Annotated in this window: 48 protein-coding genes and 1 tRNA gene (1 of these 49 running past the window's edge); 19 read left to right on the top strand and 30 right to left on the bottom strand. The window is 58.8% G+C overall.

What is annotated here, in order from left to right; translation table 11 throughout:
• Positions 1-232 precede the first annotated feature (232 nt).
• The 10 genes from KGB18_RS27570 to KGB18_RS27615 form a co-directional block, all read right to left on the bottom strand.
• Positions 233-2,065 (bottom strand): S9 family peptidase, encoded by a 1,833-nt coding sequence (locus KGB18_RS27570; RefSeq protein WP_123719586.1) that lies wholly within the window; start codon positions 2,063-2,065, stop codon positions 233-235.
• Positions 2,031-3,206, bottom strand: coding sequence for a pyrroloquinoline quinone biosynthesis protein PqqE (gene pqqE, locus KGB18_RS27575; RefSeq protein WP_223570817.1), 1,176 nt, complete (start codon positions 3,204-3,206; stop codon positions 2,031-2,033). The genes KGB18_RS27570 and pqqE overlap by 35 nt, the downstream gene beginning before the upstream one ends.
• Positions 3,178-3,453 (bottom strand): pyrroloquinoline quinone biosynthesis peptide chaperone PqqD, encoded by a 276-nt coding sequence (pqqD, locus tag KGB18_RS27580; protein WP_052967135.1) that lies wholly within the window; start codon positions 3,451-3,453, stop codon positions 3,178-3,180. The genes pqqE and pqqD overlap by 29 nt, the downstream gene beginning before the upstream one ends.
• Positions 3,450-4,202, bottom strand: a complete 753-nt coding sequence (pqqC, locus tag KGB18_RS27585; RefSeq protein ID WP_063342344.1) for a pyrroloquinoline-quinone synthase PqqC — start codon at positions 4,200-4,202, stop codon at positions 3,450-3,452. Before pqqC ends, pqqD begins: the two co-directional genes overlap by 4 nt.
• 127 nt (positions 4,203-4,329) lie before the next feature.
• A complete protein-coding gene (pqqB, locus tag KGB18_RS27590) occupies positions 4,330-5,241 on the bottom strand; it encodes a pyrroloquinoline quinone biosynthesis protein PqqB (protein WP_123719585.1) in 912 nt (303 codons plus the stop codon).
• An 84-nt stretch (positions 5,242-5,325) separates the two neighbouring features.
• The gene (gene pqqA, locus KGB18_RS27595) at positions 5,326-5,400 is read right to left on the bottom strand and encodes a pyrroloquinoline quinone precursor peptide PqqA (protein WP_009045898.1); all 75 of its coding nucleotides are present in this window, start codon (positions 5,398-5,400) and stop codon (positions 5,326-5,328) included.
• A gap of 156 nt (positions 5,401-5,556) precedes the next feature.
• Positions 5,557-7,995, bottom strand: coding sequence for a pyrroloquinoline quinone biosynthesis protein PqqF (gene pqqF / locus KGB18_RS27600; RefSeq protein ID WP_223570818.1), 2,439 nt, complete (start codon positions 7,993-7,995; stop codon positions 5,557-5,559).
• A gap of 38 nt (positions 7,996-8,033) precedes the next feature.
• Complete coding sequence (locus KGB18_RS27605; protein ID WP_223570819.1) at positions 8,034-8,828, bottom strand: carbon-nitrogen hydrolase family protein; 795 nt, start codon at positions 8,826-8,828, stop codon at positions 8,034-8,036.
• A 12-nt stretch (positions 8,829-8,840) separates the two neighbouring features.
• Positions 8,841-10,523, bottom strand: coding sequence for a flavin monoamine oxidase family protein (locus KGB18_RS27610; protein ID WP_095052657.1), 1,683 nt, complete (start codon positions 10,521-10,523; stop codon positions 8,841-8,843).
• 221 nt (positions 10,524-10,744) lie between these two features.
• Positions 10,745-11,206 (bottom strand): Lrp/AsnC family transcriptional regulator, encoded by a 462-nt coding sequence (locus tag KGB18_RS27615; protein WP_007980298.1) that lies wholly within the window; start codon positions 11,204-11,206, stop codon positions 10,745-10,747.
• A 256-nt stretch (positions 11,207-11,462) separates the two neighbouring features.
• On the opposite strand from KGB18_RS27615, the gene KGB18_RS27620 reads away from it, so the two are divergent.
• Positions 11,463-12,110: a peptidase M41 gene (locus KGB18_RS27620; protein WP_123719734.1), complete on the top strand. Its 648-nt coding sequence runs from the start codon at positions 11,463-11,465 to the stop codon at positions 12,108-12,110.
• 19 nt (positions 12,111-12,129) lie between these two features.
• On the opposite strand, the gene KGB18_RS27625 is transcribed toward KGB18_RS27620, so the two are convergent.
• Positions 12,130-12,921 (bottom strand): helix-turn-helix domain-containing protein, encoded by a 792-nt coding sequence (locus KGB18_RS27625; protein ID WP_123719581.1) that lies wholly within the window; start codon positions 12,919-12,921, stop codon positions 12,130-12,132.
• A 139-nt stretch (positions 12,922-13,060) separates the two neighbouring features.
• On the opposite strand from KGB18_RS27625, the gene KGB18_RS27630 reads away from it, so the two are divergent.
• Positions 13,061-14,164, top strand: coding sequence for a polyamine ABC transporter substrate-binding protein (locus tag KGB18_RS27630; protein ID WP_223570820.1), 1,104 nt, complete (start codon positions 13,061-13,063; stop codon positions 14,162-14,164).
• 340 nt (positions 14,165-14,504) lie between these two features.
• The gene (locus tag KGB18_RS27635) at positions 14,505-14,750 is read left to right on the top strand and encodes a hypothetical protein (RefSeq protein ID WP_123719579.1); all 246 of its coding nucleotides are present in this window, start codon (positions 14,505-14,507) and stop codon (positions 14,748-14,750) included.
• A 123-nt stretch (positions 14,751-14,873) separates the two neighbouring features.
• Here KGB18_RS27635 and KGB18_RS27640 read toward each other — a convergent pair.
• From KGB18_RS27640 to rpsU, 5 genes are all read right to left on the bottom strand, one after another.
• A tRNA-Ile gene (locus KGB18_RS27640) sits at positions 14,874-14,950 on the bottom strand.
• Between the two features lie 15 nt (positions 14,951-14,965).
• Positions 14,966-18,712, bottom strand: a complete 3,747-nt coding sequence (locus KGB18_RS27645; protein ID WP_123719578.1) for a bifunctional diguanylate cyclase/phosphodiesterase — start codon at positions 18,710-18,712, stop codon at positions 14,966-14,968.
• A 122-nt stretch (positions 18,713-18,834) separates the two neighbouring features.
• On the bottom strand, positions 18,835-20,682 hold the full coding sequence (gene rpoD / locus KGB18_RS27650) for an RNA polymerase sigma factor RpoD (RefSeq protein ID WP_123719577.1): 1,848 nt from the start codon (positions 20,680-20,682) through the stop codon (positions 18,835-18,837).
• Positions 20,683-20,749: 67 nt separating this feature from the next.
• Positions 20,750-22,723 (bottom strand): DNA primase, encoded by a 1,974-nt coding sequence (dnaG, locus tag KGB18_RS27655; protein WP_123719576.1) that lies wholly within the window; start codon positions 22,721-22,723, stop codon positions 20,750-20,752.
• A 481-nt stretch (positions 22,724-23,204) separates the two neighbouring features.
• On the bottom strand, positions 23,205-23,420 hold the full coding sequence (gene rpsU / locus KGB18_RS27660) for a 30S ribosomal protein S21 (RefSeq protein WP_002551877.1): 216 nt from the start codon (positions 23,418-23,420) through the stop codon (positions 23,205-23,207).
• Positions 23,421-23,619: 199 nt separating this feature from the next.
• On the opposite strand from rpsU, the gene tsaD reads away from it, so the two are divergent.
• Positions 23,620-24,645 (top strand): tRNA (adenosine(37)-N6)-threonylcarbamoyltransferase complex transferase subunit TsaD, encoded by a 1,026-nt coding sequence (gene tsaD, locus KGB18_RS27665; RefSeq protein WP_052967150.1) that lies wholly within the window; start codon positions 23,620-23,622, stop codon positions 24,643-24,645.
• A gap of 23 nt (positions 24,646-24,668) precedes the next feature.
• Here tsaD and plsY read toward each other — a convergent pair whose 3' ends face one another.
• Positions 24,669-25,238, bottom strand: a complete 570-nt coding sequence (gene plsY / locus KGB18_RS27670; protein ID WP_007904248.1) for a glycerol-3-phosphate 1-O-acyltransferase PlsY — start codon at positions 25,236-25,238, stop codon at positions 24,669-24,671.
• A gap of 74 nt (positions 25,239-25,312) precedes the next feature.
• Between plsY and folB the strand changes: the two genes are divergently transcribed.
• Positions 25,313-25,666, top strand: a complete 354-nt coding sequence (gene folB / locus KGB18_RS27675; RefSeq protein ID WP_052967152.1) for a dihydroneopterin aldolase — start codon at positions 25,313-25,315, stop codon at positions 25,664-25,666.
• Positions 25,657-26,175 carry a 2-amino-4-hydroxy-6-hydroxymethyldihydropteridine diphosphokinase gene (folK, locus tag KGB18_RS27680; RefSeq protein WP_063342356.1) on the top strand — a complete coding sequence of 173 codons (519 nt, stop codon included), beginning with the start codon at positions 25,657-25,659 and terminating at the stop codon, positions 26,173-26,175. Before folB ends, folK begins: the two co-directional genes overlap by 10 nt.
• Positions 26,176-26,280: 105 nt before the next feature.
• On the opposite strand, the gene KGB18_RS27685 is transcribed toward folK, so the two are convergent.
• From KGB18_RS27685 to KGB18_RS27735, 11 genes are all read right to left on the bottom strand, one after another.
• Complete coding sequence (locus tag KGB18_RS27685; RefSeq protein ID WP_123719575.1) at positions 26,281-27,510, bottom strand: multifunctional CCA addition/repair protein; 1,230 nt, start codon at positions 27,508-27,510, stop codon at positions 26,281-26,283.
• 64 nt (positions 27,511-27,574) lie between these two features.
• Complete coding sequence (locus KGB18_RS27690; RefSeq protein ID WP_123719574.1) at positions 27,575-29,137, bottom strand: SpoVR family protein; 1,563 nt, start codon at positions 29,135-29,137, stop codon at positions 27,575-27,577.
• On the bottom strand, positions 29,134-30,405 hold the full coding sequence (locus KGB18_RS27695) for a YeaH/YhbH family protein (protein WP_123355699.1): 1,272 nt from the start codon (positions 30,403-30,405) through the stop codon (positions 29,134-29,136). Before KGB18_RS27695 ends, KGB18_RS27690 begins: the two co-directional genes overlap by 4 nt.
• Before the next feature lie 202 nt (positions 30,406-30,607).
• Positions 30,608-32,530, bottom strand: a complete 1,923-nt coding sequence (locus tag KGB18_RS27700) for a PrkA family serine protein kinase (RefSeq protein WP_007904259.1) — start codon at positions 32,528-32,530, stop codon at positions 30,608-30,610.
• A gap of 297 nt (positions 32,531-32,827) precedes the next feature.
• Positions 32,828-33,157: a thiosulfate sulfurtransferase GlpE gene (gene glpE, locus KGB18_RS27705; RefSeq protein WP_030130002.1), complete on the bottom strand. Its 330-nt coding sequence runs from the start codon at positions 33,155-33,157 to the stop codon at positions 32,828-32,830.
• Positions 33,158-33,190: 33 nt separating this feature from the next.
• On the bottom strand, positions 33,191-34,072 hold the full coding sequence (locus KGB18_RS27710; protein ID WP_223570821.1) for a symmetrical bis(5'-nucleosyl)-tetraphosphatase: 882 nt from the start codon (positions 34,070-34,072) through the stop codon (positions 33,191-33,193).
• Entirely contained in the window at positions 34,072-34,452 is a 381-nt protein-coding gene (apaG, locus tag KGB18_RS27715; RefSeq protein ID WP_008067418.1) for a Co2+/Mg2+ efflux protein ApaG, read from the bottom strand. The genes KGB18_RS27710 and apaG overlap by 1 nt, the downstream gene beginning before the upstream one ends.
• A 115-nt stretch (positions 34,453-34,567) precedes the next feature.
• The gene (gene rsmA, locus KGB18_RS27720; RefSeq protein WP_052967160.1) at positions 34,568-35,386 is read right to left on the bottom strand and encodes a 16S rRNA (adenine(1518)-N(6)/adenine(1519)-N(6))-dimethyltransferase RsmA; all 819 of its coding nucleotides are present in this window, start codon (positions 35,384-35,386) and stop codon (positions 34,568-34,570) included.
• Entirely contained in the window at positions 35,383-36,372 is a 990-nt protein-coding gene (pdxA, locus tag KGB18_RS27725) for a 4-hydroxythreonine-4-phosphate dehydrogenase PdxA (protein ID WP_123719572.1), read from the bottom strand. Before pdxA ends, rsmA begins: the two co-directional genes overlap by 4 nt.
• The gene (gene surA / locus KGB18_RS27730) at positions 36,369-37,685 is read right to left on the bottom strand and encodes a peptidylprolyl isomerase SurA (protein ID WP_038981255.1); all 1,317 of its coding nucleotides are present in this window, start codon (positions 37,683-37,685) and stop codon (positions 36,369-36,371) included. Before surA ends, pdxA begins: the two co-directional genes overlap by 4 nt.
• Positions 37,666-40,470, bottom strand: a complete 2,805-nt coding sequence (locus KGB18_RS27735) for an LPS-assembly protein LptD (RefSeq protein WP_123719571.1) — start codon at positions 40,468-40,470, stop codon at positions 37,666-37,668. The genes surA and KGB18_RS27735 overlap by 20 nt, the downstream gene beginning before the upstream one ends.
• Positions 40,471-40,600: 130 nt before the next feature.
• On the opposite strand from KGB18_RS27735, the gene KGB18_RS27740 reads away from it, so the two are divergent.
• Genes KGB18_RS27740 through KGB18_RS27750 form a run of 3 tightly spaced genes read left to right on the top strand, consistent with a single transcriptional unit; the run spans position 40,601 to position 43,057 of the window.
• Positions 40,601-41,620, top strand: a complete 1,020-nt coding sequence (locus KGB18_RS27740; protein ID WP_123719570.1) for an aminoglycoside phosphotransferase family protein — start codon at positions 40,601-40,603, stop codon at positions 41,618-41,620.
• The gene (murU, locus tag KGB18_RS27745) at positions 41,617-42,288 is read left to right on the top strand and encodes an N-acetylmuramate alpha-1-phosphate uridylyltransferase MurU (protein WP_223570822.1); all 672 of its coding nucleotides are present in this window, start codon (positions 41,617-41,619) and stop codon (positions 42,286-42,288) included. Before KGB18_RS27740 ends, murU begins: the two co-directional genes overlap by 4 nt.
• A gap of 1 nt (position 42,289) precedes the next feature.
• On the top strand, positions 42,290-43,057 hold the full coding sequence (locus KGB18_RS27750; RefSeq protein WP_123719568.1) for a TerB family tellurite resistance protein: 768 nt from the start codon (positions 42,290-42,292) through the stop codon (positions 43,055-43,057).
• A 140-nt stretch (positions 43,058-43,197) separates the two neighbouring features.
• On the opposite strand, the gene KGB18_RS27755 is transcribed toward KGB18_RS27750, so the two are convergent.
• Complete coding sequence (locus tag KGB18_RS27755) at positions 43,198-44,190, bottom strand: alpha/beta hydrolase family protein (RefSeq protein ID WP_123719567.1); 993 nt, start codon at positions 44,188-44,190, stop codon at positions 43,198-43,200.
• A gap of 73 nt (positions 44,191-44,263) precedes the next feature.
• Here KGB18_RS27755 and KGB18_RS27760 point away from each other — a divergent pair, with 73 nt between their 5' ends.
• The 10 genes from KGB18_RS27760 to trpE all read left to right on the top strand — a co-directional run bounded on the left by KGB18_RS27760 (position 44,264) and on the right by trpE (position 56,774).
• Positions 44,264-46,657, top strand: coding sequence for a PAS domain S-box protein (locus tag KGB18_RS27760; RefSeq protein ID WP_123719566.1), 2,394 nt, complete (start codon positions 44,264-44,266; stop codon positions 46,655-46,657).
• A 105-nt stretch (positions 46,658-46,762) separates the two neighbouring features.
• Complete coding sequence (locus KGB18_RS27765; RefSeq protein ID WP_003210977.1) at positions 46,763-47,392, top strand: response regulator transcription factor; 630 nt, start codon at positions 46,763-46,765, stop codon at positions 47,390-47,392.
• Between the two features lie 366 nt (positions 47,393-47,758).
• A complete protein-coding gene (locus tag KGB18_RS27770; RefSeq protein ID WP_030130015.1) occupies positions 47,759-48,883 on the top strand; it encodes an ABC transporter ATP-binding protein in 1,125 nt (374 codons plus the stop codon).
• A gap of 49 nt (positions 48,884-48,932) precedes the next feature.
• The gene (locus KGB18_RS27775; protein WP_123719565.1) at positions 48,933-49,994 is read left to right on the top strand and encodes an ABC transporter substrate-binding protein; all 1,062 of its coding nucleotides are present in this window, start codon (positions 48,933-48,935) and stop codon (positions 49,992-49,994) included.
• 198 nt (positions 49,995-50,192) lie between these two features.
• Positions 50,193-51,440 (top strand): ABC transporter permease, encoded by a 1,248-nt coding sequence (locus KGB18_RS27780; RefSeq protein WP_123719564.1) that lies wholly within the window; start codon positions 50,193-50,195, stop codon positions 51,438-51,440.
• A 12-nt stretch (positions 51,441-51,452) separates the two neighbouring features.
• The gene (locus KGB18_RS27785) at positions 51,453-52,277 is read left to right on the top strand and encodes an ABC transporter permease (RefSeq protein WP_008147216.1); all 825 of its coding nucleotides are present in this window, start codon (positions 51,453-51,455) and stop codon (positions 52,275-52,277) included.
• 220 nt (positions 52,278-52,497) lie between these two features.
• A complete protein-coding gene (locus KGB18_RS27790) occupies positions 52,498-53,646 on the top strand; it encodes an iron-containing alcohol dehydrogenase (RefSeq protein ID WP_123719563.1) in 1,149 nt (382 codons plus the stop codon).
• An 86-nt stretch (positions 53,647-53,732) separates the two neighbouring features.
• Positions 53,733-54,407, top strand: a complete 675-nt coding sequence (rpe, locus tag KGB18_RS27795; RefSeq protein ID WP_052967174.1) for a ribulose-phosphate 3-epimerase — start codon at positions 53,733-53,735, stop codon at positions 54,405-54,407.
• Entirely contained in the window at positions 54,404-55,222 is an 819-nt protein-coding gene (locus KGB18_RS27800; protein WP_123719562.1) for a phosphoglycolate phosphatase, read from the top strand. The genes rpe and KGB18_RS27800 overlap by 4 nt, the downstream gene beginning before the upstream one ends.
• 70 nt (positions 55,223-55,292) lie before the next feature.
• Positions 55,293-56,774 (top strand): anthranilate synthase component I, encoded by a 1,482-nt coding sequence (trpE, locus tag KGB18_RS27805; protein ID WP_123719561.1) that lies wholly within the window; start codon positions 55,293-55,295, stop codon positions 56,772-56,774.
• A gap of 83 nt (positions 56,775-56,857) precedes the next feature.
• Here the strand turns inward: trpE and estP are convergent, their stop codons facing one another.
• Positions 56,858-57,671, bottom strand: the 3' portion of a protein-coding gene (gene estP / locus KGB18_RS27810) for an esterase EstP (protein WP_123719560.1). 1,094 nt of this gene lie beyond the right edge of the window; only the last 814 of its 1,908 coding nucleotides appear in the window; its start codon lies off the right edge, out of view; it ends in the stop codon at positions 56,858-56,860.

Consider the following 57,671-nt stretch of genomic DNA (forward strand, 5'->3'; position numbering starts at 1 on the left):
GAAAGAACCCTTGGCCTAAACGGGTCGCGGTGTTCCTGTAGGGCATCGCATGGCCTAAAGCTGTGGGAGTTCAGCTGTCTATCAATATGCCTTCAAAATAAAGGTCATCAAGACAGTTGCTCCCACATTTGAGCTCTGGTGTTCACACATAATGTGTTCACAGAAGGTCCAGTGTGGGAGCGGGCTTGCTCGCGAATGGGGGCACCGCAAATACCTGCACTGAGCGCAGACTTCAGTCCGCTAACTCCATCACCCTTTGATAAAACAACCACTCCTGCTCCAGCGCATGGGCTTGATTGCCGGCCTTGCGAAAGCCATGGCGTTCGTCGGCGTAGTAATGCGCTTCGACCAGAATGCCGTTGTCCTGTAGCGCAGTGACCATGTCGCGGGTCTGTTGCGGCACCACCACGGCGTCCAGTTCACCCTGAAAGAAAATCACCGGAACGCTGATGTTGTTCGCGTGCAGCAATGGCGTGCGTGCGGCGTAGCGTTCGGCGTCCTGCACTGGGTCGCCGATCAACCAGTCCAGATAATCGCCTTCGAACTTGTGGGTGGCGCGGCCTAGCGCAACAGGATCGCTGACGCCATACAGGCTGGCACCCGCACGAAAGACCTTGTGAAAGGCCAGTGCGCACAACGTGGTGTAGCCACCGGCGCTGCCTCCACGGATAAACGCTTTGTCGCCGTCGATCAGTCCACGTTCGGCGAGGTAGGCCACCACCGCACAGGCATCTTCCACATCCACATCGCCCCAGCTCAAATGCAGCGCCTGGCGATAAGCGCGGCCATAGCCGCTGCTGCCTCGGTAGTTGAGGTCGGCCACGGCGAAGCCGCGTTGTGCCCAATACTGGATCCGCGGGTCGAGCATCGGGTAACAGGCCGAAGTCGGGCCGCCGTGAATGAACACCACCAACGGCGGTTTCGTGTCGCCGGTCATCGCCGGGTAGAAGAAACCGTGGGCCTCGCCCGAACCGCTTGGATAGCGCAGGGTTTGCGGGCGGCTGATCTGTTCGGCGGGCAGCGGTGCGATACCGCCGGCCAGAACGTTGACCTGGCGTGTTTCACGGTCGATGGCAATGATTGCCGACGAGCTGACCGGCGAAGCGGCGATGCAGTAGATGAACTGTTCATCCTGTGCGAGATGGCGGAAGCGGCTGTAGTCGGCCGTGAAATCGTCACAGGAGCCATCGCCATGACAAAGCCCCAGTCGACCAAACCCGCCCTCGGTCCAACTCGCCAGATAAGTGTCTTCGCCCAACGGCAGCCACGTGCAACCACCCAGTTGCCAAGGCGCCGGTCCATGGTCGGCGGCAGCGCTTGGGAGTGGGCTCAGACTGTTGTCCGATTCCACCCACGGCTGCCAGAAGCCGCCGCGATCCGTCAGACAAAACAGACGGCCGCGGTCATCGAATCGTGGTTGTTGCAGTGACTCCTGGGCACCGTCACCCGCCACACAGCGTGGTTGTGCAAAGGTGTGATCGTTCTGGCGTTCGGCAACCATCAGGCGAGTAGCGGTCCAGGGCTGATCCGGGCGATTCCACTCGATCCAGGCCAGACGTCGACCATCAGGACTCACGGTCGGTGCCGCATAGAAGTCGGCGCCTTCGGCCAGCAGATGACGTTGACCGGTAGCTAGATCGATAGCCACCAGGCGATGTCGATCGCGGTTCTCTTCCACCGCCAGCACTTGCCCGTTGGCGAAGTGCAAATCGCCGTAGCGGCATTCACTTGAAGTCAGCACCTCCGGCGCCTCACCCGTCAGTGATTGTCGGTACAGCTGCTGATCGGCCTCGTTGACGAAAACAAGCCCGTCATCGGTCAGACAAAACGCGCCGCCACCATATTCGTACACCCGGCTGCGCACACTGAAGGTGGGCGGCGTCAGGCAATGAGCCTGGCCGTCACGCCACTGCCAGATCCGGCAGGCGGCGTCCTCGGGGCGGTATTCGTTCCAGAACAGGCCATGTTGGCCGACCTGCAACTCGGCGAAGTCGATGCCGGCCGCGACAGCCCTGGCGGCGCTTAAGGGTTCAGCTTTTGGCGATGAGGCGTGAGTTTCGTTCATTGCGAAAGGCCAGTTGTTCAATGGTCTGGGTCGCGTGTTCGGCTTCTTCGCGGGCCTTGAGAATCACGCCGTGATGTTCCGACTTGCTGCACACCGGGTCGGCGTTGCTCGCGTCACCCGTGAGCATGAACGCCTGACAGCGGCAGCCGCCGAAATCCTTTTCTTTCTCGTCGCAGGAACGGCACGGCTCGGGCATCCAGTCGTAGCCGCGAAAGCGGTTGAAGCCGAACGAGTCGTACCAGATGTGCTGCATGCTGTGGTCGCGCACGTTGGGAAACTGCACCGGCATCTGTCGGGCGCCATGACAGGGCAGGGCAGTTCCGTCCGGCGTGACTGTCAGAAAAATGCTGCCCCAACCGTTCATGCAGGCTTTCGGGCGTTCTTCGTAATAGTCCGGCGTAACGAAAATCAGCTTGCACGGATGCCCTTTGGCTTCCAGTTTGGCGCGGTATTCGTTGGTGATGCGTTCGGCGCGAACCAATTGTTCTTTGGTCGGCAACAGGCCAACCCGATTGAGCTGGGCCCAGCCGTAGAACTGGCACGTCGCGAGTTCTACGAAGTCCGCTTCAAGGGCGATGCACAGCTCGATGATCCGGTCGATCTTGTCGATGTTGTGCCGATGGGTGACGAAGTTCAGCACCATCGGGTAGCCGTGAGCCTTCACCGCGCGGGCCATTTCGAGCTTTTGCGCGAAGGCCTTTTTTGAGCCGGCCAGCAGGTTGTTCACTTGCTCGTCGCTGGCCTGAAAACTGATCTGAATGTGGTCCAGGCCGGCCTTCTTGAAGTCGCTGATTTTCTGCTCGGTGAGGCCTATGCCGGAGGTGATCAGGTTGGTATAAAAACCCAGCTTGCGCGCCTCGGCGATCAGCTCGGCGAGGTCTTGGCGCACCAGCGGCTCACCGCCGGAAAAACCCAGCTGCGCCGCGCCCATCTCCCGGGCTTCGCGAAATACCTTGATCCACTGTTCGGTGGACAACTCTTTGCCCTGCTCGGCGAAATCCAGCGGATTGGAGCAGTACGGGCATTGCAGCGGGCAGCGATACGTCAGCTCGGCCAGCAACCACAGTGGCAGGCCGATTTCGGGCTTGGGCGGTAACTTGTCTGACACGGAATCAGGCAAGTTCGATCCAGTGCTGAGCACGGGCGACCTCCATGAATTGCTCGATGTCATCACCGAGCTCAGGCACGTCGGGAAACTGCGCGCCCAGTTCGGCGATGATCGCCGCGACATCCCGCTGACCATCAATCAAACCGCCTATCAGCGCAGCGCTGTCGTTGAGTTTGATCATGCCTTCCGGGTAGAGCAGCACATGGCCTTTTTGCGCCGGTTCGTACTGGAAACGGTAGCCGGTGCGCCATGTCGGGGTTTTGCTGCGATCGAAACTCATAAGGTGATTCCTTTATGCCAGACCCGCTGTTCGGTCACGCTGTGGTACGGCGGGCGGTTCAGTTCGTAGGCCATGCTCATGGCATCGAGCATGCTCCAAAGAATGTCCAGTTTGAACTGGAGAATTTCCAGCATGCGCTCCTGGCCTTCCCGCGTAGTGTAGTGCTGCAAAGTGATCGCCAGACCATGCTCCACATCCCGGCGAGCCTGGCCCAGACGCGTGCGAAAATATTCGTAACCGGCCGGGTCGATCCACGGGTAATGCTGCGGCCAGCTGTCGAGGCGTGATTGGTGGATTTGCGGCGCGAACAGCTCGGTCAGCGAACTGCTCGCAGCTTCCTGCCAACGGGCCCGACGGGCGAAGTTGACGTAGGCATCCACGGCGAACCGCACGCCAGGCAGCACCAATTCCTGAGAGCGCAGTTGATCCGGGTCGAGGCCGACCGCTTGGCCGAGGCGTAGCCAGGCTTCGATGCCGCCCTCTTCGCCGGGGGCGCCGTCGTGGTCCAGCAGGCGCTGAATCCACTCGCGACGAATCTCGCGGTCCGGGCAATTGGCCAGGATAGCGGCGTCCTTGAGTGGAATGTTCACTTGGTAATAGAAACGGTTGGCGACCCAGCCCTGGATCTGCTCGCGGGTCGCCCGGCCTTCATACATCGCCACGTGATACGGGTGATAGATGTGGTAATAGGCGCCCTTGGCGCGCAGGGCCGCTTCGAATTCGGCGGGGGACATTGCGGTGTCAGTCATTGCGGTTCTCCGGGGAATAACCGTTGGATTTGCGGCGTCTAATCTGGCGTCATCGCGGGCAAGCCACGCTCCCACAGGAACACGCGATCACTGTGGGAGCGAGGCTTGCCCGCGAAGGGGTCATCCGCTACAGCACAATACTCATGCCGTCATACGCCACTTCAACATTACGCCGCGCCAATTCAGCACGCTCCGGCGAATCTTCATCGAGAATCGGGTTGGTGTTGTTGATGTGGATAAGCACTTTGCGCTGTTTGGGCAGCTGCTCCAGCACTTCGAGCATGCCGCCGGGGCCGTTCTGCGCCAAGTGGCCCATCTCCCGGCCGGTACGCGTGCCGACGCCACGACGCTGCATTTCGTCGTCGTCCCACATCGTGCCATCCACCAACAGGCAATCGCTGCTGGCCATGATCTTCATCAGCGATACGTCGACCTTGCCCAGGCCCGGTGCATAGAACAGTTTGCCGCCGGTGCCCAGGTCTTCGACGATCAGGCCGATGTTGTCGCCGGGGTGCGGATCGAAGCGGTGCGGCGAGTATGGTGGGGCGGCGCTGCGCAAGGGAAATGGGGTGAAGCGCAGGTTCGGGCAAACCGGGACGGTAAAGCTCTGATCGAGCTCGATACGGTTCCAGTTCAACCCGCCGTTCCAGTGAGTCAGCATGGTGAACAGCGGAAAACCGGTGCTCAGGTCTTCGTGGACCATGTCGGTGCACCAGACCTGATGTGGGCACCCTTCGCGCAGGCTGAGCAGGCCGGTGGTGTGATCGATCTGGCTGTCCATCAGGATGATTGCGCTGATGCCGGTGTCACGCAGCGCGCGACCTGGCTGCATCGGCGCGAAGTTCTGGAGCTGGGCGCGGATGTCCGGCGAAGCATTGCACAGCACCCAGTTCACGCCGTCATCGGAAATCGCGATGGACGACTGGGTACGCGCCTCGGCCCGCAGGCTGCCGTCGCGAAAACCTGCGCAGTTCACGCAGTTGCAGTTCCACTGGGGGAAACCGCCGCCGGCGGCGGAACCTAGAATCTGGACAAACATGGCCGCTCCATCATTGAAAGCTGAAAATAAAAACGCCCCGGCGAGCCGAGGCGTAGCACTGCATTCTCTACCAGACGGCAGAGCTTAGCGGCTTGCGAAGTACATGGTGACTTCGAAGCCGATACGCAGGTCGGTGTAAGCAGGTTTGGACCAGGACATAGAAGCGCTCCTTCAGGTGGATGGGACAGTTGAGACCTATACATATAGTCCACCTCCAGCCGGAGATGTTCAGATAGTTAGGTGGCTATGTTACTCAAAATTACAGAGCGATTGGCCACGAATCTTTGAGAAAGCTAATTGCAGCACCGGTAATGATCATTTTGCCACTTGCCAAGGCGCCCCGGAACAAGGCCCGCTGGCCAGACAGCGCCATCCGCCGTCGGCCCGATTCAGTCGTTGTGCCGCCGCCAGCAAGGCTTCACGGTCGATCATCAGAATTGCCTGAGGCAGACGATTCAGGTAGTCAGACGAATGGCCGGCCAGTTTGCCTTGCCAGAGCAGTTCGGCGGCCTGGGCGTTGGGCAGGGCGGTGTTGTCGAATTGATCGGCCAGAGCTTGGCGCTGATCGATGTAGGTCGCGTCATCGATGCTTTCGATCATCCCTTCCAATTCGCTGAGGAACTGTTTGATGTGCTCCAGCAAATCCAGAGGCGCGACGCTCGGTGATTGCACGCCAAACAGCAGCCCGGCCTGACCGTTTAACTGGCGTAGTCCGCTGAAGACGGCATAACCGAGCTGCAGCTCCACCCGCAGGCGCTGGTAGAACGGCGTCTGGCATACGTGTGCGAGCAAACGCCAGGCGACCTCATCGGCGATGTCATGGGTTGCTGTCGGGCAGAAGAGTAGCAGCGCGTGTTCGCTGGAGCCGGTATCGACGAAGTTCCAGAGATGCTGCGAGCGAATCGACGGAGGCGGCGTCAGTTGACTGTCCGCAGTGCCGGGAATACGACTCAAGGCAAGCCCCATCGCCGCTTGTGTCTGGGCAGACAGGCCTGTCGCCAGGCCATCCCAGCGTGCGCTCGACCAGAGTTGCTGCAGGTCATCTGAGACTACGGTGTGCTCAAGGCATAGATCGGGCAGTGCCTTGAGCAATTGTCGAATCGGCATCAACGCAATGGACGCCGGCTCTTCCTGTGAGAGATCGGCATCAGGTTTTGTCAGTTCTTTCAGCGCATATTCGAGGACTGTCGGCATCGGTTCCTGCAGCCCCGTCATCTTCAGCAGCCATTCATTGCCCGAAGCGCTGAAGGAAAAGTCGACGCCGGCCTGACGCGCATCTTCGCGCAGCATTCGCAGGCGGCTCTCCAGATTCGACTGAAGGCGATCGTGAGGTGCGAACTCCAGACGCCAGCGCAGATAAACCGCACCTTCATCCGTGTTATCCGGCAGCGCCTGGCTGAATTGCATCGGCGATCGTTCGCGGCGACTGCGTGAGCGATCCTGGGCAAAAGTCCGCAGGCCGCGATGGGCGCTGGTCTGGCCGCGAATCAATCCGGCATTCGAGGGTGGAGTCTCGGCGCGCAAAAACGGGTTGGGGGTCGGCAGTTGCCACTGGCCGGTGAAGTTATCCACAGCGCCAATTTGTTTGAGGATTGCCTTGAGGGCGACAACGCCCTGTTCGAATAACTCGGGTTCAAGCCGTTCGCTGTCTCGTCGGGCCAGTTGCAAGGCACTGCTGACTTGCTGTTGGCGCTGCAGCAGAGCTGCATATTCTTCGCGCAATTCGGCCCAATCCTGATGGGAGGCAAAAAAGCCCAGCCAATCCAGGAGCCGTTCGCGGATCATGTTGTCCGGTTGCGGGGCGTGGGCGGGCCGTGTGAATTCGATGTGCAGCAAGGCTTGGCCGGCATAGTGATAGAGCGGCGCGGCTTTCAGGTTGTCCGCCAGCCCATGCTCTCGCAGCTGCGCCAACAGGCCACCGGGTTTTTCGGCGTTCAGCCAGTGGCACAGGAACGCCAGCGCTTCGGGCGATGAGTCGGGCAGTGCTTCGAAGGGGAACAGCAGATCCAGCCGACGATCTCCAGCCTGTTGATAACTATTGTCTGAAGAATCCATCAACAGGGTGGGCTTTGTCTGAGGGACTTTTTCGCCGGGGGTAATAGCAACGGCAAACGCCTGCGCCATCTCCTTCAACTCATCGAGACTCTGTGGCCCGGCCAGGCTCAGCGTCATCTGCCCGGTCTGGTAAAACCGCTGATAGAAGTCCTTCAACGCTTGTTGAAATTCGGGCTGCGGTACCGGCAGGCTGTAGCGGTTTCCAGCATGAAACGCCCGTAACGGATGAGCCGCCGAGAGCCCGTCAAACAAAGCAAATTGCTGCTGGGCCGTCGCATCCCGCGACCAGGCGACAAATTCGGCGTGCAGCACTTCCCGTTCCCGCCGCTGATCGTCCGGATTCATACGCGGATGAGCGAGCATGTCTGACAGACGCTCCAGGCCATCCCTAAACGCCTGAGGTGGCAGCTCGAAAAAGAAGTCCGTCGTGCGTTCGCTGGTTCGCGCATTCACCTGCCCGCCATGACTTTGTACGTAGGCCATCAGCCCTTGCTCTGCGGGAAAGCGCTCTGTACCCAGGAACAGCAAATGCTCAAGAAAGTGCGCCAGCCCCGGCCAGGCCAGTGGCACGTCATGACTGCCGGCAGCGACCCGCAACGCGGCGGCGCAGCGCTTCAAATCGGGAGCATGACGCAGCGTCACCCGCAGGCCGTTGGCGAGGGTTTCAGTATGAAGGCGAGGGTGATTCAGCGCAGGCATGAGCACTTCCAGAACAGAGAAGCGCTAATGCTAGCGGATTAGGCCTTGTTCAGCTCGCCGTATAGCTCGGGACGGCGATCGAGGAAGTAGCGATTGGCGGCGCGGGAATCGATCATCAGCTGACGATCCAGTTCACCGACAATCAGCGCTTCATCAAGTCCGGCCTGGGCGATGCTGCTGCCATCCGGCGCGGCGATGCTGCTTTGGCCGCAATACTGGATCTCGCCTTCGTGCCCGCAGTAGTTGGCGTAGGCCACATAACACTGGTTTTCGAAGGCCCGTGCGCGGACGGTGACGTCGGCGATGAAATCGTAGGGAATCATGTTCGCCGTTGGCACCAGAATCAGCTCGGCACCGGCCAAGGCCAGACGTCGGGCGTTTTCCGGGAACTCCAGGTCGTAGCAGATCAAAAAGCCAAGCTTCCAGCCGTTGAGTTCAACCAGCGGAAACTCATCCGGCCCGGCGCTGAACATCGAGTGATCGAGGTCGCCGAACAAGTGAGTCTTGCGGTAGTTGCACAACCGCTCGCCATTGGCGTCGATCAACTGCACGGCGTTGTAGATCTGCCCGTCTTCGGTGCGCTCCGGGTAGCCATACAAAATGGCGATCCCCGTCGTCTTGGCAATACGCGCGATTTGCTGTGCCGATTCACCGTTATGCACCTCCGCCAGCACACTGACCGCATCGATGCCGATGTTGTAGCCGGTCAGGAACATCTCTGGCAGTACCAGCAAGTCTGCGCCCTTGGCCTCCAGCGCCAGTTGATGCAAGCGTTGCAGATTACCTGCGACATCCAGGGGCAGCGGTGGACATTGGTAAAGGGCTACGCGCATTTCGGATTCCTCTTACTCGGGCAGGGCGATCGGACCGATCTCGTTGAACACATCTCCTGGACCCGGGTTTTCGGCGTGAGTTTCACCACCGAAGTGTTTCATGATCCCCCACACCGCGTTGAGCGACGTCTGCACCGCGCCTTCGACCCAGGCCGGCGTCCACGAAACGTCGTCGCCGGCGATGAAAATCCCGCGCTGCTCGGGTGGCATGTCGTCCTGCATGAAGTGCGCGTACATGCGCTGGTTGTAGCGGTAGTGGCCGGGCAGGGCGCCTTTGAAGGCCCCGAGGAAATGCGGGTCGGCTTCCCACGACACGGTGATCGGATCGCCGATGATCCGCGCGGCGATGTCGACTTTCGGGTAGATCTTCTTTAACGCGTCCAAGGCCAGCTTCACGCGTTTTTCCACCGGGTGCGGGAGCATTTTCAGCGCGTCGCTCATCCACGAGTACGACAGGCAGATGACACCGGGCTTGTCGTCGCCGTTGTCGAAGAGGTAGGTGCCGCGGGTCAGGCGATCGGTGAGGGTCATGCTCATCAGGTCGCGGCCGGTTTCCGGGTCCTTGTCCTTCCAGAATGGGCGATCGACCATCACGAAAGTCTTCGATGATTGCATGTAGCGGGTGCGGTCCAGGGCCATCCACATCTTTTGCGAGAACAGGCTTTCGTCGCATTCGATCTGGGTAGTCAGCAGCCAGCTCTGGCAGGTGGTTAGTACTGCCGCGTATTCACGTGTGTCGCCGTAGTTATCGGTAACGGTAAAACGCCCGTTCGGTGCATGGGCAATTTTTTTCACGCCGGAACGCGGCGCACCGCTGTGCAGCGAGCTGAGGCTGGTGCCTTCAGGCCAATGCACGCAACGCTCCGGCACATGGCGCCAGATGCCCAGCGGCACCTGCTCCACGCCGCCGACTACCAAGTGCTGGTGATCGTCGCAGTTGGTCATCACCACGCGGAAGATTTCCAGCATCGAGTTGGGGAAGTCCGAGTCCCAGCCGCCAGTACCGAAACCAACCTGGCCGAACACTTCACGATGATGGAACGAGAGCTTGGCGAAGGCTTCGGAGGTGGCGACGAAATCATAGAACGTGCGGTCGTCCCACAGCGGCACCAAGGTGTTCCATAGTTCCTTGAGGCGCGGCACGTCGCGGTCCCGGATCGCTTGCTGGATATCGGAGAACTGCGAGCCGGCTTCCAGAGCATCCGCCCAGGCGTCAGCGACTTCCTGGAACAGTGCAGGAAGATCCGCCAGTTTCTGTGCGTAATGAGTTTTGCCTTCCAGATCGATTACCGTGCTGCCCGACGCAGGCGTCAGCGGGTTCGGGAAGGGTTTGGTCTGGAGGCCGAGCTTGTCGACGTAGTGATAAAACGCGGTCGACGACACCGGGAAACGCATACCGCCGAGCTCGGCGATGATGCCTTCTGCGCCATTGAAGGCCTGGGAGCGCAGACGGCCGCCCATCTTCGAGGCTTCGTAGACGACGGGTTTGAGCCCCAGCTTCATCAATTCGTAGGCGGCCACCAGGCCTGCAATGCCAGCCCCGACAATCGCCACTTCGGCACCGTGATTGTGCGCCGGAATGCTGCCCAGCCCGGCCGGGTGTTCGATCCAGTCGTCGAAGGCGAAAGGAAAGTCCGGGCCGAAAACGGTGACCGGTTTTTTACCGTCTGCAGGATGGCGATTGTTCTTGTTCATGGCTGACCTTGCTGGCGACCTGACGCAGAGTGCGCGTCTGAGTATAGGAAAAGATGGCAGCCATTCTAGAGAGCGTAGAACACGTTAATAAGACGCAATGTGTCGTCATTGTGCTAGTTGTCTGATCAATATGACGATGAATTGCTACACACTGTCCAATGTGGGAGCGAGCCTGCTCGCGATGAGACCCAATCAGACAATGAAGAATTATCGGTTGAAACTCAAACCGGCTGCCCCCGATCAATCTTGCTACTCAAGATGATCGAAGTCGTCGTCTTCTCCACGCCATCCACACTGCCAATCTGATCCAGCAACTGATCAAGCTGCTCCGGCGAGTCGGTGCGCAACCACGCTACATAATCAAATTCACCACTCACCGCACACAATTGCTGAACCTGCGCCATGGCGCTAAGACGACGCAGCACTTCCTTGCCGGACCGCGGTTGCACGGTTATCCCGACGTACGCCTGCAATCCGCCATCCACCACGCGCTGCCCCAGGCGCACACCGTAACCGGTGATGACTTTGGCCTTTTCCAGCCGTGCCAGACGCGACGTCACCGTAGTGCGGGCGATACCCAGTTGCCGGGCAAGCATGGCCACGCTTTCGCGGGCATTGATCTGCAAGGCCGCGATCAATTGGCGGTCGATTTCGTCAAGAACGGGCGGGCGGGTGTCAGGCAAAGGGGCATCTCCAGCGGCACAGAGCAATGGGCAGGCATGTTACAGGCACATCCTGCGTGGTGCTCGTGGCGGTTGTTTGAACTGGCATCAGTTACGCGCAATCCCGCCCAGCAGTGTAGAGACGGCGGGTACGTTGTAATTGCCTAATACGGCTGGAGTAATGATGCGGAAAGGGTTCTACATCGATAGCATGGACACGAGCCGTTACTCTCATAGTCGAATACGCAACGGAGGGCTGTGACGGGAGATGATGGGAATGATGAAGAAGATGCCTCCCGCTATACGGGAACATGCATTGCAGATCGCGAATCACGAAATGGGGCACTACGTGGTTGCCCGAGCCTTGGGATTTGAAACGGGTGATGTGACCCTGAAAGTCACCATGGACTTGAGGCATCAGGCCGGAGCTTCCATCATCTTGACGCGGTCAATCTCCTCGATAGAAGAAATGAAGGAACACCTGGAAGGTCGGCTGATCGTCCTCTTTGCTGGCGCTATGAGTCAGACCTTACCTGCAAAGCATTCGGCCAGGAAACTTGTCGATAAATCGAAAGCGGCAGCCATCCTGAATGGAGAGCTTGGGGCGGAACAGGATTACGCAAAAGTAAGGGAGCTACGGCATTTGCTGCGAAATATCTCCTACCCCGATACGGATCCAGCGTCGTCCGAGCGCACAACTGCCGAGCTTAAAGAGATTACCGATCGCGTGTGGTTGCGGACCCAACAAATCGTAGAGGCGTTGGCCGATACGATTACCGAGTTGGGTGCGAGTCTGGTAGACGGCATGGTCATTGTGGAGCAGTGGGGGCGGCCGGCGGATACTTATGAAGTCGTGTTGACGGGGGAAATGCTCGAGCGGTTGCGGCCTGTGCAAGCCATTCCATCGTTGAGTGTTTGGGCCTGAAAAGTGCCAGACGCTGACTTCAATTTGCAGGGCAGATATCCTGTTTTGGCATAAAAAAACGAGCAAACAATTCGGGTTGTGATTTGATGTTTAATTTGGCGTAAATATTTCGGCGGTGGACTTTTATCGTTTCTGCCGACAGGGAGAGTTTTCCTGCTATCTCTTTGTTAGAGAAGCCGCTAAGTAATAATTTGAGGACGTCCTTTTCGCGCGTTGTTATTTGTGTGCCAAGCTGGAGAATCGATTCTGGCCATGGAGTTGGTTCAGGGGGGTATTTTTCTACGTCAATCTCAAAACTCATGCGTTGATGCATTAATGCAGTCACCCATGGTTTGATAATATCAAGTATTGTTATTTGCTCTTGATTGAAGCGGGCGTTACTACCAAAGGAAATGCATAGCGTTCTATCGGGGTCAAGCTGGACATTGTACTGTGCTTCATCTACAGAAATATACTGTGCGAAGTATTGATGATAGTACTCGGTTTCAAGGAAGTGCTCTGGTGCAATATCCAGCATATGAAAAAAACCGCTCTGCGGGTTTTCTCGATTAGCTATATAAAATGGATCCAGCATATAAAGTCCCTTCACGTAGCGATGAATGAACGCATCTATCTCTTCTGCATCTGCTACTTCAGGAAGGCTAACAACTTGCACTTGTTGATTGCTGAATATTAATACGACCCAGTTATCGATTTGCACATATTCATTTAACGTACGAATAAGTGAGCTCCAGAATTCTGGACGGTTCAACTGCATGATCAACTTTCCAATCGATCGGTGCCAAGCCAGGCTATGAAGGTCGAGTGGCATTTTCTACCCCTTTAGGGTTAGGGATTCGTAGGTCGCGGGTAAGTATTCGTAGGTATTTACTATTCGTCAATGCCGGGTATATTCACGATCAGGATTCACGATGGCCATGAGGGCATGTCGTCTTGACAAGGATAGTTGTATGAGCAAATCACCTTTGCGAACCATTTTTGCAGCCTCGCTTCTCTGTGCAGGGATCAGCACATCAGTGGGGGCTGTAGAGCCTGGGGTGTATCTGTACAACTGGTTCGGGTTTCTCGCACCGGAGACCCCAAAGGAGTTTGAGCAGGAAACCGGCACCAGCCTCCATATGGATGCGTTCGACAGTGCCGAAATCATGCAGAGTAAAGTGATGGCTGGGCGCACGGGGTACGACGTGGTTGTGGCTACCTCCAACGTGTTGCCAAGCCTGATCCAGGCGGGAGTACTTCAGCCGTTGGATCGTAATCAACTGAGTAATTTGTCACACATCGATCCTGATATCTTGTCCCAGGTTGCGGTCAATGACCCTGGTAATCGCTACGCTGTTCCCTATTTATGGGGTACCACCGGCATTGGCTATGACGTTGATAAAGTCAAAGCGGCATTGGGTGATAATGCTCCGGTGAATAGCTGGGACTTGATCTTCAAAGAAGAAAACATCAGCAAACTCAAGTCGTGCGGTGTGGCAATGCTAGATTCTCCAAGTGAGATCATTTCAATTGCTTTGCATTACCTTGGGCTCCCTAGCAACAGTAGGAACCCGGATGATTACCAGAAAGCTCAAGCCCTGTTGTTAAAAATCCGTCCCTACGTCCTCTATTTCGACTCATCCAGAATCGACTCTGACCTGGCTGATGGCAATATTTGTGCAGTTGTAGGTTGGGCCAATGGTGCCCTTGCTGCGCAGGCCATCAACGAGAAGGCTAATACTGGACGCAAGATTGCATACAGCCTTCCTCGCGAGGGAGCGTTGGTTTGGTCAGAAAATTTGGTTCTGTTAAAAGATGCTCCCCACCCAAAGGAAGGCATGGCATTTATTAATTATATGTTGCGACCAGAAATTATTGCCAAGAGCTCAAATCACACGTTGTATCCTAACGCTAATAAAGATGCCACAGAGTTTGTTGAGCAGAAGCTGCGCGACAATACTTGGATTTATCCAGACAAAAAGACCGTTGCTACACTTGTTCCACTTGAGTCGCTGCCATTGAAGTTGGAGCGAATCCGCACTCGGGTTTGGACCAAAGTGAAGAGTGGTACTTGATCTGGCTGGGTTGCTGTTTTTGTTGTTCTATGAGGATCTTTATTTTATGTGAGGGGGCTGTGGGGGCGGATAAATTAAAGGCGAAATTATATCAATTTGACCTTCAGGGTTCGGAGACGGATAAAGCGGACTCTTTCAAACCAACCGATACCCCCTGCGCCTAACGGTTCGGGGCCCTGAAGGGCGCCTGATAGGAAGGTTCTGTATATGCGAAATTGTGTGTTTTCTGCAATATCCCGCGTTTAATTGGAGCACTGGTAGTCACGTAAGGAGCAAGGCAGCCCTTATCAGCCGACTTAATTAGGGGTTGTCACAAGGATTCTAGGGAAGGAGAAAAATCATGTACCAAGGTGATTGCCAAAACTACTTGGGGTCGGACGAATACAAAGCCTACAAGGAGATTGAGGAGCAGATCGGCCACTGCACGCCCGAACAAGCCTGGGCCATGTATTACGTCTCGGTCGGGATGGTGCGTGAAAACATCGCCATGGCGGTGATGGAACACATCGCCAGGGGTAACAAGGCACTGCTGGTTGAGTTCCCCGAACTTGGACCGGCTGAAAAGGGAGTTCACCAATCGAGCTAAGGCGGATCACGCAAGCCTTTACATCGAAGGAGTCACCAGTCCTGGATCGCGCGGTGTCCATAGGACTGTATCAGCGGTGGCCACCCAGAAACACGAAAGCCGCGCAGTGCGCGGCTTTGAGTATGGTGGGCCCAGTAGGACTCGAACCTACGACCAAGGGATTATGAGTCCCCTGCTCTAACCAACTGAGCTATAGGCCCTCAGTAGGCCGCGGATTATAGCGATGGTTTCTCGGCTGTGCTATCCGAAAAATCCAATATGGCTGTACGAAGAAACGTCGCAGCGAATTCGTCGGGGGGAAGCGGCAGGCTGACGATGTAGCCCTGGATCTGTTCACAGCCCTCCGCAGTCAGGAATTGCTGCTGCGCCTGGGTTTCGACGCCCTCGGCGATGACCGTGAATTGCATGCTGCGGCCCAGGGCGATGATTGCGCGAACGATCGCCGCGTCGTGTGGGTCGTCCGGCAGTCCGCGGACGAAGGATTGGTCGATCTTGAGGGTGTCCAGCGGCAGGCGTTTGAGGTAGCTCAGGGACGAATAGCCGGTGCCGAAATCGTCGATTGCCAATTGCACGCCCAGGCGTTTGAGTTGATGCAGCACCGCCAGCGCCTCTTCGGCCTGGCTCATGATGAAGTTTTCAGTGATTTCCAGTTGCAGGAAGCCGGGTTTGAGGTGGTTGTCCTTGAGCAGCTGTTCGATCCGGCCAAGCAGGTTCGGCTGGCGCAGTTGCGCGCCCGCGAGGTTGACTGAGAGTGGGCCCAGGCACTCATAGACCTGATTCCACTCGTACATCTGTCGGCAGGCGGTCTCAAGTACCCAGTCGCCGATTTGCAGGATCATGCCGTTTTCTTCGGCCAGGGGAATGAAGTGCTCGGGAGGCACATCGCCGAAGGTTGGGTGATGCCAGCGAATCAGCGCTTCGGCGCCGACCACTCGATGATCGTCCAGACTGATTTTGGGCTGGTAGTACAAAAACAGCTCATTGCGCTCGATGGCGCGCCGCAGTTCATGTTCCAGCGCCACGCGCTCGCTGGCTTGGGCGGTGAGGTCGCGGGTGTAGCTTTCAACCCGGTTACGGCCCTTGGCCTTGGAGCGATACATCGCGGCATCGGCGTTCTTGACCAGGGTGGCAACGTCGCAGCCGTCCTTGGGGTACAGGCTGGTGCCGATGCTGGCGCTGATGAAAAACTCGTGCTCGCCGGCCTGGAAAGGGGCGGAGAAGCAATTGAGCAGCTTGGTGGCAATGTTGTCAGCATCGCTGGACTGTTGCAGGCCGGGGAGCAGGATGATGAATTCATCGCCACCCAGCCGCGCCACGGTATCGATATCGCGCAACTGCTCCTTGAGGCGCACGGCAATGCCTTTGAGCAGCAGGTCGCCAACCGGGTGGCCGAGGCTGTCGTTGATGTGTTTGAAGCGGTCTAGGTCGAGGAACAGCACCGCGCCCTGGCCACCGTTTTCCTGCTGGCTGTTCAGTGCGGTCAGCAGCCGACTCTCGAACAGCGTGCGGTTTGGCAGGCCCGTCAGCGGGTCGTGGTGCGCCTGGTAGTCGAGTTTGGCCTGCGCGTGCTTGAGGCTGGAAATGTCCGCGAACACCGCAACAAAGTGGGTGATGTGTTTATCCCGGTTGCGCACTGCGCTGATGGTCAGCCAGCTCGGGTAGAGCTCGCCATTCTTGCGCCGGTTGGAAATCTCGCCTTGCCAATGACCGTCGGCGGTCAATTGATGCCACATTGCCGCATAAAATGCGCTGTCGTGCAGGCCCGAGGCGAGCAGGCGAGGGGTGTGGCCCAGCGCTTCACTCTCGCTGTAGCCGGTAATTTCGGTGAACGCACGATTGACCGCGCTGATGTGCTGTTGGGTGTCGGTGATCAATACACCCTCGGCAGTGCTCTCGAACACCGTGGCGGCCTGTTGCAGTTTCTCCTGCATCAGGTGCCGCTCGGTAATGTCCCGGGCGATGGTCAGCATGCAGTCCTCATCGCCGATGGGCAACGGCCGGCTTGAAACCTCACAGAGCCGGATCTGCCCGTCTTTGCGGCGGATGTGGCAACTGAAGTCACGGACGAAACCGTCCCGGTGCAACAGCTCGAGCATCTGTTTGCGCTCGTTGAGATTGACCCAGATCCCCAGGTCCAGGGCCGACCGATCCACGGACATCGCACTATTGAAACCGGTAATACGGCTGAAGCCTTCGTTAACCTCCATCAGCAAACCGTCGCTCTGCCGGGACAGGAGCAAGCCGTCGGGAGACGCATGAAAGGCCTTGGCGAACTTCTCTTCGGAGGTTTGCAGTTGCTGCTGGGTTTCCTTGAGTTGGCTGATGTCCCGCACGACGACCACCAGGGCCGGGGTGGTATCGAGATCGAAAGGCTCGGCGGAAATCAGGCCGGTAAACACCTGGCCATTGCTGCGGCGAAAGGGCATCTCCAGGTTGCGGATGCTGCCGGCCTGCAAGCGCTGCAACAAACCCGGCCCCACGCCGGGTACTCCCCAGATGTTCAGGTCGGTGGCGGTCTGGCCTACGACCTCTTCGGCCTTGAGGCCGATCTGTTCTTCGAACGCTTCGTTGACCTCCAGCAGACAACCGTCGGAAAGCCGTGCGATCACCAGAATATCCGGGCATTGCTGGAACACCGAAGCGAACTTTTGTTCCGACAGGCGCAGCGCCTCTTCGGTGCGCTTGGCTTCGCTGATGTCGATCATCAGCCCGCGAAGTACCGGTTCATGGGCGTGCTCGATCAGGCTGACGATATCGCGGACCCAAAGGCAGCGGCCGTCGGCGGTGATGACCCGGTAATCGACGCTGTGATCGCGTCCGGCCGCCACTTCACGGTCGCAGAAGGTCTGGGCCCGGGTCAGATCCGCGGGGTGGATAATGTTGCGCCAGAAGCCCGGAATCAGCCAATGGGGCAGGGGATAACCAAGGAGATCCTGAGCGTGAGGTGACACGTAACTGTAGGTGTAATCGCTGATCCGGGCTTCCCAGGCGATAGCAGAAAGACTCTCCACCAGCCCGCGGTAATGGTATTCGCTGCTGCGCAGCTCCTGTTCCAGAGCGACCCGACGGGCAATTTCCGAACTGAGTCGGCGGTTGATCCGGATAACCACTGCCAGCACGATCATCAGAAACAGTAATCCTGGCAGGCCGTACATCAGCACATCGAGCCAGAACGTTCGATGGTCCAGAACGTTACCGACCCAATGTTCCTGGATGGCACTGATTTCACTCGGGGTCATGTCTGCCAGGACTTTATCGAGGATGCTGACCAGCAGCTTGTTGTTCGGGGGCACGGCCATCGCCAATTGGTAGCGATAGGGTGTTTCACCGCTGACGTAGAGCCCGTCGAGCTTGAGCTGGCGCAGGCTCCAGACGCTGGATGCGAGATCGCCCACGACGGCGTCCACGGCGTCGGTAGCCAGTGCCTGCAGCGCCGAGCTGACATTGGGCATCGCTACCAGATTCAGGTCGGGATGGTGGGTGCGCAATAGCTCATGGGGGGCATAGTTTTCCACCACAGCGATCTTCAGCCCGTACAGGTCTTCGATTTTGCGCGGTTGGGCACCTCCGACGTGAGCCAGAATGACAATCGGAAAGTCGAGATAGGGGCGTGTGAACGACAGATACGTCTGGCGCTCGGGAGTCGACATGATGCCTGGCAAGATGTCTAGCTTGCCTTGTTTGGCCTGCTGCAAGACTTCAGTCCAGCTGACCGGCTCGATGGGCGTGAGTTTGATGGCCAGCCGTTGACGGATGACGTTGATGTAGTCCGCTGCCAGGCCCTGATAACGCCCGTGTTCGTCGCGAAATTCAAACGGAGGCCAGGACGCGTCCACGCCCAGGCGCAATTCCGGGTGAGCCGTCAGCCAGCTACGTTCTTCGTCGGTAAGAGTCAACGCGCCAGCCGTTGCGGTCCAGGTCATCAGCGACAGCAAAAAAAGCACGGTCGGCCATCTGGGCATAACGGTCTCGTTACGGCTGGGGGGAATGTTTCGAGTGTAGACGGGCTATTCGGCGGGGGGGATGTACGGGGAATTTAATCTGTATAAAGCAAAACCCCCGGCCTGGGCCGGGGGTTCTGTGATCACTCGTCGAGGAAGGAGCGCAAATGCTCGCTTCTCGTCGGGTGGCGCAGCTTGCGCAGCGCCTTGGCTTCGATCTGACGAATCCGTTCACGGGTCACGTCGAACTGCTTACCAACCTCCTCGAGGGTGTGGTCGGTATTCATGTCGATACCGAAGCGCATGCGCAGAACCTTGGCTTCACGGGCAGTGAGGCCGGACAGGACTTCGCGAGTCGCTTCTTTAAGGCTCTCAACAGTGGCGACATCGATTGGCGACTGCATGGTCGAGTCTTCGATGAAGTCACCCAGATGAGAATCTTCGTCATCACCGATCGGGGTTTCCATGGAGATCGGTTCTTTAGCGATCTTCAATACCTTGCGGATCTTGTCCTCAGGCATTTCCATGCGTTCGCCCAGCTCTTCCGGGGTCGGTTCGCGACCCATTTCCTGCAGCATCTGCCGGGAAATACGGTTGAGCTTGTTGATCGTCTCGATCATGTGCACCGGAATACGGATGGTGCGGGCCTGGTCGGCGATCGAGCGAGTGATCGCCTGACGGATCCACCAGGTGGCATAAGTCGAGAATTTGTAGCCGCGGCGGTATTCGAACTTGTCTACCGCTTTCATCAGACCGATGTTGCCTTCCTGGATCAGATCGAGGAATTGCAGGCCACGGTTGGTGTACTTCTTGGCGATGGAGATCACCAGACGCAAGTTCGCTTCAACCATCTCTTTCTTCGCGCGGCGGGCCTTGGCCTCACCGATCGACATGCGACGGTTGATGTCCTTGATCTCGGCGATCGTCAAACCGGTTTCGGTTTCCAGCGCGGTCAGCTTCTGCTGGCAACGAATGATGTCCGGTTGCAGGCGACCAATGGCTTCAGCGTATTTGCTTTTGCCTTTGGCCAGTGCATCGGTCCAGCTTTCGTCGACTTCGTTGCCCGGGAACTGGCGCAGGAAGTCGGCACGCGGCATACGGGCATCACGAACGCACAGTTGCATGATCGCGCGCTCTTGCTGACGCAGACGATCCAGGGCACTGCGAACACGCTCGACCAGGCCTTCGAATTGCTTCGGCACCAGTTTGATCGGCATGAACAGCTCAGCCAGGGCGATCAGCTCGGCGATTGCCAGCTTGTTGCCACGACCGTGCTTTTTCAGGGCCTTGCGGGTGATTTCCATCTGATCGGCGACAGCACCAAAGCGCTGTGCGGCGATGACCGGATCTGGACCGCTTTCGGCTTCTTCTTCGTCGTCGGTCGCTTCGGCGTCATCGTCGTCGGTGTCGTCATCCGCTTTCACGGCTTTCGGGTCGACAGGCGGTGGCACTTCGGCTGCAGGCGGCGCAATGCCGTCGTCCGGGTCGATATAACCGCTCAGGACGTCGGACAGGCGGCCACCTTCGGTGGTGACGCGAGTGTACTCGGAGAGAATATGGTCAACCGTGCCAGGGAAGTGCGCGATTGCGCCCATCACTTCGCGGATGCCCTCTTCAATACGTTTGGCGATTTCGATTTCGCCTTCACGTGTGAGGAGCTCTACCGTACCCATTTCACGCATGTACATGCGCACTGGGTCGGTGGTGCGACCAATGTCGGTCTCGACCGCTGCCAACGCTGCTGCTGCCTCTTCGGCCGCGGCTTCGTCGGTATCGGCGTCGGCCAGCATAAGGGAATCCTTATCTGGCGCAACCTCGAATACGTTGATCCCCATGTCATTAATCATGCGGATGATGTCTTCCACCTGTTCCGGATCTGAAATATCCTCCGGCAGGTGGTCGTTGACCTCCGCGTAAGTCAGGTAGCCCTGCTCACGACCAAGTGTGATCAACTCTTTGATACGAGACTGCTGTTGCGCTTTTCCGGACATAACACCCTATCCACTGAAGGTCTTGGCGGGCAAAAAACAAGCCGAGGATTATACCTGAGCTATGACCTCACGCGCCAGTTGAGGTCGGGCTTGATGCGGAAACATTGCGACTTAAAAGGTCGCGCAGTTGATTTTTCTCTTCGGTGCTCAATTCACTTTGACGTGCTTTTCGAAGAAGTTGTTCCAGGTTTCGCTCGCGTTGGCGGGCTGACAAGCTAGTAATGGTGTCGAAAAACTGTTGTTCAAGGTTATCTCCATCAATCAGCCATTCCTTTTCTGCCAGCGCTTTGAGCAGTCGGCCTTGTTCGGTGCCGTGCCAACGCGCAATCAGTTGAAATGAGTTTAGCTTGGGATTCTTCTGTACGGCTTCGAGCAGGGCGACCAACAGTTGCGTGTTGGTATGGTCCTCGGCAGCGAAGTGCCCGGCATCCTCGACTTTCTCAGCCAGTTGCGGGTGATGCAGCAGCGTGCGCAAGGCGGCCAGGGTGGGCGGCTCTACAGCGGCCGGCACCCGTGGTGCGCGCGGTTGATCGCGATCGCCGCCACGTTTGCCATTTTTGTCCCACGGCTTCTTGTCCCATTTCTTGCCGCCTGCACCAGGCTTTTTCGGCGTCCATTCCTGCTGCGGCGCGTACATCTCTTGCGCCTGCGGCTGATGGTAGTCGCTGTAATCCGGCATGGCGTCGTAATCGATGCCCGGATCGTAAGCGGGTGGCGCTTCCTGAGGCTGAGGTGTGCTTTGCACCAGTTGGCTCACGGCTTCACCGCTAAGCCCGGTAATTTCACTCAGGCGCTGGCGCATCAGTATGCGCAGGTTGGCGCCCGGGACTTTATCGATCAGCGGCGCGGCGAGGGTAGCCATGTGGGCCTTGCCTTCGAGGGAGCGCGGGTCCGATTCTTCGGTCAGCTGTTGAAAAAAGTAATCGGCCAGCGGCTGGGCGTGCTGATTGATTCGCGCGCGGAAGGCGTCAGTGCCCTCGGAGCGGACCAGGGTATCCGGGTCCTCGCCCTCAGGCAGGAACAGAAAGCGCGCCCGGCGCCCGTCCTGCAGACATGGCAGGGTTGCCTCCAGCGCCCGCCATGCGGCATTTCGGCCCGCCTGGTCGCCGTCGAAGCAGAACAGCACGCTGGGCACGACGCGAAACAGGCGCTTCATGTGCTCTTCGCTGGTGGCGGTGCCCAGAGTTGCGACGGCGTTGCGCAGGCCTTGCTGGGCGAGGGCGATGACGTCCATATAGCCTTCGACGACGATGATTTCGTCGAGGTTGCGGTTGTTCTTGCGTGCTTCATAAAGGCCGTAGAGTTCCTGGCCTTTATGGAAGACCGGGGTTTCCGGTGAGTTCAGGTATTTCGGCTTGTCGTCGCCCAACACCCGGCCGCCGAAGGCGATGATGCGCCCGCGACTGTCACGGATCGGGAACATCACGCGATCGCGGAAGCGGTCATAGCGCTTGCCGGTTTCGGCGTTCTCGATCAGCAGGCCGGCGTCGATCATGGCCTTTTGCTGCAGGGTATCGCTGCTCAGGTGCTTGTACAGATTGTCCCAGCCAGGTGGGGCAAAACCGAGCCCGAAATCCCGAGCGATTTCTCCCGTTAGTCCACGACCCTTCAAGTAATCCACGGCAGCTTTGCGCGACGGATGGCTTTTCAGGGCTTGACGATAAAAATCGGCGGCGGCGGTGAGCAGTGGATACAGCGGCGAGTCGGTGGGCTGCCGCGGTTTGTGCGGTCGGCCACTTTCTTCGCGGGGAATTTCCATGCCGGCGGCTTTGGCCAGTTCTTCGACAGCCTGGACGAAATCCAGGTTGTCATGGTCCATCATGAAGCCGAGGGCGTTACCGCCAGCGCCGCAGCCGAAGCAGTAATAGAACTGTTTGTCGGGGCTGACGCTGAAGGAGGGGGTTTTCTCTTTGTGAAACGGGCAGCAGGCAGTGTAGTTCTTGCCGGCTTTTTTCATTTGCAGGCGCGAGCTGACCACGTCGACGATGTCGGTGCGGTTCAGAAGGTCGTCAATGAAGCTCTGGGGAATTAGCCCGGCCATGGCGTTCTCGTCATCTGCGCTGAAATGGACCCAAAACGAAGGGCGGCCGAACGCGGGTCGTTGTTTGAGGCGCGCAGGGTGTGCGGCTCGACCTGTGTCGTCTGCGTATCGCTGTCGGGAAGTGTATCTGCCGAAAATCCACTGACGTTAGTACCAATCAGTATTCGACTATTTGAAAGTGTTTCGCTGAATCCGGCGACGGCCAGTCGTTGGCCTCGGATAGCTCATAAGCGGGCACGCAAGAAGGTGCCTTGGGCTGATCGTCGTGAGAGGAATCAGTGGGTGTGCTCGTCAGTAGCCTTGGAAGGCTCGTCAGAAAAGACGTGCACCGCTGGCAAAAGAGCCAGGTCTGACGCTGTGAAGCAGATTTGTCTCGGTCGCGTCTGCGGCTTCGACGGTGAAGCATCAAGCGTTTTCCGCAAATGCCATTAGCCCGGCTGAGGGCCGGGCTTGGCAGAAGCTTGCTACGATCGTCTGTGTATTAGTACAGACGAACGGCGCGGCGCTGTTCGCGCTGAACTTTCTTGGCGTGACGCTTAACAGCGGCTGCTGCTTTACGCTTACGCTCAGAAGTTGGCTTCTCGTAAAATTCGCGGCTACGAACTTCAGCCAGTACACCGGCTTTTTCGCAGGAGCGCTTGAAACGACGCAGAGCTACGTCGAAGGGTTCGTTCTCTTTTACTTTGACGGCTGGCATCCAGAGCTACCTTCATTCATTACCGGGGTCAACATCCTCGCGGCAAAAGAGCACTTGAAGACGTCGGTTTTTAAGGGTTGCGGATGTTAACCCCTCATCGCTCGGAATGCAAAGCCTCTGATCGAAAACCGCTGGTCGGGGCATCACGCGAAGACTATTATGCGCGCCTTCGAATTCAGCCTCTACAAGGCGCAAACCCATGCTAGTACTGGGATTAGAAACCTCTTGCGACGAAACCGGTGTCGCACTTTACGACAGTGAACGCGGGTTGTTGGCCGACGCGTTGTTCAGTCAGATCGATCTGCATCGTGCCTATGGCGGCGTGGTGCCGGAGCTGGCGTCGCGTGATCACGTCAAACGCATGCTGCCCTTGATTCGTCAGGTCCTGGCCGAGGCCGGCTGTGTGCCGACCGAGATCGACGCCATCGCTTATACCGCGGGCCCTGGTCTGGTCGGAGCCTTGCTGGTGGGGGCTTCGTGCGCCCAGGCGCTGGCCTTTGCCTGGGGCATTCCGGCCTTGGGTGTGCACCACATGGAAGGTCACTTGCTGGCGCCGATGCTGGAGTCGCAACCTCCGGAGTTCCCGTTCGTCGCTTTGTTGGTGTCGGGTGGTCATACGCAGCTGGTTCAGGTCGACGGGATCGGTCAGTACACGCTCCTGGGCGAGACTCTCGACGATGCTGCCGGCGAAGCATTCGATAAAACCGCGAAGATGATGGGCCTGAATTATCCGGGCGGTCCGGAGATTGCTCGTCTGGCGGAGCAGGGCGTTGCGGGGCGTTTCACTTTTCCGCGCCCAATGTGTGATCGTCCAGGCTTGGCTTTCAGCTTCAGCGGGCTGAAAACCTTTGCGCTGAACACCTGGCAGCAGAGCGTCAGCGCCGGGGACGACAGCGAGCAAGCCCGTTGCGACATCTCGCTGGCGTTCCAGCAGGCCGTGGTGGAGACTTTGACCATCAAGTGCAAGCGTGCCCTCAAACAGGCGGGTCTCAAGCGTCTGGTGATCGCAGGGGGCGTCAGCGCCAATAAAGCGCTGCGGGCTTCACTGGAGAAAATGCTCGGCGACATGAAGGGCGATGTATTTTATGCCCGTCCGGAGTTCTGCACCGATAATGGCGCGATGATTGCGTTTGCCGGCTGCCAGCGCTTGCAGGCCGGCCAGCATGAAAGCCTGGCAATCAGCGTGCAGGCGCGCTGGCCGATGGAGCAACTGTCGGCGCTGTGATGAGCGGTGCTCACGTGCGGTATTTAAAAATGCCGTTCGCGCCCGGCAAACAGGTCGCGTAGATTGCCGCGATGACGCCAGACGATCAGGCCCGTGAGCGCGCTCATGGGTAGCAGTGCCGCCGGTTCTTGCCAGGCAAGCAACGGCAGGGTCAGCGGTGTGGCAATCAGGGCTGCGAGTGAGCTGGTGCGGGTCAGGTAGAACGTCAGCAGCCAAGCGCAGACCGCCAGCAGCGCGGCAGGCGGGTAGAGCCCCAGCAGCATGCCAGCTGCGGTGGCGACGCCCTTGCCACCGCGAAAGCGGAAGTACAGCGGAAACAGGTGGCCGATAACGGCACAGACGCCGATCCAGGCCTGTTCTTGCAGTGAAAGGCCTATAGCACCCGCGATCAATACGGGCAGCAGGCCTTTGTTCAGGTCGCCGAGCAAGGTCAGGATGGCGAGTTTCTTGCCGGCCAGACGCAACATATTGGTGGCACCGGCATTGCCCGAGCCACTCATTCGCGGATCGGGGTTACCGGTCAGGCGGCTGAGCAAAATGGCGAAGGACAGAGAGCCGAGCAGGTAGGCGAGGATCGCCAGTAACCAAAACATGCTAACTATTCCGGGCGAGGACGCCCTGATTCTAACGGCGCATTGCGCCCTTGTCGTGCAGTGGAGAGAAGTGCTTGGACAGAGTGTTTATCGAGGGCCTGGAAGTCGACACCGTGATTGGTGCCTACGACTGGGAACGAGGCATCCGACAGTGTCTTCGACTTGATCTGAGCTTCGCCTGGGACAATCGTCCGGCCGCCGCCGGTGATGACCTGACCCTGGCGCTCGACTACGCGAGCGTTTCGTCGCGCATTCAGGCGTTCGCCGAACAGGCGCAGTTCCAGCTGGTCGAGACCTTTGCCGAGCGTCTGGCGCAAGTGCTGATGAGCGAATTCAAGATCACCTGGATGCACCTCAAGCTGACCAAGCCAGGTGCCGTCCCGGCGGCCACGGGTGTGGGCGTGGAGATCGAGCGCGGATGTCGCTGACTCAGGTGTACCTCGGGCTCGGTAGCAATATCGAGCGCGAAGCCCATTTGCAGGCTGGCCTGGACGCTCTGGCGGGTTTCCTGGTGGATATGCGCTGCTCGGCGGTATTCGAAAGCCAGCCGGTGGGGATCAAGAGCGGGCCGTTTTTCAATTTTGTGGTTTCGGCTTTCACCGATCTGCCGCTGATGGAGCTGGATCGACGGTTGAAATTCATCGAAGCGGATAACGGCCGTTACGCGCCGGACCGCAAGGGCTTGCCGCTGGATATCGACGTACTGCTGTTCGGCGACCTGGTGGGCAACTTCGATGGTTTGATCTTGCCGCGGGCAGAGATTCTGAAAAATGCCTTCGTGCTATGGCCGTTGTCGCTGATTGCGCCGGACAGAGTGCATCCGGGCGTAGGCAAGAGCTTTGCAACTCTGTGGGATGAAGCGCAGATCGATCAAGTGCTGGCGCCGGTTGCTTTTGAGTGGCGCGGTGAGCAGCTGACCCCTTTGAATTTGTTGTGAGGCGGATGACGCCATCGCGGGCAAGCCCGCTCCCACAAGTTGGCGTTGTTTACATAATCGACAAACGACTCGTACCTGTGGGAGCGGGCTTGCCCGCGATGCTTTTCAAGCAGGCGCCGCCGCTTTGTAAGCCTTCAGCGCCTTGAGCCGCTCGCCCTTGATCGCCTCGCCCAACTCTGGCCCCTTGAATCCCTTCTCCAGCAACGGCTGAACGGCAACACTTCGCGCCGCAGTTGCCGCGCCACGTAAATAATCCGCCTGTGGATAACTTCTCTGCTCCAGGCCTTTACGCCCCCGAGCGTCCATTTCACACGCCGCGATAAACTCCTCAAAGCGCTGAGGTCGACGATAGACGTCGAAACTCTGCAGCAACTCGAGCAAGGTCGACGGCTTAAGCTCCAGAGCACGATGGCCATGGGTATGATATTTGCCCACCAGCAGCGCCAGTTCCTGGCAGTCCTTCGGTGCCTTGAAGCGCTCGTTGACCGCTTTGATCAGCTTCAGGCCTTTGTGCTCGTGGGCGATGTGGCGGGGCCATTCTTCCTCGGGCGTCAATCCTTTGCCCAGGTCATGCAGCAAGCACGCCCAGCGTACGGTTAGCGGTTGTTTGTGCAGCGCCGCTTGCTCCAGCACGCTCAGGGTATGCACGCCCGTGTCGATTTCCGGGTGATGGGCTTCGGGTTGCGGTACACCGAACAGCGCGTCGACTTCCGGCATCAGTACCTTGAGCGCGCCACACTCGCGCAGCACCTCGATGAATACCTGAGGCTGGTCTTCCATCAGCGCGCGGGCGATTTCTTTCCAGCTACGTTCGGGAGTCAATGCCTCCAATTCACCTGATTCGCTGAGTTGGCGCATCAGCTCCAATGTCTCGGGGGCGACGGTAAAACCCAGTGCCGCATAACGCGCGGCAAAGCGGGCAACGCGCAAAACACGGAGAGGATCTTCGGCGAACGCGGGGGAAACGTGACGAAGCAGGCGAGCCTCGAGATCCCGCTGGCCATGGTAAGGGTCGGTCAGATTCTGCTGATCGTCTTCAGCCATGGCGTTGATCGTCAGGTCGCGACGAATCAGATCTTCTTCGAGGGTGACGTCGGGGCTGGTGTGAAAGATGAAGCCGCCGTAGCCGCGCCCGTTTTTGCGTTCGGTGCGGGCGAGGGCGTATTCCTCACCGCTTTTGGGGTGAAGAAACACCGGGAAGTCCGCGCCCACCGGACGAAAGCCCTTGGCGAGCATTTCTTCGGTGGTCGCGCCTACAACGACCCAGTCGATATCGGTGACAGGCTTGCCCAGCAGGCGATCGCGTACCGCGCCGCCGACTTTATAAATCTGCATAAAAAACCTCCGTTAGCCCGACAGAATAACCTTTGCGTCGAACTTCCGGAGGCAGAAAACAGGATCAAAGATGAATGACTGCCAAGTCCAGCCGGCCGTAATCACCCTCGCCATGCTCGCTTCTGGGCGGAACATGATGGGTTTTCATCACCTGATCTCCTTGCAGGGTTTCCAGGTGAATGTCGAAGCCCCAGAGGCGGTGCAGGTGCTTGAGTACTTCGTCTGTGGAATCGCCCAGCGGTTTGCGGTCGTGTTGCTGGTGACGCAAGGTCAGGGAGCGGTCGCCACGCCGGTCAATGCTGTAGATCTGTATGTTGGGTTCGCGATTGCCCAGGTTGTATTGCGCCGCCAGGGTTTCACGAATGGTTCGATAGCCGTCTTCGTCGTGTATCGCCGGAACCAGCAGATCGTCCTTCTGATCGTCATCGAGGATGCTGAACAGCTTGAGGTCGCGGATCACCTTGGGTGACAGGTACTGCAGGATGAAACTCTCGTCCTTGAAGCTGCTCATGGCGAATTTGATGCTGGGCAGCCAGTCGGTACCGGCGATTTCCGGGAACCAGCGATAGTCCTCTTCAGTGGGCTGTTCGCATATCCGGCGGATATCGCGATACATGGCAAAACCCAGGGTGTAGGGGTTGATGCCGTTGTAGTAGGGGCTGTCGAAGCCAGGCTGAAAAACCACACTGGTATGGGAAGTCAGGAATTCCATCATGAAGCCATCGGTGACTAGGCCTTCGTCATACAAGTCGTTCATCAAGGTGTAGTGCCAGAACGTGGCCCAGCCTTCGTTCATTACCTGAGTCTGGCGTTGTGGATAAAAGTACTGGGCGATCTTGCGCACAATCCGCACGATTTCGCGCTGCCAGGGCTCCAGCAGCGGGGCGTGTTTTTCGATGAAGTACAGGATGTTTTCCTGAGGTTCGGCGGGGAAGCGTGCGTTGTCCTTGTCGCTGTATTTGTCCGCGCCTTTTGGAATGGTCCGCCACAAATCGTTGATCTGTTTCTGCAAATGCTCTTCCCGATCCTTCTGCCGACGGCGTTCTTCTTCGGCGGAAATCGGATAAGGGCGTTTGTAACGGTCGACGCCGTAATTCATCAGCGCATGGCAGGAATCGAGCAAGTCTTCTACGGCGTCGATGCCGTGGCGTTCTTCGCACTGCATGATGTACTGCTTGGCGAACACCAGGTAATCGATGATCGAACTGGCGTCGGTCCAGGTGCGGAACAGGTAGTTGCCTTTGAAGAAACTGTTATGGCCATAGCACGCGTGAGCCACCACCAGCGCCTGCATGCAGATGGTGTTTTCTTCCATCAGATAGGCAATGCAGGGGTCCGAGTTGATCACAATCTCGTAGGCCAAGCCCATCTGGCCGCGGCTGTAGGATTTTTCGGTGCTGAGGAAGTGTTTGCCATAGGACCAATGGTGATAACCCAGGGGCATGCCGACAGAGGCATAGGCGTCCATCATCTGCTCGGCGGTGATCACTTCGATCTGGTTGGGGTACGTATCCAGCGCGTAGCGGGCCGCGAGACGACTGATTTCGCGGTCGTAGGCCTGGATCAGCTCGAATGTCCATTCGGAGCCGGTGGAAATGGGTTGGCGCTTCTGCTCTTTGGCGGTCATGTCACTAACCTGCGCTGGAAGAGTTCACGGAAGACCGGATAGATATCCCCGGCCGAGACCAGTTGCTGCTGGGCAAAAGTGTCAGAGAAGGCTTCGGCGATGCGTTCGTATTCGAACCACAGGGCCTGGTGTTCGCGCGGGGTAATCTCAACATAAGTGTAGTACTGCACGAACGGCATGATCTGATTGATCAGGATGTCGCGGCAGATCGGCGAATCGTCGTTCCAGTTGTCGCCGTCGGACGCCTGGGCGGCATAGATGTTCCATTCGTTGCTCGGATAACGCTCGGCCATGATCTCCTGCATCAGTTTCAGGGCGCTGGAGACAATGGTGCCGCCGGTTTCCCGGGAGTAGAAAAACTCCTCCTCATCAACTTCACGGGCACTGGTGTGGTGGCGGATGAACACGACGTCGATTTTGTCGTAGTTCCGCTTGAGGAACAGGTACAGCAGGATGAAGAAGCGCTTGGCGATATCCTTGGTCGCCTGGGTCATGGAGCCGGACACGTCCATCAGGCAGAACATTACTGCTTTGGAGCTGGGGTTCGGCTGCTTGATGAGCAGGTTGTACTTGAGGTCGAAGGTGTCGAGAAATGGCACTCGGTGAATGCGCGCGCTGAGCTTCTCGATTTCGGCTTCGAGCTCCTGGATATCGCCGAAGTTGTCCGGTTCTTCCCGTTTAAGCCGCAGCAGTTCCTCTTTGACTTCGCGCAATTTCGCCCGGCTGCTGCCGGACAAGGCAATGCGTCGGGCATGGGCCGAACGCAGCGTGCGGATAATGTTGATCCGTGACGGGTTGCCCTCGTTGCTGATGCCGGCGCGTACGGTCTTGAAGGTGTCGGTGCCGGTCAGGTGGCGTTTGACCAGATTAGGCAGCTCAAGGTCCTCGAACATGAACTCGAGGAATTCCTCCTGGGTTATCTGGAAGACGAACTCGTCCATCCCTTCACCCGTGTTACCGGCCTTGCCGGGGCCTCTGCCACCGCCACCTCCGGGCGGGCGGGCAATGTGCTCGCCGCTGATGAATTCCTTGTTGCCGGGGTGCACGATGGTTTGCTTGCCGCCACGACCGTGGTGAAGCACCGGCTCGTCGATGTCGCGGCCGGGAATGCTGATCTGTTCGCCGTGTTCCATATCGGTAATGGAGCGCCGGCTGACCGCCTCTTCGACAGCCTTTTTGATGTGATCACGGTAGCGCCGCAGAAACCGCTGGCGGTTTACCGTGCTCTTGTTCTTGCCATTGAGACGTCGGTCGATCACATAGCTCATGACTGCTCCTTAGAAGCTGTCCTGAAAGGGGCGAGCGTTAACGCAGCATAAGGCCAGTGCCGGAGGGTGTACACGCTCCCCCCAAGCGCTTTGATGCTGCCTGAACCTCGCTACCGCATTTCGGACACCTCCAGAGGCCTGTGTAACAGAAAAAGCGTAAACAGGCCTCGGGCTAACGACAACCGGTCTGACCGGCAGCGGGTTACTGTGATTTTCTGACCCGCAAGTACCACTCGGAAAGCAGTCGTACCTGTTTGTCGGTGTAGCCCCGCTCGACCATCCGTGTGACGAAGTCGTTGTGCTTCTGCTGGTCCTCTTTGCTGGCCTTGGCGTTGAAGCTGATGACCGGCAGCAAGTCCTCGGTGTTGGAGAACATTTTCTTCTCGATGACCACCCGCAGTTTTTCGTAGCTGAGCCAGGTTGGGTTCTTGCCGTTGTTGTTGGCTCGGGCGCGCAGTACGAAGTTGACGATTTCGTTGCGGAAATCCTTCGGATTGCTGATGCCGGCCGGTTTTTCGATTTTCTCCAGTTCCTCGTTCAGGGCTACGCGGTTGAGGATCTCGCCAGTTTCCGGATCGCGGTATTCCTGATCCTGAATCCAGAAGTCGGCGTACAGCACGTAGCGATCGAAGATGTTCTGACCGTACTCGCTGTAAGACTCGAGGTAGGCAGTCTGGATTTCCTTGCCGATGAATTCGATATAACGCGGCGCCAGGTACTCTTTCAGGAAGCGCAGATAGCGTTCGCGGGTCTCCGCCTGGAACTGTTCCTGCTCGATCTGTTGTTCCAGCACGTAGAGCAGATGCACCGGGTTGGCGGCGATTTCGTGCGGATCGAAGTTGAAGACCTTCGACAGAATCTTGAAGGCGAAGCGGGTCGACAGACCGTTCATGCCTTCATCGACACCCGCAGCGTCGCGGTATTCCTGGATCGACTTGGCCTTCGGATCGGTGTCCTTGAGGTTTTCGCCGTCATACACGCGCATCTTGGAGTAGATGTTGGAGTTTTCCGGCTCTTTGAGGCGCGAGAGCACGGTGAACTGAGCGAGCATTTTCAGAGTGTCGGGCGCGCAATGGGCCTTGGCCAGCGAGCTGTTGAACAGAAGCTTGTCGTAGATCTTCACCTCGTCGCTGACGCGTAGGCAGTACGGTACTTTGACGATATAGATCCGGTCGATGAATGCTTCGTTGTTCTTGTTGTTCCGGAAGGTGTGCCATTCCGATTCGTTGGAGTGGGCCAGCAGGATCCCGGTAAACGGAATCGCCCCCAGGCCTTCGGTACTGTTGTAGTTTCCTTCCTGGGTGGCCGTCAGCAATGGGTGCAGCACCTTGATCGGTGCCTTGAACATTTCGACGAACTCCATCAGGCCCTGGTTGGCCCGGCACAATGCCCCCGAGTAGCTGTAGGCATCGGCGTCGTTCTGCGGGAACTCTTCCAGTTTGCGAATATCGACCTTGCCCACCAGTGCGGAGATGTCCTGGTTGTTTTCATCTCCCGGCTCGGTTTTCGCGACCGCAATCTGGTTGAGGATCGACGGATAGAGTTTCACCACGCGGAACTGGCTGATATCGCCGCCGAATTCGGCCAGGCGCTTGGTAGCCCATGGCGACATGATGGTGTTGAGATAGCGCCGGGGAATGCCGAAGTCTTCTTCGAGGATCGCGCCATCTTCGGTGGCGTTGAACAGACCCAGGGGCGACTCGAAAACCGGCGAGCCCTTGATTGCGTAGAAGGGCACTTTCTCGATCAGTTGTTTGAGCTTTTCGGCCAGGGACGATTTACCGCCACCGACAGGGCCCAGCAGGTAGAGGATCTGTTTCTTTTCTTCCAGACCCTGAGCGGCATGGCGGAAATATGACACGATCTGGTCGATGCATTCTTCCATCCCGTGGAAGTCTTCAAAGGCCGGATAGCGGCGGATCACCTTGTTGGAAAAGATTCGCGACAGCCTCGAGTTGGTCGAGGTGTCGAGCAGCTCCGGTTCACCGATGGCCAGCAAAAGTCGCTCTGCTGCGGAAACGTAGGCGCTGCGGTCCTTTTTGCATAGCTCCAGGTACTCTTGCAGAGAGAGTTCTTCCTGGCGCGTGGACTCGAAGCGTTGTTGGAAGTGGCTAAAGATACTCATGACGTCACCTCGCTCGATACGTGGAGCCGACGCCGGATCAGTCAGTCGATGCTGGCAAGCAACTGAATATGCAGTTGCTGTTTACCCCCCAGAACACCTCCAGGGTATCAACCCTGAAAGCTACTCCCGATGACCCGCGCGCCGGTGTACCGGCTCTCCCCTGTTTTGGATGGCCTGCGCTTAAGGATAGTTCGGAATCTTGAAGGTAAAGGCGCAATAAGTAATTAGTTGTGGCAGACCGTTCGTCAGCCAGCGCGCGAGCCCACGGGGGCCGGGCCTTGCGCGCCTTGAAAAAAATTATTCGGAAGTGCCTTGCGCTGTTTCCGAAGGATAGGTCGTACGCCACAGCTCAAAACCGCCATCCATGCTGTAGACGTCGGAGAAGCCCTGACTGATCAGGTAAGCGGCCGCGCCCTGGCTGGAATTGCCGTGATAGCAGACCACTACCGTTGGCGCGTCCAGGTCAGCGCCCTGAATGAAAGCATGCAGGGAATGGTTGTCCAGATGCTTCGAGCCGGCAATGTGCAGCGCGGCAAACGTTGCCGGGTCGCGGACATCGACCACCACCGCGCCTTGTTCGCGCAGGGCCTGGGCCTGTTCTGGGGGGATACGTTTGAATTCGCTCATGGCGGGCTCCTGTGGCTCGGCTGAAAGCGCAGTCTAGCGCAGGGCGCTGGCTGACGTTTGTTCGGGAATAGAGGCGGCGACAGCCGGCCGAGTATGGCCGTGGGCGTCGCATTTACATTGCAGGCGCTCGCCGGTGTCGACGTTCATCAGGGTCATGGCGCCACCCCAGACGCAACCGGTGTCGAGCGCAAACAGACCCGGCTCGTTGCACTGGCCTTCGAGCGCCGCCCAGTGGCCGAAGATGATCTTCAGGCCCTTGGTCTTGCGCTCCTTGTGGGTGAACCACGGCGCATAGCCCGGTGGTGCGGTGTCGATGCCTTCCTTGCCCTTGAGATCAAGCTTGCCGTCGCTGGTGCAAAAACGCATCCGGGTGAAATAGTTGGTGATGACTCGCAAGCGCGCCGCGCCTTTGAGGTCGTTGTCCCATTTCACCGGTTCATTGCCGTACATGCCGTCAAGGTAAGGCGCGAAGCGGTTGTCGTCGCGCAGGGCATCTTCGACTTCTGCGGCGCACTTCAAGGCTTTGCGCAGCGACCATTGAGGCGGGATGCCGGCATGGACCAGGGCGATATCGCGCTGTTCGTCGTAATGCATGAGCTTTTGTTGCCGAACCCACTCCAGCAGCTCCCCGCAATCGGGTGCTTCAAGAATCTCGCGCAGCGTGTCGGCCTTCTTCAGGCGTTCGATGTTTTGCCCGACGGCCAGCAAGTGCAGGTCATGGTTGCCGAGCACGCAGATCAGCGATTCGCGCAGGCTATAGAGGAAGCGCAAGGTTTCCAGCGATTGTGGGCCTCGGTTGACGAGGTCGCCCACCAGCCACAGACGGTCCCGGGCAGGGTCGAAGGCGACTTGCTTGAGCAGGCATTGCAGCGGTTCAAGGCAACCTTGCAAGTCGCCGACGGCATACGTCGCCATCAGTGCAGGGCTCCGGGTACCGCCAGACGAAACGGCGCGATGATGGCGTCGAAGTGCTTACCGTCCTCGGCGACCATTTCATAAGTGCCCTGCATCGTACCGACTTTGGACGTCATGACAGTGCCGCTGCTGTAAGTGTGGCTCTTGCCCACGTCGATCAACGGTTGTTGGCCGACGACGCCTGCACCGCGAACCTCCTCGACATGCCCGTCACCGTCGGTGATCACCCAGTGCCGTGAAAGCAGTTTGGCGGGTACCAGGCCATTGTTCTGCACGGTAATGGTGTAGGCGAAGGCAAAGCGATTTTGCTCGGGTTGCGATTGTTCTGCCAGATAGCGGGTGACGACGCTGACGTCGACCTGATAACGAGGATCGGACATGCAAAAGGCCTTAAAAACGAAGCGGGACGCGGGGCGTAACTGATGGATCTCAGTCTAGGCCAAGTATCGGGTAGTAGACCAGAGTGGCGTCCTACCCGATAGCGCTCATCGCCTGTCAGTCGGTGGCAGGCTTTTGTAGGACCTGTTCGCTGAGCTTGTCGGCCAAGCGCACGAAGGCAGCCAGATCGAGCTGTTCGGGGCGCAGGCTGCCATCGACGCCGGCGGCTTCGATTTCGGCGTTGCTCAGCAGGAGTTTGAGAGTGTTGCGCAATGTTTTGCGGCGCTGGTTGAAGGCTTCGCGCACGACGCGCTCCAGCAGTTTGTGATCTTTGGCTGGATGCGGAAGTACCGCATGAGGCACCAGACGCACGATGGCCGAATCGACTTTCGGCGGCGGATTGAATGCGCCCGGGCCAACGTTGAACAGATGTTCGACCCGGCAATGGTACTGAACCATGATCGACAGGCGACCCCAGTCACCGCCACCAGGCCCCGCCGCCAGACGCTCGACCACTTCCTTTTGCAGCATGAAGTGCATGTCACGAATCAGGCTGGCGTTGTGCAGCAGATGAAAAATCAGCGGCGTAGAGATGTTGTAAGGCAGGTTGCCGACCACTCGCAGGCTGTTCGGCGCGGCGTTCAGGCTGTTGAAGTCGAACTTCAGCGCGTCGCCCTGATGCAGGTGGAAATTGCTCTTGCTGGCGAACTGCTGGTTGAGGATCGGGATCAGGTCCTTGTCCAACTCCACTACGTCCAGTTGGGCGCCGCTGTTGAGCAGGCCTTCGGTCAATGCCCCCTGGCCCGGGCCGATTTCCAGCAGACGGTCTTCGGGTTTGGCGTGAATGGAACGCAGGATGCGGTCGATAACGCCGGCATCGTGCAGGAAGTTCTGGCCGAAGCGCTTGCGCGCCCTGTGTTGGTAATGCTCGGTCATAAACGGGTCTCGGCCATCTGGTAGGCGGTTTCCAGGGCGACTTGCAGGCTGCCGGTGTCGATTTTGCCGCTACCGGCCAGATCCAGGGCGGTGCCGTGGTCGACCGATGTGCGGATGATCGGCAAGCCGAGGGTCACGTTGACTGCCGCGCCGAAGCCTTTGTATTTCAGCACGGGCAGGCCCTGGTCGTGGTACATCGCCAGCACCGCGTCGCAGTGCTCCAGATATTTGGGGGTAAACAGAGTGTCGGCGGGCAGGGGACCGCGAAGGTCCATGCCCTCGCCGCGCAGGCGCTCTAATGTAGGTTCGATGATGTCGATTTCTTCATGGCCCAGGTGACCGCCTTCACCGGCGTGCGGGTTAAGCCCGCAAACCAGGATGCGTGGCTGGGCGATGCCGAATTTTTCTTGCAGGTCGGCGTACAGGATCCGCGTGACCCGCTCCAGGCGCTCCGGTGTAATTGCATCGGCAATCTCGCGAAGGGGCAGGTGAGTGGTGACCAATGCCACGCGCAAGCCGCGGGTGGCGAGCATCATCACCACTTGCGCGGTATGAGTCAGGTCAGCGAGAAACTCCGTGTGCCCGGAAAAGGCGATTCCGGATTCATTGATCACGCCCTTGTGCACAGGGGCGGTGATCATGCCGGCGAAATGCCCGTCCAGGCAGCCCTGGCCAGCACGCGTCAGGGTTTCCAGAACGAAAGCCGCATTGGCTTTGTCCAGTTGCCCGGCGATGACCTTGGCGTTAAGCGGCGTATCCCACACATACAGGCTGTTGGCCGGGGCCGGAATATCTGGCCAGCTGTCCGGCGTTACCGCCAGCAGATCGACAACCACGCCCAGCTGCGCGGCCCGCTCGATGAGCAGGTCGCGGCTGGTAATGGCAATCAGAGGGTGTGGCTGGGCTTGCGAGGCGAGCAGCAGGCACAGGTCAGGACCTATGCCGGCCGGTTCGCCGGGGGTCAACGCGAAACGCTTGGGTTTCACTGCGTTGCCTGGTCTGCACCAGGGAGCTTGATTTCTACATACGCTTCGTCACGGATCTGACGCAGCCAGGTTTGCAGCTCTTCATCGTATTTGCGGTTACGCAGTACGGTCATCGCTTGCTGCTCACGGGCCTGACTGGTGCTGTCGGTAGCGCGGCGGCCAAGGACTTCCAGAACGTGCCAGCCATATTGAGTCTGGAACGGCTTGGACAGCTGACCTTGCGGGGTCTTGGCCATCACTTCGCGGAATTCGGGCACCAGTGCATTCGGGTCGATCCAGTTAAGGTCGCCACCGTTGAGGGCGGAACCCGGGTCTTCCGAGAAGCTTTTCGCCAGCTCACCGAAATCTTCGCCCGCTTCGATACGGGAGTAGAGCGATTGAGCCAAGGCTTTGGTTTTTTCTTCGTCGCGGATCGGGCTTGGTTTGACCAGGATGTGACGCACATGCACTTCGTCACGCACCTGGGCTTCGCCGCCACGCTTGTCGAGGATCTTCAAAATGATGAAGCCGCCCGGTGTACGCATTGGCTGGGTCACGTCACCCACTGCCATGGTGCCCAGCAGGCGATCGAACGGAGGTGGCAGTTGAGCGGCTTTACGCCAGCCCATGTCGCCGCCTTCCAGCGCGGTTTCGCTGGCGGATTTGGCGATTGCCAACTGACCGAAGTCAGCGCCTTGCTTGAGCTGCTGGTAAACCGCGTCAGCTTGTTTGGCTGCATTCTGAATCGCGTCGGAGTTGGCGCTTTCCGGCGTAGGAATCAGAATGTTGGCCAGACGGAACTCTTCGGACAACTGCATCTTGCCCAGGTCGGACGCCAGGAAGTTCTTCACTTCCTGCTCGGACACCTGGATGCGTTCAGCTACACGGCGCTGACGTACACGGCTGATGATCATTTCGCGGCGGATCTGGTCACGAGCGTCGTCATAAGACAGGCCGTCGCGAGACAAAGCGGAGCGGAATTGTTCGATCGACATGTTGTTGCGCTGGGCAATGGTGCCGACAGCCTGGTTCAGTTCTTCATCGGTAATGCGGATGCCGGAACGCTCGCCGATCTGCAGTTGCAGGTTTTCGACGATCAGACGTTCAAGCACCTGCTGATCCAGCACGCCTGCAGGCGGTACGGCAGCACCGCGTTTGGCGATGGTTTGCTGAACCTCATGAACACGCTGGTCCAGTTGGCTCTGCATGACCACGTCGTTGTCGACGATGGCCACCACTTTATCGATGGACTGTACCGCGGCGTTGGCCGCGGTACCCAGGAACAGCGCGCCCAGCATCAGCGGGCGCAGACAATCAGAAAGCTTGGTCTTCACGTTCACGATAACCTTGGATGCCTTTGTCGAGGAAGCTCTCTACTTTGGCGCCGGTGAGGCCGCCGAGTCCCTTCAGAACAATTTGGAGGAAGACGCCATGGTCGCCTTTTTCGTTTTGCGGAGCGTTTTGACTGGTTTCGTCATAGTCAACCCAGTAACGGTTGATCAGGCGCAGTTTCCAGCAGCAGTTGTCGTACTCGAAACCACCGAAGGCTTCCAGGGTACGGTTGCGGTTGTAGTCGTACTGCCAGCGGCTGATGACGTTCCATTGCGGCACAACCGGCCAGATCACCGAGAAGTCGTGCTGCTGGATCTTGTAGTAGTCCTTCACGTAGCCAGGAGTGCCCGGGGTTCCGTAGTCACCACCGCCTACCGCCCATTTGCCGGTGTTCTGGTCATAACGAACCTGGTCATTGCGATAGCGATAACCGGCGTTGATGACCTTGTTCGGGTTGTCTTCAGGCTGGTAGTGGAACATCGCGCTGCCCGAGCGAGGGCTGCGGCTGTCCGGGTCCCAGTTGTAATCGGCGGTGGTGCGCCAATCGCGGTTCCAGCGGTATTCGTATTCCAGCGCGTACGGTGAAACTTTGGCTTGTGCATCGTCGCGGGTTTTTCCATCGATACCCGGCAACTGGACTTCGCGGTCCTTGAAGTACAAAGCCTGGCCGACGCTGATGCGTTGACGCTCGAAACCGTTTTCTTCAATCCAGCGGTTGGTGATGCCCAGCGACAGTTTGTTTTCGTCGCCGACACGGTCGGAGCCGGAGAAGCGGTTGTCGCGGAACAGCGAGGCGTAGTTGAAGGTGTATTCGCTAGTATCGAAGACAGGGATGTCTTCCTGGTTAGTCTCAGGAACATAGAGATAGAACAGGCGCGGTTCCAGGGTCTGGCGATAGTTCTTGCCGAACCATTGGGTGTTGCGATCGAAGTACAGGCCGCTGTCGATGCTCGCGATCGGTACGCCGCGATTTTGGTTGCTGCCGAACTCACCACCGACGTAATCGGTGCCTGCGGCCGCTGCTGCGTTTTGCTGAGCAACGATTTGATTCTTGCCGGTGCTGTCCAGGTCCAGTTGATACTGGGTGTACTGATATTTCAGAGACGGCTTCAAGAACCCATAGGTCCAGTTCAACGGCAGACTGACGCCCGGCTTGAGATTCAAACGGTCGCCGGTAGCGCGAACCAGGCCGGTCACGTTGTTATCAAGTCGTGGTGCGACGGTGCCATCTTCGTTTACGTAGTTGCCATTTTTCAAGTCACGGTCGAACCGGACGATTTCGCTCTCGTAATCGAAATCAAGGCCGCCCGGGTGATAGGGCAGCGCGCCATAGAAGTTGATCTGCGGCAAACGATCATACGGCGTGATGTTCGAAACGGTCGCCAGCTGATAAGCCTGGGCATTCAAACGAGCGGTGTAGCTGTCGCCGCGATAGGTGACAGAACCTTGCTGATTCACGAAATCGGCACTTTTCACACCAATCTGATCAGTCTGCAGATCCTGGAAGTAATACGGATCGCTGATCTTGGTGTAATCGACCTGAGTCATTACGCGCGAGTCCAGACCACCCTTATGCTGCCAGTTGTACATGTAGCGGGTTTTATCGTAGTCGGTCTGCAGCTTGCGATCGTCGTTCTCGTCGTTGAGGTACGCGGCGCCGAACTGACCTTCGCTGGACTTGGTCAGGTAGCGGAATTCGCCTTCCATCAACAGGCCACGCTTGCTCATGTAGCGCGGGTACAACGTGGCATCGTAGTTCGGGGCCAGGTTGAAGTAATACGGGGTGACCAGCAGGAAGCCGGTATCGCTGCCGGTGCCAATGGTCGGCGGCAGGAAGCCGGACTGGCGACGGTCGTCGATCGGGAAGTAGATATACGGCGTGTACAGAACCGGAATGTCCTTGACCCGCAGTGTCACGTTGGTCGCAGTACCGAAACCGGTCGCCGGGTTCAAGGTGATGTTATTGCCCTTGAGCTGCCAGGCGTTGCTGTCCGGTTCGCACGTGGTGTACGTACCATCCTTGAGGCGGATGATCGCGTTCTCGGCACGTTTGGCGTACAGCGCGTTACCGCGGATACGGGATTTGTGCATCACGTATTCGGCGTTGTCGACCTTGGCTTCACCGGTGTCGAGTTGCACGTCGGCGTGGTCGCCCACGATCAGTGCGCCGTTGTCGCGAACGCGGACGTTGCCGCTCAGTTCGCCACGGCTCTCGGCCTGGTACAGGTTCGCTTCGTCGGCTTCGGCCTGCATGCTGCCCTGACGCATGACCACGTCACCGGCCAGGGTCGCGACTTGTTCATCCTGCTTATAGCGAGAGGCTTTGGCGCCGAGAAAGGTTGGAGCGTCACTTTTATTCGTCTTGTCATTCATGCCAGGACGAATCGGTTCGATATAGGAACCAGAGCAGTAAGGACCGGTTTCGGCCAACTGCGCTGCAGTGAGCTTCTCGCGCGGAACCCAGTCGAGGTGGCTGTAGTCTTCACTACGCGACTTCAGGCCACGACCCTTGGACTCGGTAACCAGTACGGGTTTGGCGCTGGTGTCTGCGGTGTCCGCCGGGGCTTCGCCAGTGGCGGAAACTGCGCTGCCGTCATGGACGGGGCGTGGCGGCAATGCAGCGGCCGGTGCCTTTGGCGCACAGTCCCAGGCACCCGAAGCAGAGACTGAGCAGTCATACTGTTCCGCGGCGACCACGAACGAAGTGGCTAGAGGTTGCAGGGCCAGCAGACTGCCGGTGACCAACAACGGAAATTTTTTACGAAACGCGGGGGATTTCAATGCCATCTTATTAGTCCGGGCTTCCTGCGTGCCATCTGCCCGCGGTGTGGGCCGCACGCCTCTCGATGGTCTGAAAAAGATGCTGGATAATAAAGCATGACCCGCTTGACGGCTAGCGCCGTCGGAGACCCTTGCAATGCCTGACCAAGATGTACGCTTGCAACACCTGAAAGTTTGGCTCGATGAACAGTTGGCTATCCTCTTCGCAGAACAAGGTTGGGGCACCGTGCCCCCGGCCACGTTGACTGCGGCCAGTAGCGACGCGAGTTTTCGGCGCTATTTCCGCTGGGAAGGTGCAGACAGAAGTTTCGTCGTGATGGACGCGCCGCCGCCCCAGGAAAACTGCAAACCCTTTGTGGATATCGCTTTTCTGCTGGCGAAATCCGGAATAAACGTGCCGAAAATTTATGCCGAAGACCTTGAGCGTGGTTTTCTTTTGCTCAATGACCTGGGCAACAAGACTTACCTGGACGTGATCGACAGCGAAAACGCCGACGATTTGTTCAAGGATGCCCTGCAAGCGCTGCTGGCTTTCCAGCAGTTGCCGATGGTGGCACCACTGCCAAGTTATGACGTGGCACTGCTGCGTCGTGAACTGGAACTGTTCCCCGAGTGGTACGTGAAGCGCGAACTGGGTATCGAATTCGACTCGGCGCAGCAAACGCTCTGGCAGCAGGTCAGCGACCTGCTGATCGACAGCGCCCTGGCTCAGCCAAAAGTCCTGGTGCATCGCGACTACATGCCGCGCAACCTGATGCTCAGCGAGCCGAATCCCGGCGTGCTGGATTTCCAGGACGCGGTTTACGGGCCGGTAACTTATGACGTGACCTGCCTGTTCAAGGACGCCTTCCTCAGCTGGCCTGAAGAGCGCGTGCGTGGCTGGCTGGAAGATTACTGGCAGCAAGCCGGTGCGCTCGACATCCCGGTGCAGCCTGACTTCGAAGATTTCCTGCGCGCCAGCGACCTGATGGGCGTGCAACGACACCTGAAAGTCATCGGCATTTTCGCCCGCATCTGCCATCGCGACGGCAAGCCGCGCTACCTCGGCGATGTGCCGCGCTTCTTTGCTTATATAGACGCGGTCATCGCCCGTCGCCCTGAACTGGCGGAACTGGGTGAATTGCTGGCCAGTCTGCGTGCTGGAGCGACGGCATGAAGGCCATGATTCTGGCCGCGGGTAAAGGCGAGCGCATGCGTCCGCTGACCCTGACCACGCCAAAACCGCTGGTTCGCGCCGGCGGAGTGCCCCTGATCGAATATCACTTGGGGGCGTTGGCGGCTGCAGGGTTTACCGAGATCGTGATCAACCATGCCTGGCTCGGTCAGCAGATCGAGGATTACCTGGGCGATGGCTCGCGGTATGGCGTGAGCATTCAGTACTCGGCGGAAGGTGAGCCGCTGGAAACCGGTGGCGGTATTTTCCGTGCATTGCCGTTGTTGGGTGACGACGCCTTTGTGGTGGTCAATGGCGACATCTGGACCGATTACGACTTCAGCGTGTTGCATCAGCCCATCGTCGGGCTTGCTCATCTAGTATTGGCGGACAACCCGGCGCATCACCCGAGTGGAGATTTCACTTTGGTCGATGGCCATGTGCAGGACGGTCGGCCGGATACATCGACCCTGACCTACAGCGGCATCGCTGTGCTGCACCCGCAGCTGTTTGACGGTTGCTCGGCCGGTGCCTTCAAGCTTGCGCCGCTGCTGCGCAAAGCCATGGCTGACGGGCAAGTGACCGGCGAACGCCTGAACGGGCATTGGGTGGATGTCGGCACCCACGAACGCCTGGCTGAAGTAGAAACCCTGATAGAAGCGAGACGCTGACATGTTGTGGCCAGGGACTCTGATTGGAGCCGGAGCGGGCTTTGCCATAGCCAGCATTCCGGGGGCCATGCTCGGTGCTTTATTGGGACAGGCGCTGGATCGGCGCTTGCACCTGCAGAGCTGGGCGCATTTATGGGAAAAATTCGGTGGTCGCTCGGTGCTGCGCAACGATGAACTGCTGTTCGTGTTGCTGGGCCGATTGGCCAAGAGCGATGGGCGGGTAGTGGATGGGCACATCCAGCAGGCGCGGCAGGAAATGCGCTCGCTGGAGATGACCGAATCGGCGCAACGTCGCGCGATTGCGGCGTTCAATCGTGGTAAGTCGGGACATGACCGGTTGCGCGGTTATCTGCGACGCCTGAGTGCTCAACCCCATGCGGCGGAAGGGGTGTTGCGTGCCTGTTGGCGGATGGTCTGGGCCGATGGCCGCGCCGGTAGCAGTGAGCGCGAGCTGATTGCCCAGTGGGGCAAATGGCTGGGGTGGACGCGGCAGCAGGTACAGGCCTTGGCGACTGACTATGAGCCGCAGAAACGCCCATCGATCAACAGCGCTGTAACTTATCAAGACGCCTTGCGGCTATTGGGCGTGTCGGCGACCAGTGAGCCGGCGCAAATCAAGCGCGCCTATCGACGCCTGCTCAGTCGTCATCACCCGGACAAGATTGCCGGCAGCGGTGCGACAGCGTTGCAGGTTCGCGAGGCCACGGACAAGACTCGTGAATTGCATACTGCCTATACGTTGATTCGAGAACGGCGGGATTTTCGTTAGCAAGTAAGGTTTGTGTCGCTAGTGATGCCGCCATCGCGGGCAAGCCTCGCTCCCACAGGTTTTATGTCGATAGCAAAAATTGCGTACGACTCAAATCCTGTGGGAGCGAGGCTTGCCCGCGATGAGAGCGACTCGGTCTATCAGTCGGCCGCTGGTTGAGGATTCAACCAACCCCGTACACGACGGACCAATTGCTCTTGCTCGGCCTTGGCATTCCCCGGCAGCGCCTTGAGCGAAACCTGACTGAACCCCGAGGTTTTCAAGCGTTTGCTGGCCTGTAAACGTTCCAGCGCCGCGTTACGATCCCCCGGCTTATCCATATAGAAGATATCTGCGGTAGGCAGCTTCAAGGTGGGCGTGAGTTCAGCCAGCCCCGGCGTCGCTGTAACAGGCGTCTGAGCGGCGACCATCACCAACTTCTCGACTTGCGATGGCTGCTTCTCGCTCAGATAACGTGCGGCCCAGTAAGCGCCGGTCCCATGGCCCAACACGACGATACTGCGAGCACTTTGCTGTTCGGCGTAGGCGATGGCGGCATCGATGCGGGCGAAGATTCGCTCCGCGTCGGCTTTGGCCTGTTCTTCGGTGGTTTCGACGATGGCCTTGTCGGGCACATCCGCTTCGCCGCCGGCCGCCTGTTCGATGGGCGCCGCAGTCGTGGAGTCTTTGCTGCCGGCATCAGGCGTTTTGGGCGCTGGCGCCACTTCAACGATACGTGGCGCAATGGCTTCGCTTTGCAGGTCCGGCAAGGTAATACTCAGGCTGCTCCACTCGACGTCCGGCAACTTGCGCCGCAATGGGCCGATTGCTTGCGGCCAGTCAACGGTTTCACCGGCGCCAGGGATGATAATCACCGCGCCTTTGGGTTCGGCGGTATTGGCCGGTTTCCACAAGGCGAGGAAGCTGTCGGTGCCGGCTTGCAGTTGTTGCTGTTCCTGCGCCGGGATTTTTCGCTCAAGTGCTGCCGCTTCTTCCTGACTACGCTCAAGCAGCGGCTGGCGTGCAACCGGTTTTTCTTCTGCGGGTTTTTCCGCAGCGGCAGGTGCCGGGTCAGCCGCCTCGACAGAAAACGCGCAAGGCAGGATCAACGACAGGCACAATGCTGGCAGTGCCAGGCGGTAGACAGGGGGCATCGGATATTCCAGGCCAGAAGTTAATCCGGCAGCCTAATGGGTTGGTCAGTATTTGTCAGTGTGTGAGACTTCGATGATGCATTTTCGCTGCCTGTGGGTTATCGGCTGTTTATGGTTTCCCTTGATGGGCTGGGCGGCGCCCGCGCCACCGGCGCACGTCGTGCACCTGTCGCCAGCGCAACAGCAATGGCTGGCGCAGCATGGCGAGTTGCGAGTCGGGGTGGTGTTGCAAACGCCCTATGCCCAATACGATCGCCGCTTGCAGCGCCTGTCCGGGGTTAACGTCGAGCTGATGAAGTGGCTGGCCAAAGCGCTCAAGATTGAATTGAGCTGGCGCAATTATCCTGATCTTGCACAACTGGAAGCCGCGGCGCGTGAAGGTGACATCGATATTGCACCGGGGCTGACGCAAACCCCCGCAGGTTTGCGGTTCTGGCAATTTTCCGACCCTTACATGCGGGTGCCGCAACTGGTGGTCAGCGACCAGAAGAGCACCGGTGCAGTAGAGCTGGAAAAGCTCGACAGCCAGACCCGCGTCGCCGTGCGCATGCCCAGCGTCACCGCCGATTATCTGCGCAGCAATTATCCCCATCTGAACCTGCAAGGCGTGCCTCTGGAGCGTCAGGCGCTGCAACTGTTGTTGAGTCAGCAGGCCGGTTACGCCGTGGTCGATGAAGCGCAGTTCGGGCGTCTGTCTGCCGAGCCTGAGTTCTCCGGGCTGGTCGTGGTGGGCGATATCGGTTTCCCGCAACTGCTGCGAGTGGCCACGCGCCGGGACTGGCCGGAGTTGGCCGGCATCGTCGAAAGCGCGCTACGGGCGATCCCGGCCAAGGACCTTGAACAACTGCACAATCAATGGCTGCAACCCAAGTATCCGCGGCTGTCCGAGTCGCCGGGTTTTTGGCAAAACCTCAGCCTGCTCTTGGTGGTGTTGCTGCTGAGCTGCATGGCCATTGTGTTTTGGCAGCGTCGCCAACAACACAGTCTGGAGCAGCGATTGCTGGCGGCGCGCGAAGACATTGCCCTGCGCGAGGCCAGCGAAGAAGCCTTGCGCCTCACACAGTTTTCCATCGATCAGAGCACTGTCGGCATCCTCTGGGTCAACTGGGACAGCCATGTGCGCTACGCCAACCGAGCGGCCGAAACCATGCTCGGCTACCCGGCGGGCGGGATCATTGATCGGCCATTGATCGACTTCGAGCCCGGTTTGCACATGGACCGCTGGCTGAGCCTGTGGAAACGCGCTCGGGCCAGTGAAGAAGGGCCGCAAAGTTTCGAAACCAATTGCGTGCGAGCGGACGGCAGTATTCTGCCGGCGGATGTTTCGTTGAGCTTCTTGCGTTTTCGCGATGGCGAGTACCTGGTGGTTTACCTCAATGACGTCACTGAGCGCCGTCGCGCCCTGGCCGCATTGCAGGAAAGCGAGGCGCGGCTGCAAGGGATCGCCGCCAACGTCCCCGGCCTGGTCTTTCGTCTGGAGCGCGCGCCAGTGACGGGGCAGATCGACTTTGCCTACATCAGTGAAGGCAGCGAGAGCCTGGTGGGGTACTCGCCGGCTACTTTGGCCCATCGGGACAAAGGCCTGCGCAGCCTGGTGCATCCGGATGACAAGGCCAGTTATCACCAGACTCAAGACCATGCACTGGACACCGACAGTGACTGGTCGTGGCAGGGTCGGATTCTGACCCGTCAGGGCGAACAGCGCTGGGCCGAGATCAAGGCTATTACCCGCCGGCTTGAAGACGGCGCCTATGTCTGGGACGGGATCGTCTGGGACATCACCGAGAGCAAGCGCATCGAGCTGGAGCTGGCCAGCTCCCGCGAGCAATTGCGCGAATTGTCCGCACACCTGGAGAGCGTCCGGGAAGAGGAAAAGGCCCGTATCGCCCGGGAAGTTCACGACGAGTTGGGTCAGATGTTAACCGTGCTGAAGCTGGAAACGTCCATGTGCGAGCTGGCCTATGCCCAGCTCGACCCGGGCCTGCACGAGCGCTTGAACAGTATGAAGCGCTTGATCGCTCAGCTGTTTCAACTGGTGCGTGATGTGGCCACGGCGTTACGGCCACCGATTCTCGATGCGGGGATCGCCTCGGCCATTGAGTGGCAGGCGCGACGGTTCGAGGCGCGCACGCAGATCCCATGCCTGGTACAAGTGCCGGATAACTTGCCGGTGCTCAGTGATGCCAAGGCCATCGGGCTGTTCCGGATCCTTCAGGAAGCGCTGACCAATGTCATGCGCCACGCCCAGGCGCATACTGTTGAACTGACGCTGACCCTTGAGGGCGATGAACTCTGTCTGACGGTCAGCGATGATGGCGTAGGATTTGTCGCCGCCACTGGCAGGCCGACATCCTTTGGTGTGGTCGGCATGCGTGAGCGGGTGTTGATCATGGGCGGGCAGTTATCGCTTGAGAGTGAGCCGGGGGAGGGCACGACCCTGAGTGTGCGAGTGCCACTGGACCGCTAAAAAGATCGCAGCCTTCGGCAGCTCCTACGCCGAACGCGTATCCCTGTAGGCGCTGCCGAAGGCTGCGATCTTTTCGGCGACAAGGCAATTATTGAGGAGAGGCAAGTGATCCGAGTACTGGTAGCCGAAGACCACACCATCGTTCGCGAAGGCATCAAGCAATTGATCGGCCTGGCCAAGGATTTGCTGGTGGTAGGGGAGGCGAGTAATGGCGAGCAGTTACTCGAGACCTTGCGCCATGTTCCCTGCGAAGTGGTGTTGCTGGATATCTCCATGCCCGGGGTCAATGGCCTGGAAGCGATCCCGCGGATTCGCGCGCTGAACAATCCCCCGGCGATTCTGGTGTTGTCGATGCACGACGAAGCGCAAATGGCCGCACGAGCGTTAAAGGTTGGCGCCGCAGGCTATGCGACCAAGGACAGCGATCCGGCATTGCTGCTGACGGCAATCCGCAAAGTCGCGGCGGGCGGGCGATACATCGACCCGGACCTGGCCGACCGGATGGTCTTCGAAGTCGGCCTGACTGATTCACGGCCGTTGCACTCGTTGCTGTCGGAGCGTGAGTTCTCGGTATTCGAACGCCTGGCCCAAGGCGCCAACGTCAACGACATCGCCCAGCAGCTGGCCCTGAGCAGCAAAACCATCAGCACCCACAAGGCGCGGCTGATGCAGAAACTCAACATCACCTCCCTGGCCGAACTGGTGAAGTACGCGATGGAACACAAACTCCTCTGATACACCCCATCCACGGGTTCACTGCAAATCCCTGTGGGAGCGGGCTTGCCCGCGATTGCGGTTTGTCAGTCGATAGGATTTTGAATGTTCCACCGTCATCGCGGGCAAGCCCGCTCCCACAGGACCGCGGTGGCATGTCCATTTGCGACATGCACACAAAGCCGCTTTTGCCTGTTTTTGTGGCTTACAGCTCACCGCCTGTCGCGATCCCGAATCGACATATCCATCCCCGCCATCCTTGTAGGGCAATCCCTACCCCCAATCTTCCATCCGGCTGAGGCGATTCTCTCCTGCGCCCCGATTTGCGCCGCTCCCAGCGTCCACTAGGCTTAGTCCACAGCAGTCATCAATAACAAAGGTGTGGGTATGAGCCAGGTTGATTCAAGCGCAGGGGCCAGCGATATTCTGGTCAGCTTTCGTGGAGTGCAAAAGAGCTACGACGGCGAGAACCTGATCGTCAAAGACCTCAACCTGGATATTCGCAAAGGCGAATTCCTCACCTTGCTCGGGCCGTCCGGCTCCGGCAAGACCACCAGTCTGATGATGCTCGCCGGTTTCGAAACGCCGACCGCCGGCGAAATCCAACTGGCCGGGCGTTCCATCAACAACGTGCCGCCGCATAAGCGCGACATCGGTATGGTGTTCCAGAACTATGCATTGTTTCCGCACATGACGGTCGCCGAGAACCTGGCGTTTCCGCTGACTGTGCGCGGCTTGAACAAAAGCGACGTCAGTGACCGGGTCAAACGTGTGCTGAGCATGGTTCAGCTCGACACCTTCGCCCAGCGCTATCCGGCACAACTGTCCGGCGGTCAGCAGCAGCGTGTGGCCCTGGCCCGTGCGTTGGTGTTCGAACCGCAACTGGTGCTGATGGACGAACCTCTCGGCGCGCTGGACAAACAACTGCGTGAACACATGCAGATGGAAATCAAACACCTGCACCAGCGCCTCGGTGTGACCGTGGTCTACGTGACCCACGACCAGGGCGAAGCCCTGACCATGTCCGACCGTGTGGCGGTTTTCCATCAAGGTGAAATCCAGCAGATCGCACCACCGCGCTCCCTCTATGAAGAGCCGAAAAACACCTTCGTCGCCAACTTCATCGGCGAGAACAACCGTCTCAATGGCCGCTTGCACAGCCACACCGGCGACCGCTGCGTGGTTGAGCTCGGCCGCGGTGAAAAGGTTGAAGCCCTGGCGGTCAATGTCGGCAAGACCGGCGAACCCGTCACGCTGTCGATTCGCCCGGAGCGCGTGAGCCTCAATGGTTCGAGCGAGTCCTGCGTCAACCGCTTCTCAGGGAGGGTGGCGGAATTCATCTATCTGGGCGACCACGTCCGGGTTCGCCTGGAAGTCTGCGGCAAGACCGACTTCTTTGTGAAACAACCGATTGCCGAGCTCGATCCCGCGCTCGCCGTCGGCGATGTGGTACCGCTTGGCTGGCAGGTCGAACACGTTCGCGCGCTCGACCCACTTTTAGAGGCGCATTGATCGCCCCCCCTGCTTCACCAACACCAACCCTGCACGTGGAGAACAATAAATGTTGAAATCCCTGAAATGCACCGGCTCATTTAACGCTATCGCTTTGGCAATAGGGATGATGGGTGCGGCGCACGCGATGGCGGCGGGCCCGGACCTGACTGTGGTGTCCTTTGGCGGGGCGAACAAGGCGGCGCAGGCCAAAGCCTTTTACGCACCGTGGGAAGCGGCGGGCAACGGCAAGATCGTTGCGGGCGAATACAACGGTGAGATGGCCAAGGTCAAAGCCATGGTCGACACCAAGAGCGTGTCTTGGGACCTGGTGGAGGTTGAATCGCCAGAACTGTCCCGTGGTTGCGACGAAGACATGTTCGAGCAACTCGATCCTGCGCTGTTCGGCAAGACCGAAGACTACGTCAAAGGCGCTATCCAGCCGTGCGGCGTGGGTTTCTTCGTGTGGTCGACCGTGCTGGCCTACAACGCCGACAAACTGAAAACCGCTCCGACCAGCTGGGTGGATTTCTGGGACACCAAGAAATTCCCGGGCAAACGCGGCCTGCGTAAAGGCGCCAAGTACACCCTGGAATTCGCCTTGATGGCCGATGGTGTTGCACCGAAAGACGTCTACAAAGTGCTGGCCGGCAAAGACGGTCAGGATCGCGCGTTCAAGAAACTTGATGAGCTCAAGCCAAGCATTCAGTGGTGGGAAGCCGGCGCGCAACCGCCGCAATACCTCGCCTCCGGTGACGTGGTCATGAGCTCGGCCTACAACGGCCGGATCGCGGCGGTACAGAAAGAAAGCAACCTGAAAGTGGTGTGGAACGGCGGTATCTACGACTTCGACGCATGGGCGATTCCAAAAGGCCTGGATAAAACCCGTGCTGAAGCGGCGAAGAAATTCATCGCGTTCTCGGTGCAACCGCAGCAACAGAAGACTTATTCGGAAAACATCGCTTACGGCCCGGCCAACACCCAAGCCGTGCCATTGCTGGCCAAGGATGTTCTGAAGGATATGCCGACCACCCCGGAAAACATCGCCAACCAGGTGCAGATCGACGTCAGCTTCTGGGCTGACAACGGCGAGCAACTGGAACAGCGCTTCAATTCCTGGGCTGCCAAGTAACCACGCTACACGGGACGACGGTTCACCGGATGATCGTTCCCACGCTCTGCGTGGGAATGCCGCCCGGGACGCTCCGCGTCCCTGTGACGCAGAGCGTCACTGGATGCGTTTCCACGCAGAGCGTGGGAACGATCAGCACCAAAAGTTCGAGGCGGCGTTTGCCACCTTTGCAATGACCAAAGATTTCCGGAGTACGCCATGGCTATCGCCGTTCCCGTGAACGCGGGCACTGACCCCACCTTGAAGCAGCGGCTCAAGCACGCCGAGCGGATCAACCGCTGGAAAGCACAAGCCTTGATCGCGCCGTTGGTGCTGTTTCTGTTGCTGGTGTTCCTGGTGCCGATCGTGGCGCTGCTCTACAAAAGCGTCGGTAACCCGGAAGTGGTCGGCGCCATGCCGCGCACCGTGGCTGCCATCGCCAGTTGGGATGGCCGAGGCCTGCCGGCAGAGCCTGTGTACAAGGCTGCCAGCGATGACCTCGCCGAAGCCCGCAAGAATCAAACCTTGGGCGACTTGTCCAAGCGCTTGAACATGGAGTTGGCCGGCTACCGCAGCCTGTTGACCAAAACCGCACGCGCCTTGCCATTCGCCACGGAGCCGGCTTCTTATAAAGAAGCGCTGGAAGCGCTGGACGAGCGTTGGGGCGACCCGGCCTATTGGCAGGTCGTGCGTCGCAACACCAGTAACATCACGCCTTATTACCTGCTGGCCGCCGTCGACCACCGTATCGACGACCTCGGCGAAGTGGCCCCGGCCACCCCCGATCAGGCGATCTACCTCGATATCTTTGCCCGGACCTTCTGGATGGGCCTGATCATCACCGTGATTTGCCTGGTGCTGGCCTATCCGTTGGCTTACCTGCTGGCGAACCTGCCATCGCGGCAAAGCAACCTGTTGATGATTCTGGTGCTGTTGCCGTTCTGGACCTCGATTCTGGTGCGGGTCGCCGCGTGGATCGTGTTGCTGCAATCAGGCGGCCTCATCAACAGCGGTCTGATGGCCATGGGCATTATCGATAAGCCGCTGGAGCTGGTGTTCAACCGCACCGGGGTCTACATCTCGATGGTGCACATTCTGCTGCCGTTCATGATTCTGCCGATTTACAGCGTGATGAAAGGCATCTCGCCGACGTACATGCGCGCCGCGATTTCCCTCGGCTGCCACCCGTTCGCCAGTTTCTGGCGGGTGTACTTCCCGCAGACCTATGCCGGTGTCGGCGCCGGTTGCCTGTTGGTGTTCATCCTCGCCATCGGCTACTACATCACCCCGGCGTTGCTGGGCAGCCCGAACGATCAGATGGTCAGTTATTTCGTCGCCTTCTACACCAACACCAGCATCAACTGGGGCATGGCGACCGCACTCGGTGGGCTGTTGCTGCTGGCGACCGTGGTGCTTTATCTGATTTACAGCTGGCTGGTGGGCGCCAGTCGCCTGCGCCTGAGCTAAGGGGAGAATGAAATGCTGAGTCCTTATATGTCGCCCATCGAACGGGTGTGGTTCTACGGTTTGCGGATTCTCTGCGGCTTGATTTTGTTGTTCCTGATCCTGCCGGTGCTGGTGATCATTCCGCTGTCGTTCAACTCGGGGAGTTTTCTGGTCTATCCGCTGCAAGGCTTCTCGCTGCACTGGTACCAGGACTTCTTTGCCTCTGCGGAATGGATGCGTTCGTTGAAGAACAGCATGATCGTGGCCCCGGCCGCGACGGTACTGGCGATGATCTTCGGCACGCTGGCGGCGATCGGCCTGACCCGGGGTGATTTCCCGGGCAAACCGCTGGTGATGGCGCTGGTGATTTCGCCGATGGTGGTGCCGGTAGTGATCATTGGTGTGGCCAGTTACCTGACCTTTGCCCCGCTGGGATTTGGCAACAGCTACATCTCGCTGATCGTCGTGCACGCCGTATTGGGTGTGCCGTTTGTGATCATCACAGTGTCGGCGACCTTGCAGGGGTTTAACCAGAATCTGGTGCGGGCCGCTGCAAGCCTGGGGGCTTCGCCGCTGACCGCGTTTCGTCGGGTGACATTGCCGTTGATTGCGCCGGGCGTGATTTCTGGTGCGCTGTTTGCCTTCGCCACTTCATTCGATGAAGTGGTGGTGACGCTGTTCCTCGCCGGTCCTGAGCAAGCGACCTTGCCTCGGCAGATGTTCAGCGGCATCCGCGAAAACCTCAGCCCGACGATCGCCGCTGCCGCGACGCTGTTGATTGCGTTCTCGGTGATCCTGTTGCTGACGCTGGAATGGCTGCGCGGGCGCAGCGAAAAACTGCGTACCGCGCAGGTCTGAAGCCACAGACGGTAAAAATGTGGGAGCGGGCTTGCCCGCGATGGCGTCATTACATTCAGCATTCATGTTGACTGATACATCGTCATCGCGGGCAAGCCCGCTCTCACAGGGATTTAAGGTAATTTCGGAATCTGCGGTGATTCACAATCTGAATAGCAGACAAACCCCAATCCCCAGCTACTATTGTGCCCAGCTCCCCTATCTATAAGAGGCTGCGCACATGAGTCTTTCCTCTTTCAAAATCGCTCACAAACTGATCACCGGCGCAGGTGCCATCGAGCAACTGGCGGCTGAACTCACACGCCTGGATGTCGACAACCCGCTGATCGTTACCGACGCCGCTCTGGTCAAGTCCGGCACGGTAGAGCTGGCGCTGGCGCAGCTGGGCGAGCGCAGTTACGAGATCTTTGACCGGGTGTTGCCGGACCCGGAAATCGCCATCGTCGAAGATTGCATGCGGGTTTACCGTGAAGGCGGGCATGACGGACTGATCGGCCTCGGTGGCGGCAGTGCCATCGACATCGCCAAGAGTGTTGCAGCCTATGCCGGTTACCACGGCGCGCTGGAGGATTTGTTCGGTGTCGATCAGGTACCGCGCAAAGGCCCGCCGCTGATTGCCATCCCGACCACTGCTGGCACCGGTTCGGAAGTGACCAACGTGGCCATCCTCTCCGACAAGGTCGCGCAGCTGAAGAAAGGCATTGTCAGCGATTACCTGTTGCCGGACGTGGCGCTGGTCAGCCCGCAAATGACCCTGACCTGCCCGCGCAGTGTCACCGCTGCCAGTGGCGTCGATGCGCTGGTGCATGCCATCGAGTCCTACCTGTCGCTTAATGCCTCGCCAATCACCGATGCCCTGGCCATTGGCGCGATCAAGCTGATTACCAAGGCGCTGCCCAAGGCCTACGCCAATCCATCCCATCTGCAAGCCCGGGAAGACATGGCCACCGCCAGCCTGATGGCCGGCATGGCGTTCGGCAATGCCGGGGTCGGCGCGGTGCATGCGTTGGCGTATCCGCTGGGTGGGCGTTTCAACATTGCCCATGGCGTCAGCAATGCCTTGTTGCTGCCGTATGTCATGACCTGGAACAAGATGGCTTGCGTGGAGCGTATGCAGGATATTGCCGAGGCCATGGGGGTGAAGACCGCTCAGCTGAGCGCCAACGAAGCGGCGGACAAAGCCGTAGAGGCGATGACCGAGCTGTGCGCCGCGGTGGAAATCCCGTTGGGCCTGCGCAGTTTCGGGGTGCCCGAGGACGCGATCCCGGCCATGGCCGAGGAAGCCGCCGGCATCGAGCGCCTGATGCGCAACAATCCGCGCAAGTTGAGTGCTGTCGATATCGAGAAGATCTACCGAGCGGCCTATTAGTACCCAATCATCGCAGCACGGTGCGCGCGTCAAAGCATGAGGTATACAATGCGCGCCATCGTGATTCTGCTCAAAAAAGGTGCGTCATGCAGCCCTTCGTCATTGCTCCGTCGATTCTCTCCGCCGACTTCGCCCGCCTGGGCGAGGAAGTGGACAACGTCCTGGCCGCCGGCGCCGACTTCGTGCACTTCGATGTCATGGACAACCACTACGTGCCCAACCTGACCATCGGCCCGATGGTCTGCGCCGCGCTGCGCAAGTACGGCGTGACCGCGCCGATCGACGCGCACCTGATGGTCAGCCCGGTGGACCGCATCGTCGGTGACTTCATCGAAGCCGGTGCGACCTACATTACCTTCCACCCGGAAGCCACGCAGCACGTCGACCGTTCCCTGCAATTGATCCGCGAAGGCGGCTGCAAGGCAGGCCTGGTGTTCAACCCGGCGACCCCGCTGGACGTGCTCAAGTACGTGATGGACAAGGTCGACATGGTCCTCCTGATGAGCGTCAACCCGGGTTTCGGCGGGCAGAAGTTCATTCCCGGCACTCTCGACAAGTTGCGTGAAGCGCGGGCGCTGATCGATGCCTCCGGTCGTGACATTCGTCTGGAAATCGACGGTGGGGTGAACGTGAACAATATTCGCGAAATCGCTGCTGCTGGCGCCGACACCTTCGTGGCCGGCTCGGCAATCTTCAATGCGCCGAACTACCAGGAAGTGATTGAAAAAATGCGCTCCGAACTGGCGCTGGCTCGTCCATGAGTGGTTTTGAGCAGCTGTTCCCCGGGCGTTTGCCGCGGCTGGTGATGTTCGATCTGGATGGCACGCTGGTCGATTCGGTCCCTGATCTCGCGGCGGCTGTGGATAACATGCTGCTCAAACTCGGGCGTCAACCTGCCGGTATCGAACCGGTACGGGAGTGGGTTGGCAACGGCGTGCACATGCTGGTGCGCCGGGCCTTGGCTAATCACATCGACGCCGAGGGCGTCGATGAGGTCGAGGCCGAGCATGCCCTGGAATTGTTCAACGGCTTTTATGAGGACGGTCACGATTTGACGGTGGTTTACCCCGGCGTGCGTGACACCCTCAAGTGGCTGAGTAAACAAGGCATCGAAATGGCGCTGATCACCAACAAGCCGGAGCGCTTTGTCGCGCCGCTGCTGGATCAGATGAAGATCGGCCGTTACTTCAAATGGATCATCGGTGGCGACACCCTGCCGAATAAGAAACCTGACCCGGCTGCGCTGTTTTTCGTGATGAAAATGGCCAACATTCCGGCGTCGCAATCGTTGTTCGTTGGCGACTCGCGCAGTGATGTGCTGGCGGCGAAAGCGGCGGGGGTCAAATGCGTGGCCCTCAGTTACGGCTATAACCATGGTCGGCCGATTGCCGAAGAATTGCCGGCGCTGGTGATTGATGATCTGCGCAAACTAATTCCCGGTTGCCTGGATCCGGCCGCTGAGATAACGTTGCCCGACGCTGTTCAATCCCCTCCTGGAAACGCCATCGTGGTGGTCACTCGCAAACTCTGGATGAAAGTCATCAAGGCCCTGGCCCGCTGGCGTTGGCGCGCCTGACTTGTTCCTGGCCGGCGTACCGGCGCGTTTGCACACCTGACCGTTAGACCCTCAAGCCACGAGGCACCTCATGATCCGCGAAGAATTCCTGCGTTTGGCCGCTGCCGGCTACAACCGCATCCCGCTTGCCTGCGAAACCCTGGCCGACTTCGACACGCCGCTGTCGATCTACCTGAAACTGGCCGACGAGCCGAACTCCTACCTGCTGGAGTCGGTGCAGGGCGGCGAAAAATGGGGCCGTTATTCAATCATCGGCCTGCCGTGCCGCACCGTGCTGCGGGTTCACGATCATCACGTCAGCGTGACCCACGACGGCGTCGAGATCGAAAGCCACGACGTTGAAGACCCGCTGGCCTTCGTCGAAACCTTCAAGGCGCGCTACAACGTGCCGACCATCGCCGGTCTGCCGCGCTTCAATGGTGGTCTGGTGGGCTACTTCGGTTATGACTGCGTGCGCTATGTGGAGAAGCGTCTGGGCAAATGCCCGAACCCGGATCCATTGGGTGTACCGGATATTCTGCTGATGGTCTCCGATGCAGTGGTGGTGTTCGACAACCTCGCGGGCAAAATGCACGCGATCGTCCTGGCCGATCCGGCGCAGGAAGACGCTTTCGAGCAAGGTCAGGCGCGTCTGCAAACACTGCTGGAACAACTCCGTCAGCCAATCACCCCGCGCCGTGGCCTGGACTTCAGCAAACAGCAATCGGCTGATCCGGTGTTCCGTTCGAGCTTCACCCAGGACGATTACGAAAAAGCCGTCGACACCATCAAGGAATACATCCTGGCCGGTGACTGCATGCAGGTTGTGCCGTCCCAGCGTATGTCGATCGACTTCAAGGCTGCGCCTATCGACCTGTACCGGGCGTTGCGCTGCTTCAACCCGACGCCTTACATGTACTTCTTCAACTTCGGCGACTTCCACGTCGTCGGCAGTTCGCCGGAAGTGTTGGTGCGGGTCGAAGACAACCTCATCACCGTGCGCCCGATTGCCGGCACCCGTCCACGGGGCGCCAATGAAGAGGCTGATCTGGCGCTGGAAAAAGACCTGCTGTCAGACGACAAGGAAATCGCCGAGCACTTGATGCTGATCGATCTGGGCCGCAACGACACCGGTCGCGTTTCGGAGATCGGTTCGGTGAAACTCACCGAGAAGATGGTGATCGAGCGTTATTCCAACGTGATGCACATCGTGTCTAACGTTACCGGCCAATTGAAGGCCGGGCTGACGGCGATGGACGCACTGCGGGCGATCCTGCCGGCAGGCACCTTGTCTGGTGCGCCGAAGATTCGCGCGATGGAAATCATCGACGAGCTGGAACCGGTCAAGCGTGGCGTCTACGGCGGCGCGGTCGGTTACTTCGCCTGGAACGGCAACATGGACACCGCGATTGCGATCCGCACCGCAGTGATCAAGAACGGCGAACTGCACGTGCAGGCGGGTGGCGGCATCGTTGCAGACTCGGTGCCGGCACTGGAATGGGAAGAAACCCTGAACAAGCGCCGCGCCATGTTCCGCGCCGTGGCCCTGGCCGAACAAACCCCGGACACCTGAGTTCACCGATAACCCTGTGGGAGCGGGCTCATTTCAAAAAACGCGGCACCTGTAAGGCGGCCGCGTTTTTTATTGCCTACGATTTAGAAGTCCAGCGCAACCCCAACGGTCAAACCTTGCTGGGTAAAGTCATCATCCTTGCGCAAGGTATAGCCGCCACGCAGCGCCAGGTCTGCGGTCAATTTGTGGCTGACCCCCAGGCTTAAGCGGTTGAGATGGCTTTGCGGTGTGTAGCCTTGGAGATTGAAGTCGAGGGACGGCAGGCTGTTGAGGGCGATGTTTACTTTCTGAACGTCATCTTCGTATTCACGCTCGTGGGCATATTCGCCAAACACCTGGGTCTGACGGGTGAAGTTGTATTTGCCCTGCAAGCCGACACCCAGGCGTTTTGAGTCTCGGGTCTGATCATCAAAAATCAGCGCCGTGGAGCGGTTGCTGTTTTCCGAGTAACCGTCGACTTCCACTTTGGCGTAATCGGCACTGATGAACGGTGACAGGTGCCATTCGCTGCCCGGTTGGGCAATGTCATAGCCAAGGCGAGTACTGAAGGCCCAGAGATAGCCATCGGTATCACCCTTTTCCGCGCCTTCGCTGGTACCCAGGTCGAATTTGCGTTCGAGATTGTCGTAATCCAGCTTGCCACCGGTCAACGCGGCATCGGCCCACCAGCGATTCTGCTGGAACTGGGCGAAAGCGGTCGCCAGATAGCTATTGAGTTTGTAGTCCGAATCGTTACTACCTGCTTCCAGGTCCTGACGATAGAAGCCTGCTGCCACACCGACGCGCCAAGCTTCATTAAGGCGATAGCTGCCGCCGATATTCAGGTTGTAGCCGCTGCCGTCGGCGCTGGCGCCGCTGTTTTGGCTATCGACATCCAGATGCTGACCACCGCCGGCG

The organism is Pseudomonas sp. BF-R-26, assembly GCF_019947395.1.
Classification (GTDB): Bacteria; Pseudomonadota; Gammaproteobacteria; order Pseudomonadales; family Pseudomonadaceae; genus Aquipseudomonas; species Aquipseudomonas farris.

What these genes read in the sequence shown, in the direction of transcription:
- KGB18_RS27760 (WP_123719566.1), top strand. Translation starts at nt 44,264, where the DNA reads ATGATGCATTTTCGCTGCCTGTGGGTTATCGGCTGTTTATGGTTTCCC.
- KGB18_RS27695 (WP_123355699.1), bottom strand. Translation starts at nt 30,405, where the DNA reads ATGAGCTATGTGATCGACCGACGTCTCAATGGCAAGAACAAGAGCACG.
- apaG (WP_008067418.1), bottom strand. Translation starts at nt 34,452, where the DNA reads ATGTCCGATCCTCGTTATCAGGTCGACGTCAGCGTCGTCACCCGCTAT.
- pqqC (WP_063342344.1), bottom strand. Translation starts at nt 4,202, where the DNA reads ATGACTGACACCGCAATGTCCCCCGCCGAATTCGAAGCGGCCCTGCGC.
- KGB18_RS27775 (WP_123719565.1), top strand. Translation starts at nt 48,933, where the DNA reads ATGTTGAAATCCCTGAAATGCACCGGCTCATTTAACGCTATCGCTTTG.
- KGB18_RS27770 (WP_030130015.1), top strand. Translation starts at nt 47,759, where the DNA reads ATGAGCCAGGTTGATTCAAGCGCAGGGGCCAGCGATATTCTGGTCAGC.
- KGB18_RS27735 (WP_123719571.1), bottom strand. Translation starts at nt 40,470, where the DNA reads ATGGCATTGAAATCCCCCGCGTTTCGTAAAAAATTTCCGTTGTTGGTC.
- KGB18_RS27750 (WP_123719568.1), top strand. Translation starts at nt 42,290, where the DNA reads ATGTTGTGGCCAGGGACTCTGATTGGAGCCGGAGCGGGCTTTGCCATA.
- KGB18_RS27700 (WP_007904259.1), bottom strand. Translation starts at nt 32,530, where the DNA reads ATGAGTATCTTTAGCCACTTCCAACAACGCTTCGAGTCCACGCGCCAG.
- KGB18_RS27645 (WP_123719578.1), bottom strand. Translation starts at nt 18,712, where the DNA reads ATGCCCAGATGGCCGACCGTGCTTTTTTTGCTGTCGCTGATGACCTGG.
- dnaG (WP_123719576.1), bottom strand. Translation starts at nt 22,723, where the DNA reads ATGGCCGGGCTAATTCCCCAGAGCTTCATTGACGACCTTCTGAACCGC.
- glpE (WP_030130002.1), bottom strand. Translation starts at nt 33,157, where the DNA reads ATGAGCGAATTCAAACGTATCCCCCCAGAACAGGCCCAGGCCCTGCGC.
- trpE (WP_123719561.1), top strand. Translation starts at nt 55,293, where the DNA reads ATGATCCGCGAAGAATTCCTGCGTTTGGCCGCTGCCGGCTACAACCGC.
- KGB18_RS27785 (WP_008147216.1), top strand. Translation starts at nt 51,453, where the DNA reads ATGCTGAGTCCTTATATGTCGCCCATCGAACGGGTGTGGTTCTACGGT.
- pqqD (WP_052967135.1), bottom strand. Translation starts at nt 3,453, where the DNA reads ATGAGTTTCGATCGCAGCAAAACCCCGACATGGCGCACCGGCTACCGT.
- KGB18_RS27605 (WP_223570819.1), bottom strand. Translation starts at nt 8,828, where the DNA reads ATGCGCGTAGCCCTTTACCAATGTCCACCGCTGCCCCTGGATGTCGCA.
- KGB18_RS27780 (WP_123719564.1), top strand. Translation starts at nt 50,193, where the DNA reads ATGGCTATCGCCGTTCCCGTGAACGCGGGCACTGACCCCACCTTGAAG.
- KGB18_RS27685 (WP_123719575.1), bottom strand. Translation starts at nt 27,510, where the DNA reads ATGCAGATTTATAAAGTCGGCGGCGCGGTACGCGATCGCCTGCTGGGC.
- rpsU (WP_002551877.1), bottom strand. Translation starts at nt 23,420, where the DNA reads ATGCCAGCCGTCAAAGTAAAAGAGAACGAACCCTTCGACGTAGCTCTG.
- tsaD (WP_052967150.1), top strand. Translation starts at nt 23,620, where the DNA reads ATGCTAGTACTGGGATTAGAAACCTCTTGCGACGAAACCGGTGTCGCA.
- KGB18_RS27620 (WP_123719734.1), top strand. Translation starts at nt 11,463, where the DNA reads ATGATGAAGAAGATGCCTCCCGCTATACGGGAACATGCATTGCAGATC.
- KGB18_RS27570 (WP_123719586.1), bottom strand. Translation starts at nt 2,065, where the DNA reads ATGAACGAAACTCACGCCTCATCGCCAAAAGCTGAACCCTTAAGCGCC.
- KGB18_RS27690 (WP_123719574.1), bottom strand. Translation starts at nt 29,137, where the DNA reads ATGACCGCCAAAGAGCAGAAGCGCCAACCCATTTCCACCGGCTCCGAA.
- KGB18_RS27610 (WP_095052657.1), bottom strand. Translation starts at nt 10,523, where the DNA reads ATGAACAAGAACAATCGCCATCCTGCAGACGGTAAAAAACCGGTCACC.
- KGB18_RS27755 (WP_123719567.1), bottom strand. Translation starts at nt 44,190, where the DNA reads ATGCCCCCTGTCTACCGCCTGGCACTGCCAGCATTGTGCCTGTCGTTG.
- KGB18_RS27790 (WP_123719563.1), top strand. Translation starts at nt 52,498, where the DNA reads ATGAGTCTTTCCTCTTTCAAAATCGCTCACAAACTGATCACCGGCGCA.
- KGB18_RS27635 (WP_123719579.1), top strand. Translation starts at nt 14,505, where the DNA reads ATGTACCAAGGTGATTGCCAAAACTACTTGGGGTCGGACGAATACAAA.
- plsY (WP_007904248.1), bottom strand. Translation starts at nt 25,238, where the DNA reads ATGTTTTGGTTACTGGCGATCCTCGCCTACCTGCTCGGCTCTCTGTCC.
- folK (WP_063342356.1), top strand. Translation starts at nt 25,657, where the DNA reads ATGTCGCTGACTCAGGTGTACCTCGGGCTCGGTAGCAATATCGAGCGC.
- KGB18_RS27630 (WP_223570820.1), top strand. Translation starts at nt 13,061, where the DNA reads ATGAGCAAATCACCTTTGCGAACCATTTTTGCAGCCTCGCTTCTCTGT.
- rsmA (WP_052967160.1), bottom strand. Translation starts at nt 35,386, where the DNA reads ATGACCGAGCATTACCAACACAGGGCGCGCAAGCGCTTCGGCCAGAAC.
- KGB18_RS27740 (WP_123719570.1), top strand. Translation starts at nt 40,601, where the DNA reads ATGCCTGACCAAGATGTACGCTTGCAACACCTGAAAGTTTGGCTCGAT.
- KGB18_RS27800 (WP_123719562.1), top strand. Translation starts at nt 54,404, where the DNA reads ATGAGTGGTTTTGAGCAGCTGTTCCCCGGGCGTTTGCCGCGGCTGGTG.
- pqqF (WP_223570818.1), bottom strand. Translation starts at nt 7,995, where the DNA reads ATGCCTGCGCTGAATCACCCTCGCCTTCATACTGAAACCCTCGCCAAC.
- rpoD (WP_123719577.1), bottom strand. Translation starts at nt 20,682, where the DNA reads ATGTCCGGAAAAGCGCAACAGCAGTCTCGTATCAAAGAGTTGATCACA.
- murU (WP_223570822.1), top strand. Translation starts at nt 41,617, where the DNA reads ATGAAGGCCATGATTCTGGCCGCGGGTAAAGGCGAGCGCATGCGTCCG.
- pqqB (WP_123719585.1), bottom strand. Translation starts at nt 5,241, where the DNA reads ATGTTTGTCCAGATTCTAGGTTCCGCCGCCGGCGGCGGTTTCCCCCAG.
- KGB18_RS27625 (WP_123719581.1), bottom strand. Translation starts at nt 12,921, where the DNA reads ATGCCACTCGACCTTCATAGCCTGGCTTGGCACCGATCGATTGGAAAG.
- KGB18_RS27710 (WP_223570821.1), bottom strand. Translation starts at nt 34,072, where the DNA reads ATGGCGACGTATGCCGTCGGCGACTTGCAAGGTTGCCTTGAACCGCTG.
- rpe (WP_052967174.1), top strand. Translation starts at nt 53,733, where the DNA reads ATGCAGCCCTTCGTCATTGCTCCGTCGATTCTCTCCGCCGACTTCGCC.